The organism is Arthrobacter sp. MW3 TE3886, from assembly GCF_041262145.1.
Taxonomy (GTDB): Bacteria; Actinomycetota; Actinomycetes; order Actinomycetales; family Micrococcaceae; genus Arthrobacter.
The window spans coordinates 1,772,676-1,830,346 of sequence record NZ_JBGCAN010000001.1 but is presented as its reverse complement, the minus strand read 5'-3'; the positions used below and the strand labels follow the sequence as shown (position 1 = coordinate 1,830,346).

Annotated in this window: 48 protein-coding genes, 2 rRNA genes and 1 pseudogene (1 of these 51 only partly in view); 13 read left to right on the top strand and 38 right to left on the bottom strand. The window is 67.5% G+C overall.

Annotation, left to right across the window (positions count from 1 at the left end; genetic code table 11):
• The 5 genes from ABH915_RS08305 to ABH915_RS08285 all read right to left on the bottom strand — a co-directional run.
• A 23S ribosomal RNA gene (locus ABH915_RS08305) occupies positions 1–2,924 on the bottom strand (it extends 222 nt beyond the left edge of the window).
• Between the two features lie 566 nt (positions 2,925–3,490).
• Positions 3,491–5,017: ribosomal RNA gene (locus tag ABH915_RS08300) — 16S ribosomal RNA — on the bottom strand.
• The 16S and 23S rRNA genes sit together here, the layout of an rRNA operon.
• Before the next feature lie 516 nt (positions 5,018–5,533).
• Complete coding sequence (gene tyrS, locus ABH915_RS08295; RefSeq protein WP_370119823.1) at positions 5,534–6,847, bottom strand: tyrosine--tRNA ligase; 1,314 nt, start codon at positions 6,845–6,847, stop codon at positions 5,534–5,536.
• A gap of 60 nt (positions 6,848–6,907) precedes the next feature.
• Complete coding sequence (locus ABH915_RS08290; RefSeq protein ID WP_370119820.1) at positions 6,908–9,136, bottom strand: AAA family ATPase; 2,229 nt, start codon at positions 9,134–9,136, stop codon at positions 6,908–6,910.
• A gap of 147 nt (positions 9,137–9,283) precedes the next feature.
• Positions 9,284–9,805: an adenine phosphoribosyltransferase gene (locus ABH915_RS08285; RefSeq protein WP_370124969.1), complete on the bottom strand. Its 522-nt coding sequence runs from the start codon at positions 9,803–9,805 to the stop codon at positions 9,284–9,286.
• A gap of 202 nt (positions 9,806–10,007) precedes the next feature.
• Between ABH915_RS08285 and ABH915_RS08280 the strand changes: the two genes are divergently transcribed.
• Complete coding sequence (locus ABH915_RS08280; RefSeq protein WP_370119817.1) at positions 10,008–10,625, top strand: GNAT family N-acetyltransferase; 618 nt, start codon at positions 10,008–10,010, stop codon at positions 10,623–10,625.
• A 5-nt stretch (positions 10,626–10,630) separates the two neighbouring features.
• Here ABH915_RS08280 and ABH915_RS08275 read toward each other — a convergent pair whose 3' ends face one another.
• Both ABH915_RS08275 and ABH915_RS08270 read right to left on the bottom strand, forming a co-directional pair.
• Positions 10,631–11,269 carry a hypothetical protein gene (locus ABH915_RS08275; protein WP_370119814.1) on the bottom strand — a complete coding sequence of 213 codons (639 nt, stop codon included), beginning with the start codon at positions 11,267–11,269 and terminating at the stop codon, positions 10,631–10,633.
• A 74-nt stretch (positions 11,270–11,343) separates the two neighbouring features.
• The gene (locus ABH915_RS08270; protein ID WP_370119811.1) at positions 11,344–12,045 is read right to left on the bottom strand and encodes a DNA-3-methyladenine glycosylase; all 702 of its coding nucleotides are present in this window, start codon (positions 12,043–12,045) and stop codon (positions 11,344–11,346) included.
• 90 nt (positions 12,046–12,135) lie between these two features.
• Between ABH915_RS08270 and ABH915_RS08265 the strand changes: the two genes are divergently transcribed.
• Both ABH915_RS08265 and ABH915_RS08260 read left to right on the top strand, forming a co-directional pair.
• Positions 12,136–13,671, top strand: coding sequence for a DNA-3-methyladenine glycosylase 2 family protein (locus ABH915_RS08265; RefSeq protein WP_370119809.1), 1,536 nt, complete (start codon positions 12,136–12,138; stop codon positions 13,669–13,671).
• Positions 13,668–14,186, top strand: a complete 519-nt coding sequence (locus tag ABH915_RS08260) for a methylated-DNA--[protein]-cysteine S-methyltransferase (RefSeq protein WP_370119807.1) — start codon at positions 13,668–13,670, stop codon at positions 14,184–14,186. The genes ABH915_RS08265 and ABH915_RS08260 overlap by 4 nt, the downstream gene beginning before the upstream one ends.
• An 89-nt stretch (positions 14,187–14,275) precedes the next feature.
• Here the strand turns inward: ABH915_RS08260 and ABH915_RS08255 are convergent.
• The 10 genes and pseudogenes from ABH915_RS08255 to argC form a co-directional block, all read right to left on the bottom strand.
• A pseudogene (locus tag ABH915_RS08255) lies at positions 14,276–15,014 on the bottom strand (maleylpyruvate isomerase family mycothiol-dependent enzyme).
• 57 nt (positions 15,015–15,071) lie between these two features.
• Complete coding sequence (locus ABH915_RS08250) at positions 15,072–15,593, bottom strand: pyridoxal 5'-phosphate synthase (RefSeq protein ID WP_370119805.1); 522 nt, start codon at positions 15,591–15,593, stop codon at positions 15,072–15,074.
• A 113-nt stretch (positions 15,594–15,706) separates the two neighbouring features.
• Positions 15,707–17,152 (bottom strand): argininosuccinate lyase, encoded by a 1,446-nt coding sequence (gene argH / locus ABH915_RS08245; protein ID WP_370119802.1) that lies wholly within the window; start codon positions 17,150–17,152, stop codon positions 15,707–15,709.
• Between the two features lie 5 nt (positions 17,153–17,157).
• Positions 17,158–18,363 carry an argininosuccinate synthase gene (locus ABH915_RS08240; RefSeq protein WP_018774412.1) on the bottom strand — a complete coding sequence of 402 codons (1,206 nt, stop codon included), beginning with the start codon at positions 18,361–18,363 and terminating at the stop codon, positions 17,158–17,160.
• Positions 18,364–18,472: 109 nt separating this feature from the next.
• Positions 18,473–19,003, bottom strand: coding sequence for an arginine repressor (locus ABH915_RS08235; RefSeq protein WP_018774413.1), 531 nt, complete (start codon positions 19,001–19,003; stop codon positions 18,473–18,475).
• Positions 19,003–20,058: an ornithine carbamoyltransferase gene (argF, locus tag ABH915_RS08230; RefSeq protein WP_370119797.1), complete on the bottom strand. Its 1,056-nt coding sequence runs from the start codon at positions 20,056–20,058 to the stop codon at positions 19,003–19,005. Before argF ends, ABH915_RS08235 begins: the two co-directional genes overlap by 1 nt.
• The gene (locus ABH915_RS08225; RefSeq protein WP_370124968.1) at positions 20,055–21,284 is read right to left on the bottom strand and encodes an acetylornithine transaminase; all 1,230 of its coding nucleotides are present in this window, start codon (positions 21,282–21,284) and stop codon (positions 20,055–20,057) included. The genes argF and ABH915_RS08225 overlap by 4 nt, the downstream gene beginning before the upstream one ends.
• A gap of 68 nt (positions 21,285–21,352) precedes the next feature.
• Positions 21,353–22,285: an acetylglutamate kinase gene (argB, locus tag ABH915_RS08220; RefSeq protein ID WP_370119794.1), complete on the bottom strand. Its 933-nt coding sequence runs from the start codon at positions 22,283–22,285 to the stop codon at positions 21,353–21,355.
• Positions 22,286–22,331: 46 nt separating this feature from the next.
• Positions 22,332–23,498: a bifunctional glutamate N-acetyltransferase/amino-acid acetyltransferase ArgJ gene (gene argJ, locus ABH915_RS08215; RefSeq protein ID WP_370119791.1), complete on the bottom strand. Its 1,167-nt coding sequence runs from the start codon at positions 23,496–23,498 to the stop codon at positions 22,332–22,334.
• The gene (gene argC / locus ABH915_RS08210; protein ID WP_370119788.1) at positions 23,495–24,526 is read right to left on the bottom strand and encodes an N-acetyl-gamma-glutamyl-phosphate reductase; all 1,032 of its coding nucleotides are present in this window, start codon (positions 24,524–24,526) and stop codon (positions 23,495–23,497) included. Before argC ends, argJ begins: the two co-directional genes overlap by 4 nt.
• 188 nt (positions 24,527–24,714) lie before the next feature.
• Here argC and ABH915_RS08205 point away from each other — a divergent pair, with 188 nt between their 5' ends.
• From ABH915_RS08205 to ABH915_RS08190, 4 genes are all read left to right on the top strand, one after another.
• Entirely contained in the window at positions 24,715–25,818 is a 1,104-nt protein-coding gene (locus ABH915_RS08205; protein ID WP_370119785.1) for a fatty acid desaturase, read from the top strand.
• Between the two features lie 164 nt (positions 25,819–25,982).
• Positions 25,983–26,948, top strand: coding sequence for a quinone oxidoreductase (locus tag ABH915_RS08200; RefSeq protein ID WP_370119782.1), 966 nt, complete (start codon positions 25,983–25,985; stop codon positions 26,946–26,948).
• A 96-nt stretch (positions 26,949–27,044) separates the two neighbouring features.
• Positions 27,045–30,977: a Pls/PosA family non-ribosomal peptide synthetase gene (locus tag ABH915_RS08195; protein ID WP_370124967.1), complete on the top strand. Its 3,933-nt coding sequence runs from the start codon at positions 27,045–27,047 to the stop codon at positions 30,975–30,977.
• 49 nt (positions 30,978–31,026) lie between these two features.
• The gene (locus tag ABH915_RS08190; RefSeq protein WP_018774422.1) at positions 31,027–32,451 is read left to right on the top strand and encodes a M1 family aminopeptidase; all 1,425 of its coding nucleotides are present in this window, start codon (positions 31,027–31,029) and stop codon (positions 32,449–32,451) included.
• A 3-nt stretch (positions 32,452–32,454) separates the two neighbouring features.
• Here the strand turns inward: ABH915_RS08190 and ABH915_RS08185 are convergent, their stop codons facing one another.
• From ABH915_RS08185 to pheS, 3 genes are read right to left on the bottom strand one after another with little or no spacing between them, the layout of a single operon-like run.
• Positions 32,455–33,213, bottom strand: a complete 759-nt coding sequence (locus ABH915_RS08185; protein WP_370119778.1) for a 4'-phosphopantetheinyl transferase superfamily protein — start codon at positions 33,211–33,213, stop codon at positions 32,455–32,457.
• Positions 33,214–33,258: 45 nt separating this feature from the next.
• Positions 33,259–35,802 carry a phenylalanine--tRNA ligase subunit beta gene (gene pheT, locus ABH915_RS08180; protein WP_370119775.1) on the bottom strand — a complete coding sequence of 848 codons (2,544 nt, stop codon included), beginning with the start codon at positions 35,800–35,802 and terminating at the stop codon, positions 33,259–33,261.
• Between the two features lie 2 nt (positions 35,803–35,804).
• Positions 35,805–36,866, bottom strand: coding sequence for a phenylalanine--tRNA ligase subunit alpha (gene pheS, locus ABH915_RS08175; protein WP_026538343.1), 1,062 nt, complete (start codon positions 36,864–36,866; stop codon positions 35,805–35,807).
• Positions 36,867–37,125: 259 nt separating this feature from the next.
• Between pheS and ABH915_RS08170 the strand changes: the two genes are divergently transcribed.
• On the top strand, positions 37,126–37,587 hold the full coding sequence (locus ABH915_RS08170; RefSeq protein WP_370119772.1) for a hypothetical protein: 462 nt from the start codon (positions 37,126–37,128) through the stop codon (positions 37,585–37,587).
• Position 37,588: 1 nt separating this feature from the next.
• Entirely contained in the window at positions 37,589–38,227 is a 639-nt protein-coding gene (locus tag ABH915_RS08165; RefSeq protein ID WP_370119769.1) for an SIMPL domain-containing protein, read from the top strand.
• Between the two features lie 81 nt (positions 38,228–38,308).
• Here ABH915_RS08165 and pcp read toward each other — a convergent pair whose 3' ends face one another.
• Complete coding sequence (pcp, locus tag ABH915_RS08160) at positions 38,309–38,950, bottom strand: pyroglutamyl-peptidase I (RefSeq protein ID WP_370119767.1); 642 nt, start codon at positions 38,948–38,950, stop codon at positions 38,309–38,311.
• A gap of 98 nt (positions 38,951–39,048) precedes the next feature.
• Here pcp and ABH915_RS08155 point away from each other — a divergent pair, with 98 nt between their 5' ends.
• Positions 39,049–40,218: an Rv2578c family radical SAM protein gene (locus ABH915_RS08155; RefSeq protein ID WP_370119764.1), complete on the top strand. Its 1,170-nt coding sequence runs from the start codon at positions 39,049–39,051 to the stop codon at positions 40,216–40,218.
• Positions 40,219–40,237: 19 nt separating this feature from the next.
• Here the strand turns inward: ABH915_RS08155 and ABH915_RS08150 are convergent, their stop codons facing one another.
• The 4 genes from ABH915_RS08150 to ABH915_RS08135 form a co-directional block, all read right to left on the bottom strand.
• Positions 40,238–41,611 (bottom strand): NAD(P)(+) transhydrogenase (Re/Si-specific) subunit beta, encoded by a 1,374-nt coding sequence (locus ABH915_RS08150; RefSeq protein WP_370119761.1) that lies wholly within the window; start codon positions 41,609–41,611, stop codon positions 40,238–40,240.
• Entirely contained in the window at positions 41,608–41,991 is a 384-nt protein-coding gene (locus ABH915_RS08145) for an NAD(P) transhydrogenase subunit alpha (RefSeq protein WP_370124966.1), read from the bottom strand. The genes ABH915_RS08150 and ABH915_RS08145 overlap by 4 nt, the downstream gene beginning before the upstream one ends.
• The gene (locus ABH915_RS08140) at positions 41,991–43,133 is read right to left on the bottom strand and encodes an NAD(P) transhydrogenase subunit alpha (protein ID WP_370119759.1); all 1,143 of its coding nucleotides are present in this window, start codon (positions 43,131–43,133) and stop codon (positions 41,991–41,993) included. The genes ABH915_RS08145 and ABH915_RS08140 overlap by 1 nt, the downstream gene beginning before the upstream one ends.
• Positions 43,134–43,239: 106 nt before the next feature.
• On the bottom strand, positions 43,240–43,686 hold the full coding sequence (locus ABH915_RS08135) for a (deoxy)nucleoside triphosphate pyrophosphohydrolase (protein ID WP_370119757.1): 447 nt from the start codon (positions 43,684–43,686) through the stop codon (positions 43,240–43,242).
• A 195-nt stretch (positions 43,687–43,881) separates the two neighbouring features.
• Between ABH915_RS08135 and ABH915_RS08130 the strand changes: the two genes are divergently transcribed.
• Positions 43,882–45,090, top strand: a complete 1,209-nt coding sequence (locus tag ABH915_RS08130; RefSeq protein ID WP_370119755.1) for an MFS transporter — start codon at positions 43,882–43,884, stop codon at positions 45,088–45,090.
• Between the two features lie 224 nt (positions 45,091–45,314).
• On the opposite strand, the gene ABH915_RS08125 is transcribed toward ABH915_RS08130, so the two are convergent.
• Positions 45,315–46,235 (bottom strand): cation diffusion facilitator family transporter, encoded by a 921-nt coding sequence (locus tag ABH915_RS08125; protein WP_026538334.1) that lies wholly within the window; start codon positions 46,233–46,235, stop codon positions 45,315–45,317.
• Positions 46,236–46,464: 229 nt separating this feature from the next.
• On the opposite strand from ABH915_RS08125, the gene ABH915_RS08120 reads away from it, so the two are divergent.
• Positions 46,465–46,731 (top strand): GlsB/YeaQ/YmgE family stress response membrane protein, encoded by a 267-nt coding sequence (locus tag ABH915_RS08120; RefSeq protein ID WP_018774436.1) that lies wholly within the window; start codon positions 46,465–46,467, stop codon positions 46,729–46,731.
• Between the two features lie 148 nt (positions 46,732–46,879).
• Here the strand turns inward: ABH915_RS08120 and ABH915_RS08115 are convergent, their stop codons facing one another.
• The 4 genes from ABH915_RS08115 to infC form a co-directional block, all read right to left on the bottom strand.
• Entirely contained in the window at positions 46,880–47,776 is an 897-nt protein-coding gene (locus tag ABH915_RS08115) for a TrmH family RNA methyltransferase (RefSeq protein WP_370119752.1), read from the bottom strand.
• 65 nt (positions 47,777–47,841) lie between these two features.
• Positions 47,842–48,312, bottom strand: coding sequence for a 50S ribosomal protein L20 (rplT, locus tag ABH915_RS08110; protein WP_018774438.1), 471 nt, complete (start codon positions 48,310–48,312; stop codon positions 47,842–47,844).
• Between the two features lie 122 nt (positions 48,313–48,434).
• Positions 48,435–48,629, bottom strand: coding sequence for a 50S ribosomal protein L35 (gene rpmI, locus ABH915_RS08105; RefSeq protein WP_003798720.1), 195 nt, complete (start codon positions 48,627–48,629; stop codon positions 48,435–48,437).
• A gap of 115 nt (positions 48,630–48,744) precedes the next feature.
• Positions 48,745–49,860 (bottom strand): translation initiation factor IF-3, encoded by a 1,116-nt coding sequence (gene infC / locus ABH915_RS08100; protein ID WP_370119747.1) that lies wholly within the window; start codon positions 49,858–49,860, stop codon positions 48,745–48,747.
• Positions 49,861–50,297: 437 nt separating this feature from the next.
• Between infC and ABH915_RS08095 the strand changes: the two genes are divergently transcribed.
• Positions 50,298–50,684 (top strand): DUF1844 domain-containing protein, encoded by a 387-nt coding sequence (locus ABH915_RS08095; RefSeq protein WP_018774440.1) that lies wholly within the window; start codon positions 50,298–50,300, stop codon positions 50,682–50,684.
• 140 nt (positions 50,685–50,824) lie between these two features.
• Here the strand turns inward: ABH915_RS08095 and ABH915_RS08090 are convergent, their stop codons facing one another.
• From ABH915_RS08090 to ABH915_RS08055, 8 genes are all read right to left on the bottom strand, one after another.
• Positions 50,825–52,138: an MFS transporter gene (locus ABH915_RS08090; protein ID WP_026538331.1), complete on the bottom strand. Its 1,314-nt coding sequence runs from the start codon at positions 52,136–52,138 to the stop codon at positions 50,825–50,827.
• A 62-nt stretch (positions 52,139–52,200) separates the two neighbouring features.
• Complete coding sequence (locus ABH915_RS08085) at positions 52,201–53,157, bottom strand: SseB family protein (RefSeq protein ID WP_370119744.1); 957 nt, start codon at positions 53,155–53,157, stop codon at positions 52,201–52,203.
• Positions 53,158–53,170: 13 nt separating this feature from the next.
• Positions 53,171–53,917, bottom strand: a complete 747-nt coding sequence (gene priA / locus ABH915_RS08080) for a bifunctional 1-(5-phosphoribosyl)-5-((5-phosphoribosylamino)methylideneamino)imidazole-4-carboxamide isomerase/phosphoribosylanthranilate isomerase PriA (protein ID WP_018774443.1) — start codon at positions 53,915–53,917, stop codon at positions 53,171–53,173.
• 40 nt (positions 53,918–53,957) lie between these two features.
• Positions 53,958–54,116: a hypothetical protein gene (locus ABH915_RS08075; protein ID WP_197026145.1), complete on the bottom strand. Its 159-nt coding sequence runs from the start codon at positions 54,114–54,116 to the stop codon at positions 53,958–53,960.
• A complete protein-coding gene (gene hisH / locus ABH915_RS08070; protein WP_370119740.1) occupies positions 54,117–54,866 on the bottom strand; it encodes an imidazole glycerol phosphate synthase subunit HisH in 750 nt (249 codons plus the stop codon).
• On the bottom strand, positions 54,863–55,489 hold the full coding sequence (hisB, locus tag ABH915_RS08065) for an imidazoleglycerol-phosphate dehydratase HisB (RefSeq protein WP_026538327.1): 627 nt from the start codon (positions 55,487–55,489) through the stop codon (positions 54,863–54,865). The genes hisH and hisB overlap by 4 nt, the downstream gene beginning before the upstream one ends.
• Positions 55,490–55,560: 71 nt before the next feature.
• Positions 55,561–56,679, bottom strand: coding sequence for a histidinol-phosphate transaminase (locus ABH915_RS08060; protein ID WP_370119737.1), 1,119 nt, complete (start codon positions 56,677–56,679; stop codon positions 55,561–55,563).
• Positions 56,680–56,747: 68 nt separating this feature from the next.
• Entirely contained in the window at positions 56,748–57,338 is a 591-nt protein-coding gene (locus ABH915_RS08055) for a LysM peptidoglycan-binding domain-containing protein (RefSeq protein ID WP_370119734.1), read from the bottom strand.
• Positions 57,339–57,671: the final 333 nt, after the last annotated feature.

Sequence of the window (57,671 nt, the reverse complement as noted above, 5' to 3'; positions counted from 1 at the left end):
CAGAGGTTCGTCCGTCCCGGTCCTCTCGTACTAAGGACAGCCCTTCTCAAATTTCCTGCGCGCGCAGCGGATAGGGACCGAACTGTCTCACGACGTTCTAAACCCAGCTCGCGTACCGCTTTAATGGGCGAACAGCCCAACCCTTGGGACCTACTCCAGCCCCAGGATGCGACGAGCCGACATCGAGGTGCCAAACCATGCCGTCGATATGGACTCTTGGGCAAGATCAGCCTGTTATCCCCGAGGTACCTTTTATCCGTTGAGCGACGGCCATTCCACAATGTACCGCCGGATCACTAGTCCCGACTTTCGTCCCTGCTCGAGATGTCTCTCTCACAGTCAAGCTCCCTTGTGCACTTACACTCGACACCTGATTGCCAACCAGGCTGAGGGAACCTTTGGGCGCCTCCGTTACTTTTTAGGAGGCAACCGCCCCAGTTAAACTACCCATCAGGCACTGTCCCTGACCCGGATTACGGGCCGAAGTTAGATGTCCAAAGTGACCAGAGTGGTATTTCAACGATGACTCCACCCGAACTGGCGTCCGGGCTTCAACGTCTCCCACCTATCCTACACAAGCCACTCCGAACACCAATACCAAACTATAGTAAAGGTCTCGGGGTCTTTCCGTCCTGCTGCGCGTAACGAGCATCTTTACTCGTACTGCAATTTCGCCGAGTTTATGGTTGAGACAGCGGGGAAGTCGTTACTCCATTCGTGCAGGTCGGAACTTACCCGACAAGGAATTTCGCTACCTTAGGATGGTTATAGTTACCACCGCCGTTTACTGGGGCTTAAATTCTCAGCTTCGCCTTGCGGCTAACCGGTCCTCTTAACCTTCCAGCACCGGGCAGGAGTCAGTCCGTATACATCGTCTTGCGACTTCGCACGGACCTGTGTTTTTAGTAAACAGTCGCTTCCCCCTGGTCTCTGCGGCCCCGATCCCCTCCCACCAGCAAGTGGTGTTCAAGGTTGGGGCCCCCCTTCTCCCGAAGTTACGGGGGCATTTTGCCGAGTTCCTTAACCATAATTCTCTCGATCGCCTTAGTATTCTCTACCTGATCACCTGTGTCGGTTTGGGGTACGGGCGGCTAAAACCTCGCGTCGATGCTTTTCTCGGCAGCATAGGATCACCGAATCCCCCCATACGGGGGTCCCGTCAGATCTCAGGCATCATGAACGGCGGATTTGCCTACCGTTCGCCCTACATCCTTAGACCGGGACAACCATCGCCCGGCTCGGCTACCTTCCTGCGTCACACCTGTTAATACGCTTGCCTCCCAGGATCAGGTCCCGCGCTCCACCAAAACCCTTCCACCACAAGGGCGGTCAGGCAGGTTTCGGGCGGTTAGTATCCCCTGTTCAGCATGGGCGGTTTTTCGCCGGTACGGGAATATCAACCCGTTGTCCATCGACTACGCCTGTCGGCCTCGCCTTAGGTCCCGACTTACCCAGGGCAGATTAGCTTGACCCTGGAACCCTTGATCATCCGGCGGACGGGTTTCTCACCCGTCTTTCGCTACTCATGCCTGCATTCTCACTCGTGTAGGCTCCACCGCTGGTTTCCACCGCGACTTCACTGCCCACACGACGCTCCCCTACCACTCCAGACGCCTGAACCAACCCCACAAGGGAGCGGCTGGGCTATTGTCTGAAATCCACAACTTCGGCGGTGTACTTGAGCCCCGCTACATTGTCGGCGCGGAATCACTTGACCAGTGAGCTATTACGCACTCTTTTAAGGATGGCTGCTTCTAAGCCAACCTCCTGGTTGTCTTCGCAACTCCACATCCTTTCCCACTTAGCACACGCTTAGGGGCCTTAGTTGGTGGTCTGGGCTGTTTCCCTCTCGACTATGAAGCTTATCCCCCACAGTCTCACTGCTGCGCTCTCACTTACCGGCATTCGGAGTTTGGCTGACGTCAGTAACCTTGTAGGGCCCATTAGCCATCCAGTAGCTCTACCTCCGGTAAGAAACACGCAACGCTGCACCTAAATGCATTTCGGGGAGAACCAGCTATCACGAAGTTTGATTGGCCTTTCACCCCTACCCACAGCTCATCCCCTCCATTTTCAACTGAAGTGGGTTCGGTCCTCCACGACGTCTTACCGTCGCTTCAACCTGGCCATGGGTAGATCACTTCGCTTCGGGTCTAGATCACGCCACTGCAACGCCCTATTCAGACTCGCTTTCGCTACGGCTTCCCCACACGGGTTAACCTCGCGACGTAACACTAACTCGCAGGCTCATTCTTCAAAAGGCACGCCGTCACCCCTACACAGCAAGCTGCGGAGGCTCCGACGGATTGTAAGCACACGGTTTCAGGTACTGTTTCACTCCCCTCCCGGGGTACTTTTCACCTTTCCCTCACGGTACTGGTCCGCTATCGGTCATTAGGGAGTATTTAGGCTTATCAGGTGGTCCTGACAGATTCGCACGGGATTTCTCGGGCCCCGTGCTACTTGGGATACTTCACCAGGCGGTGCACAACATTTCGGTTACGGGGCTCACACCCTCTACGGCCGGCCTTTCAAGACCGTTCACCTATGCCAGCACTCTCACCTTCCCAGCCCGGCAGAGCTGGAGTGGGAAGTCCCACAACCCCGACCATGCAACGCCCGCCGGCTATCACACATGGAACGGTTTAGCCTGATCCGCGTTCGCTCGCCACTACTGACGGAATCACTATTGTTTTCTCTTCCTGCGGGTACTGAGATGTTTCACTTCCCCGCGTTCCCTCCACGCACCCTATGTGTTCAGATGCGGGTCACCAGGCAGCTCGCGCCCCTGGCGGGGTTTCCCCATTCGGACACCCTGGGATCACAGTCCGGTTATCGACTCCCCCAGGCTTATCGCAGATTCCTACGTCCTTCTTCGGCTCCTAATGCCAAGGCATCCACCGTGTGCTCTTAAAAACTTGACCACAAAAGATCAAGGAGTAATTTTCGAGAGAACCACAGAAACCACACCATCACCACAGCAACACCCAAAAGGGCACCACCGCAGCAACAGCACAGATCCAGGTTCATATTCTTGGAAATTGCTTCTTATAAAAGATGCTCGCGTCCACTATGTAGTTCTCAAACAACAACCCCGTACCACACACCCCACACACACAACCCCAAGGGGCCGAAACATGCATGCTCGGTGCAGCCAGGAAACCAGAAACACAAGTCCCACACCCCGCACCCCGCGCACCCTCCCCGAAGGGAAGAGAACGCGGCCCGCAGGCCATGGTCCTGTTGTCTCAGGACCCAACAGTGTGCCAAACACTAAACCGCTGATCCCCTCTCCCGCACCGTTCCAGGACCACCGCCGCAAAGGGCGGGTGTCCGTACTGGGTGCCGGCGAAGAACCGGCGGCCGCTATTTGTTGATATTCCACCCGTGAGCACCCGCCGCAGAACAATCGTCTGCGCAACGGGCGTACTCCTGACAACCCCACCACACGGACATAACGCCCGGCGAGGTGGTTGTAGGTGCTCCTTAGAAAGGAGGTGATCCAGCCGCACCTTCCGGTACGGCTACCTTGTTACGACTTAGTCCCAATCGCCAGTCCCACCTTCGACAGCTCCCTCCCACAAGGGGTTAGGCCACCGGCTTCGGGTGTTACCAACTTTCGTGACTTGACGGGCGGTGTGTACAAGGCCCGGGAACGTATTCACCGCAGCGTTGCTGATCTGCGATTACTAGCGACTCCGACTTCATGGGGTCGAGTTGCAGACCCCAATCCGAACTGAGACCGGCTTTTTGGGATTAGCTCCACCTCACAGTATCGCAACCCTTTGTACCGGCCATTGTAGCATGCGTGAAGCCCAAGACATAAGGGGCATGATGATTTGACGTCGTCCCCACCTTCCTCCGAGTTGACCCCGGCAGTCTCCCATGAGTCCCCGCCATTACGCGCTGGCAACATGGAACGAGGGTTGCGCTCGTTGCGGGACTTAACCCAACATCTCACGACACGAGCTGACGACAACCATGCACCACCTGTGAACCGGCCCCAAAGGGGAAGGACTGTTTCCAGCCCGGTCCGGCCCATGTCAAGCCTTGGTAAGGTTCTTCGCGTTGCATCGAATTAATCCGCATGCTCCGCCGCTTGTGCGGGCCCCCGTCAATTCCTTTGAGTTTTAGCCTTGCGGCCGTACTCCCCAGGCGGGGCACTTAATGCGTTAGCTACGGCGCGGAAAACGTGGAATGTCCCCCACACCTAGTGCCCAACGTTTACGGCATGGACTACCAGGGTATCTAATCCTGTTCGCTCCCCATGCTTTCGCTCCTCAGCGTCAGTTAATGCCCAGAGACCTGCCTTCGCCATCGGTGTTCCTCCTGATATCTGCGCATTTCACCGCTACACCAGGAATTCCAGTCTCCCCTACATCACTCTAGTCTGCCCGTACCCACCGCAGATCCGGAGTTGAGCCCCGGACTTTCACGGCAGACGCGACAAACCGCCTACGAGCTCTTTACGCCCAATAATTCCGGATAACGCTTGCGCCCTACGTATTACCGCGGCTGCTGGCACGTAGTTAGCCGGCGCTTCTTCTGCAGGTACCGTCACTTTCGCTTCTTCCCTACTGAAAGAGGTTTACAACCCGAAGGCCGTCATCCCTCACGCGGCGTCGCTGCATCAGGCTTGCGCCCATTGTGCAATATTCCCCACTGCTGCCTCCCGTAGGAGTCTGGGCCGTGTCTCAGTCCCAGTGTGGCCGGTCACCCTCTCAGGCCGGCTACCCGTCGTCGCCTTGGTGAGCCATTACCTCACCAACAAGCTGATAGGCCGCGAGTCCATCCAAAACCACAATAAAGCTTTCCACCCCCCACCATGCGATGAGGAGTCATATCCGGTATTAGACCCAGTTTCCCAGGCTTATCCCAGAGTTAAGGGCAGGTTACTCACGTGTTACTCACCCGTTCGCCACTAATCCCCGGTGCAAGCACCGGATCATCGTTCGACTTGCATGTGTTAAGCACGCCGCCAGCGTTCATCCTGAGCCAGGATCAAACTCTCCGTTGAAGTAAAACAGACACAACATGCGCCCCCGGGAAAACGGGACACACACGCTGCACAAAATTTGAAACCAGCCAAATAACACCAGACCACACCACGGGGTGGCGGGCCCGGCAAATTCAACCAATTCAATACAATAAATTGGTATCAACAAACTTGGCACACTATTGAGTTCTCAAACAACAGACACATTCGAATACTTGCCGAAACAATTCATTTTCATGAATTCTTTATTTCGTTTTTCTTCGCTGCGATGTTTACAGCTTATTTCATTCATTTCCACTTTGCAAATTCGCGATTTTCATCGGAATTTCACTTCGTGGAGCGAATCCGCCCAGCAGAATCGGAGCAATTTTCATTATGTGCGCCTAGCGCATGAAGAATTGCTTCTCTTTTGTGGGGGTTTGTCACCGCTCACCGGCGGCGACTCAGAAAACAATACACGCTCCTCCCCGGCCGTGCAAATCGGCCGGGAAGGAGCGTGCAGGTGCGTTTTCGGTACTGGTCAGTATCCGATACTGGTCAGGACGCGGCGACTTCCACCGTTGCCAGGTTCTTCTTGCCCCGGCGCAGAAGCAGGTAGCGCCCGTGCAGCAACTCGCTGGCCGCGATGACGGCGTCGGGATCGGATACCTTCGCATTGTTGACGTAGGCGCCGCCCTCCCCCACGGTGCGGCGTGCGGCGGATTTGCTCTCAGACAGACCGGAGGCGACCAGCAGCTCGATGATGCCCATGGCGCCGGCGTCGACAGTGGCGGAGGGCAGCTCGGAGGTCGCCGCCTTCAATGTCGCTTCGTCCAGTACGGAAAGATCGCCATTGCCAAACACCGCGGCGGAAGCCGCAATGACCTTCTCCGTGGCGTCCACGCCATGGACGAGCGAGGTCACCTCGTAGGCAAGTTTCCGCTGGCCCTCGCGGGCGAAGGGCCGTTCGGCGATGGCGAGCTCCAGCTCCTCAATCTCGGCGCGGCTCAGGAAGGTGAACACCTTGAGGCGGTCCGCGACGTCGGCGTCCGCCGTGTTGAGCCAGAACTGGTAGAAGGCGTACGGGCTGCACATGGCCGGATCCAGCCAGATCGCGTTGCCCTCGCTCTTGCCGAACTTGGTGCCGTCAGAGTTGGTGATGAGCGGCGTTCCGAGGGCGTGGACGTGCTTGCCCTCGACCTTGCGGATGAGCTCGGTGCCACTGGTGAGGTTGCCCCACTGATCCGAGCCGCCGGTCTGCAGCATGCAGCCGTAGTCGCGGAACAGCTGCAGGTAGTCCATGCCCTGCAGGATCTGGTAGCTGAACTCCGTGTAGCTGATGCCTTCATCGGAGCTGAGGCGGGAGGCAACGGCGTCCTTGCGGAGCATGGTGCCGACACGGTAGTGCTTGCCGATCTCACGCAGGAAGTCGATGGCGCTCAGGGGCGCCGTCCAATCCAGGTTGTTGACCATCCGGGCTGCGTTGTCGCCCTCGAAGCTCAGGAAGCGGCGGACCTGGGCCTGAAGGTAGCCCACCCACTCGGACACTGTGTCCTTGGTGTTCAGGGTGCGTTCCGCCGTCGGACGCGGATCACCGATCAAACCCGTGGAGCCACCCACCAGTCCGAGCGGCTTGTGGCCGGCCAGTTGGATCCGGCGCATGAGCAGCAGCTGGACAAGGTTGCCCAGGTGCAGGCTCGGCGCGGTCGGATCGAAGCCGCAGTAATACGTCACGGGGTCGCCGGCGAGGAGCTTTTCGAGCTCCGCCTCATCCGTGGAGACGTGGACAAGGCCGCGCCATTTCAGCTCCTGCCAGATATTGGCAAAGCTGGGATCGTTCTGCTGGGCATCGAGAATATTTAGCTGGGACACGGAATCTAAGTTAGCAGGATCAACCGGGCCGCAGCGCAGGTGACGCCCGCCGGCCCGGACCTACTCCTCGATGCCTGCCGGGACTCCGGCGGCGGCGATGAGCCGCAGGCGCTGGGTGGGCCGGGTCATGGCCACGTACAGGTCGCCCACCCGGCCGTGCTCGTGGTTGAGCATGTCCGTCGGTTCCAGCACCACGACGCCGTCGAATTCCAGTCCCTTTGCCTCGCGGGGACTGATCACCACGATGTCCTGCGCGTAACTCCCCGCGCCTGTGCCGACACGGTGGCCGTATGCGGCCCGCAGTGCCGCGCTGGCTTCGGGGAGAAGGTCGCCGTCGGCGATGACCGCCAGCAGGCCGCCCTCGATGGCCTCCAGTTCCTCCGGAAGCACCTCAACCAGCTTGTTGACGATCTGGCCCTGGCCGACCTTGTCGATGACCGGGGACCAGCGCCCTTCCCTCACGGCCTTGGGCGCCGAAACCACCAGTCCGGCCGCGGTCGCCATGCGGGCGGCGGCCTCGGCGATCTGAGACGGGGTGCGGTAGTTGACGGTCAGCTCCTCGAGCTGCCAGCGGTCGCCGAACATGGGGCCCAGCGCGCTGTGCCACGAGTTGGCGCCGGCAACGGAACTGGTCTGGGCGATGTCGCCCACGATCGTAAAGGACTTCAGCGGGCAGCGGCGGACCAGCAGCCGCCACTGCATGGGTGAGAGCTCCTGCGCCTCGTCCACCACAATGTGCCCGAAGGCCCAGGAACGGTCCGTGGTGGCACGCTCGGCAGCGGTCAGCCGCGTCTCCCGCTCCTGGTTCTGGTCCACCAGGTCTTCGGCCGTGACAAGGACGTCCACGCCGGCTGTTTCCATGTTGACCAGGGTCTGCTTGGCGTTGGCCAGGTCGCGGGCACGGTCCTGTTCCTGCTGCGCCAGGCCGCGCCCGGCGGCGGCATCAAGCTCGCCGAGCAATTCGGCAGCCTCGTCCAGCAGCGGCACGTCGGACTCGGTCCAGGGCGAATCGGCCGGGCGGAGCAGCAACGCGCGTTCCTCCGGGCTGAGATGCGGGGTGCATGCCTCGAGGATGGCCGGCTTGCTGAGCAGCTCCCCCACGAGCTTCTCCGGAGTCATCGGCATCCAGCACAGGTTCAGGGCGATCCGGACATCCCGGGCCGAGCGGACGTCCTCGGCCAGGTAGGAGCGGTCGGCGTTGTTGCCGATGTTGCCTGCCTCCACCAGCTCCGTCATCTGCTCGGTCAATTCGCGGAGCAGGATCTTGACGAAGGAGACACGGGCCTCGTTGTGCGGTTTGCCGGTGGCGCGCGCCCTTTCCTTGGCGCGGCGTACCTGCCTGGGCGTGAGGACCAGCTTGCGGCCGTCAACCTCCAGGGTCCGGTTTCCGGCCGGAATGCGCTGCCGGTTGGCCACGGCGTTGGCGACCACCTCGGCCATGTCGAGCCGGCCCTTGATGGCGGCGACGGCGGAGTCCGGCTCGGCGACGGCGGTGATGCCGGGCATGAGCCGGCCCAGGCTCGCCATGACGACGCCGGTCTCGCCGAGCGAGGGCAGCACGCGTTCGATGTACTTCATGAAGGACGACGTCGGTCCCACCAGCAGGACGCCGGCGCTCTTGAGCCTGTCCCGGTGCGTGTAGAGCAGGTACGCGGCGCGGTGGAGGGCGACGGCGGTCTTGCCCGTGCCCGGCCCACCCTGGACCACGAGGGCGCCGGAGATGGAGGAACGGATGATCCGGTCCTGCTCGGACTGGATGGTGCCGACGATGTCTGACATCCGGCCCGTCCGCTTGGAGTTCAGGGCCGCCAGCAGTGCGCCCTCGCCCTGGAGCGAAGCGTTGTCGGCGAGCATGTCGGCGTCGAGGACGTCGTCCTCGATTGCCTTGACCTCGCGGCCCTGCAGGATCAGGTGACGGCGGCGGCGGACGCCCTGCCGGTCGAACGCCGTGGCCTGGTAGAAATGCCCGGCCTCGGGCGCACGCCAGTCCACCATGAGCCGCTGCAGGTCCTCGGTGGTCAGGCCGATGCGGCCGATGTACTGGGCCTCCCCGGAATCCAGGTCCAGGCGGCCGAACACGAGCCGGTCATCGACGGCGTCGAGCTGGGCGAGGCGGTCCTCGTAGAGGGCGGCGAAGGCATCGCGTTCGGAAACGTTCTGCATGGTGCCCACGGCACCGGCCCGGCGCACCTGGGCCAGCTGGGTGCGCTTCTCCGCCCGCAACTCATCGAGCCGGGCGTAAAGTCCGGCCACATAGTCGCGTTCATGGGCCAAATCAGCGTCGTGCATCGAACGTTCCCCTATCGAAAAAGACAGACCCACCATTCTACAGCCATTTCGGCGGCACGGCTGTTGCATGTCGCCGAACAGTGCCAAGGCAGTCTTCGTCAGGGAATTCTACCGACACGTCCCGGATGGTCCAGCCCGGCAGTACAGCTAGACCCGCAGCAGGGACCGGACGTTGTGGCCGGTCAGGGCCGTGCGGCCGCCAAGTTCGTCGAGTTCCATGACCACGCCGATGCCGGCCACGTGGATCCCGCACCGCTCGAACAGCCGCGCCGCGGCGCCGAGCGTTCCGCCCGTGGCGAGCACGTCGTCGAGGATCAGCACCCGGCTGCCCGGCGCCAGGTCCGTGGTGTGCAGCTCAAGGGTGGCGGTGCCGTACTCCAGGGCGTAGTCCTCGGAGAACACCTCGCGCGGCAGCTTGCCGGCCTTGCGGACCGTGATGACTCCGGTCCCGGTGGCGTAGGCGGCGGCCGCCGCGAGCAGGAAGCCGCGGGCTTCCACTCCGGCGACGGCGTCGAACTGGCCCTGGAAGGGTCCCACCAGGGCACCGACCACGGCCCCGAAGGCGGCGCCGTCGGCGAACACCGGGGTCAGGTCCTTGAAGCTGACTCCGGGTTTGGGATAGTCCGGGATGGTGGCGCACAGGCTCTTGATCAGCTCATCCACCGGCATTGCAGTCGTCGTCTGGTTCGGCTCGCTTTGATTCACCCATCCACCTTACTGGCTGGTAGCGGGAACGCTGCCGGGCCGCGGCCTCCCAGGCCGCAGCCTCCCGCGCCGGCCGATTCGTGGCAACCCACCGGCCATCCAATGTTCACGCTGTCGGTGCCGGACTCACCGCTCCCGTCCACCCCGCCGGTGATTGAATGCTCGAATGCGACACGAAATCGTCCTCTCCGGCCATGGGGTTCGCCTGGTTCCGCTGGCCCCGCACCATGCGGCAGGCCTCTTTGATTTTGTGGACGCCGGCATGTGGGCAGGTATGGCGGCACCCATGCCGGGGACGGCCCGCGAGCTGGCGGCGCTGTTCCGGTCACGGCTGGAGGATCCTGCCACCATCCCGTTCGCCGTGGCGGACGGGCGCACCGGCGCCCTGCTGGGCACGACGTCCCTCCGCGACTACGTTCCGGACCAGCAACGCCTGGAAATCGGCGGAACATTCTACGGGCGGCAGTTCTGGGGCAGCCACGTCAATCCGGCGAGCAAGCACATGCTCCTCGCCTACGCCTATGAGGTACTGGAAGTGGACCGGGTGGCTTTCCGCTGCGATGCCCGAAACACCCGGAGCGCGACGGCGATCGAACGGCTTGGCGCCCAATTCGAGGGGGTCCTCCGCGGCCACCGCGCGTCGCCAGGCGGGGGACGCGCGGACACAGCCGTCTTCTCGATCCTCGCGCAGGAGTGGCCGCAAGTACGCGAAGACTTGCGGCGCCGCCTCGCCCCCTTCGCCGTCGGCGCCGACTTCTCGCTGGGCAGCTTCGCCGCCACCTGAAACCCCTAGTCCCGTGCCGTTGGAGGCACAGCTTCTGGAGGCCCAGCTTCTGGAGGCCCAGCCTCCGGAGGCACGGAGTCCAGTTCCGGCGGGCGCAGGAGTTCGTTCGCGAGCCCGTAGGAGACGATGTCCAGCGCTTTTCGGAGCGCGCGCTCGGCGTCGAACCGCCCGGCCGCCACGCGGCTCAGCCGGGCGTAGTCCCCGGCCCATCCGGACCGGCGGAACCTGTCGGCGTCACCGTGAAGGAGCCGTCCGTAGAGGACGTCCTCGAACAAGTCATGGTCCGCCAGGGCGATTTCGGCCATCAGCGCCTCGCGGTCCCGGATCATCCCGTTGGTGAACATCTCGGCCGCTTCCGCTGCGCCCTCGGCTAGCCGGGAGTCCCCCGAGTAGTTGCACAGGCGCAGCGCCCGCACCACGAGTTTGAGCGAAACGTGTTCTTCGGGAACGATGAATTTGCGCAGCAGGGCCGCGCGGAAGAGCTCGACCCAGTGCCGGCGCTCTGCCTCGACGGAGTCCGCCGCGACCGGCCCGGCGTCAGGGGTAAACAGTTCCACCATGCGAAAGTATTCGGTGGCCAGCTCCGCGAAGATCTGGAGCCGCTCCAGCTCACTGCCCGGTTTTCCGCGCTTCCCCTCGCCCATAATGCTCCATCATCCCCCACCGCACGTGCCGGCATCAGGGCACTGGGACGGAGGTGCGTGCAGTGCCAGCAACCTCACGCGCCGCGGGCGCTTGGCGCCTTTGCCGGCTTTGCCGCCTTGTAGCGGGAGACGGTCGGGTCGCCGCTGAGCCAGAACCGCCAGGGGTACTCGTGGCTGCCGCCGGCGCCGGAGACGCCGACGCGCGGACCGGAGCTGATGACCGCAGCGACCCCCTCCGGCGGGTGCGCGACCGGTTCCAGCCGGAACGGCGGCGCGAGGGCATCCCGCCCACTGTCCGCCGTCGTCAACCCCAGCGCGGTGGCCAGCCGGGCAGGCCCGCTCGCGAGGTCGACATCCGATTTCGACGTCGGCCGCCTGGCCCTCGCCAGCTCATGTCCCGCGACCACTTCGCCGGCCCGCAGCAGGAGCGCCGACGCCACGCCCTCGGGCCCGCAGACGATATTGGCGCAATGGTGCATCCCATACGTGAAATACACGTAGAGGTGGCCGGCCGGGCCGAACATCGGGGCGTTGCGGGCCGTTTGGCCGCGGAAGGTGTGGGACCCGGGGTCAGGATGGTGCGAATCGTGCGGGCCCAGGTAGGCCTCCACCTCGGTAATCCGAACCGAGACGGATCCGCCGGGACCGTCGTGCGTCAACACCGCGCCGAGGATCAGTGGCGCCACGTGCCGGGCATCGGCCGAGAGCAGCTCGCGGACGGACACGGCCGCGCCGGACTCCGTGCCGGACTCGGCAGGAAGCGGGCTGGAATTCATGCTCAGACTTTAACAAACACCGCCGAAGGACCGTACGGCCGTGTCCGAATTCCGCTAGCAGCTGTTCCGCGAAGCTGGCAGGATGGGGTGATGGACTTCTGGCAGCGCTACCGGGCAATCGATGCCCGGGACACCCGATTCGACGGGCAGTTCTACACCGCTGTCCGGACCACCGGCATCTATTGCCGGCCGTCGTGCCCGGCGCGGACGCCCAAGGCGGACAATGTCACCTTCTATGAAACGTCCGCCGCGGCACACGACGCCGGCTACCGTGCGTGCAAACGCTGCCTGCCCGAGGCCGTGCCGGGCACGCCGGCCTGGAACGTGCGCTCCGATATCGCCGGCCGGGCCATGCGGCTCATCAATGACGGCGTGATCAACCGCGACGGCGTCGAGGGGCTCGCGGCCCGGCTCGGATACTCCTCACGCCAGCTCAACCGGATCCTCAGCCACGAACTCGGCGCCGGCCCGCTGTCCCTGGCGCGGGCCAGCCGCGCCCAGACCGCCCGCACCCTGCTGGTCTCCACCGCCATGAAAGTCTCGGACATCGCCTTCGCCGCTGGATTCAGCAGCGTGCGCCAGTTCAACGAGACCATCGGCGAGGTCTTTGCGATGACACCTTCCGCGCTCCGGGCCACAGCCAGGCATCACCGCTCCCCCGCGGCGACCACAGCGCTCACGCTCAACCTTCCGTACCGCGAACCGTTCGACCCGGGCGTCTTCGATTTCTTGGCCGTCCGAGCCATCCCCGGGATCGAGGAAGGTACCTCCACTTCCTACGCCCGGACCCTGCGGCTGACCCACGGCGATGCCCGCTTTCGGGTGGATTACGACGCCGACGCGGCCGGGCGTCCGCTCGTGCTGACCATTGGCGCCGTCGACCTCCGGGATCTGGCCGCCCTGCTGAGCAGGGTCCGCCGGCTGCTGGACCTGGACGCCGATCCGGTCGCCATCGATGCCGCCCTCGCGGCCGACCGCCGGCTGGCCGCCGCGGTGGCGCGCACGCCGGGCATGCGGATGCCCGGCGCCGTTGATCCGCAGGAACTGCTGATCCGGGCGATGATTGGCCAACAGATCACTGTGGCTGCCGCGCGGACCGCCCTGGTCCAGCTTTCCGCGGCCGGGAGCGCGAGCCTGGTGCAAGACGACGGCCTCCACCGGCTGTTCCCGACGGCCGCCGAGATTGCCGGGACCGGCTTCGAACTGCTCCGCGGCCCTCAGCGGCGGATCGATGCTGTCCGCGGCGCTGCGGCGGCGATGGCCTCGGGCGACCTCGACTTCGGCTATGGCGACGACGTGCAGGGGCTGGAGGCCAAACTCCTGCCCCTGGCCGGCGTCGGACCGTGGACCGTGGGATACGTCGCGATGCGGGTCATCGGCGCGCCGGATGTGTTCCTGGCCAACGACGCCGCGGTCCGTAACGGCATCCGCTCACTGGCCCATTCTCCCGACGGCGCCACCCTGACCCCCGATTTCGGTGAGGTCAGCCCCTGGCGCTCCTACGCCACCATGCACCTGTGGCGCGCAGCAGCGGCTGCCCAGGCCGCGGCGCGCAAGCCGTCCCTGCCGCCGAGGCAGGCTCCAACGCAGAACCACAAGCAGACTCCGAAGAAAGCGAAACCATGAAAGCCCAGCTGTTGACCATGTCCACCCCGGACGGTCCGTTCACCATTATTGCCAGGGACGGGGCTGTCCTGTCGTCGGGCTGGACCGCCGTTCCCGGCGAGTTGACCGGGCAGATCCACGCTGACCTGCTTCCGGCCGAATTCGAGACGGTCACCGGGCTCGGCGACATCTCCGAGGCCGTGGAGGCTTTCTACGCCGGCGATCCGGAGCCGGCCATGGGAGTGCCGGTGTTGCAGAAGTCCGGTCCGTTCCGCAGCCATGCCTGGGACGTGCTGCGCACGGTCGCGCCGGGGCGCCCAGTGACCTACACGGAGTATGCGGAGCTGTCCGGCAACGCCAAGGCCGTGCGGGCCGCGGCCAGTGCCTGTGCCTTCAACGCGGCGGCCCTGTTTGTTCCCTGTCACCGCGTGATCCGCACCGACGGGACGCTGGGCGGCTTCCGCTGGGGACTGGCCGTCAAGGGCAGCCTGTTGGACCGGGAACGCGAAGTAGCCCTCGCGACGGCACGGCCCTAGGCCTTAGTCCACAGGCCTGCCGGACCCCGCGGGCTCAGTTGTTGACGGGCACGCCGTGTGCGATGTTAAGCCTGCCGGGCCGGGCGAGCTCAGTTGTTGACCGGCACACCGGCAGGCCAGGGCAGCAGCTCCGGCAGGTCGACGCCGTCGGCCGCGGCGGTGGCGCGCAGGCTGCCGAGGGTGGGCGTGCGGCCGGCGAGCCACGCGGCGATGTCCGTGAGCATGCCGTTGATCACGGTTGATTTTCCGCCGCTCCCGATGGCCACCGCGGGCAGGCCGAGTGGCTGCAGCACGAAGCGCTGGCCCTCGGGTACCCGGGCGGAGAGGAACTCGAAAAGGTGCCCGCAGAAGGGGCGGCTCCAGGTTTCCGGTCCGTGGCCGGTGCCGAGGTCGGCGGCATGGATGACGAGTTCACGCCACAGTGCCAGGCCGCCGTCGAACACGACTCCCCCGCGGTAGGTGATGGGCTCACGCCAGCCCGCCGCGTCGAGGGAGTCGAAGGCGCGCAGGGCCCGATCCAGCGCTGCGTCGAGGTCGGCCCGGTGCTGAGCGAGGCTGTGGCCGGCCGCCATCTCGATGGCGCGGTTCCGCCCCTCGAAGCCGCCGTCATAGAGTTCGACGCCCTCGCCGCGGGGCGGCATATTCGAGCTGCCGGCCCATCGCGTTGGCGATCCCGCAGATGTGGGCCAGCACGTGCCCGCGGCTCCAGCCGGGCAGTTCCGACGGCGCTTTGATGTCCTGTTCCGTCAGTTTCGCGGCGATTCCGGCCACGACGCCGGCGGCGCGGTGCAGTTCTGCCCGAAGGTTCTCTGGTGTGATTGAGGTCATGGCGCCCATCCTAAACCGAGCCACCCGATTAAGTTGGATTAACTGAGCGTTGCCCGGTCAGCGGGGCGCGTAGCGGTGCCGGATGTGCCGGCGGTCGTGGCGGGCCTGCCAGAATTCGATTTCGCGGGGCCGGATGGCGTAGAGCTGCCAGAGCGGATTGTCACCGCCGTCGGCGCCGGGTCGGGCGCGCCAGTCGGCGGCCGAGGCTTCCGCGGACAGCTCCACGACGTCCCCGGCCACCCGCACCTGGCGGCCCTGCTGCTGCCAGAAGAAGTTCAGCGCCGCGTGCGGGTTGGCCGTGAGCTCCTTGCCCTTGCGGGATTCCCGGGCGGTTGCGAAGTGCCAGCCGTCGGCGTCGATGTCCTTCAGGATCAGCATCCGCGACGACGGCCGGCCGTGCTCATCGGCGGTGGCAAGGCTGCACGCGTGGGGCTGCGGCACCCCGGCCGCCAGGGCCTCGTCCAGCCAGAGCCGGAACAGCTCCGCGGGGTCCGCGGGCGCTGAGTCCGGGTCGAAGTCCGGGAGAACTTCCGGGAAGTCAGGCAGGGCGCGCAGCAGTTGGCGGAACGATTCGCTCATGCGCCCAGCTTAGACGCCAGCGAGTTGTCACTTCACGGCAGTGTTCGCGAAAAAACACTGCCGCGAAGTGCCAACTCGCGTCGGGCGCGGGCGCGCCGTCGTGGGGAGGGTTGCTACCCTGCGTACTCGCGCACGCCGGCGAGCTCGCCCTCGAGGGCAAGCAGCTGGCGTTCGACGGCGGCCGGTGCGGTGCCGCCCTGCGAGTTCCGGCTGTTGAGCGAACCTTCGGTGGACAGGACCGTGCGGACCTCCGGCGTCAGGTGCCCCGAGATGGCGGCGTATTCCTCGTCCGTGAGGTCCCAGAGCTCGACGCCGCGGCTTTCGGCCTGCTTGACCGCGGCGCCGGAGAGCTCGTGCGCCTCGCGGAACGGCACGCCCTGGCGGACCAGCCATTCGGCGATGTCCGTCGCCAGCGCGAAACCCTGAGGTGCCAGCGCTTCCATCCGTTCGGTGTTGAACGTCAGCGTCGCGATCATGCCGGAGACTGCCGGGAGCAGGACCTCCAGGGTGTCGGCGGCGTCGAAGACCGGTTCCTTGTCCTCCTGCAGGTCGCGGTTGTACGCGAGCGGCAGGCCCTTCAGGGTGGCCAGCAGCCCGGTCAGGTTGCCGATCAGCCGGCCGGCCTTGCCGCGGGCGAGTTCCGCCACGTCCGGGTTCTTCTTCTGCGGCATGATCGAGGAGCCGGTGGAGTAGGAATCGTGCAGGGTGACGAAGGAGAACTCCTTCGTGGCCCACAGGATCACTTCCTCCGAGACCCGGGACAGGTCCACGCCGATCATGGCCGTGATCCAGGCGAACTCGGCGAAGACATCGCGGGAGGCGGTGCCGTCGATCGAGTTGTGCGTCGCCGAGAAGAAGCCCAGGTCCGCGGCGACGGCCTCGGGGTCCAGTCCGAGCGAGGAGCCGGCAAGGGCACCCGAGCCGTAGGGCGAAACCCCGGCGCGCTTGTCCCAGTCGGCGAGCCGCTGCACATCGCGCAGCAGCGCCCAGGCGTGGGCCAGCAGGTGGTGGCTGAGCAGGACCGGCTGGGCGTGCTGCAGGTGGGTGCGGCCGGGCATGGCCACCCCCCGGTGCGCCTTGGCCTGGTCCACGAGCGCGTCGATCGTGGCGAGCACGCCGCGGGCGATGATCCGGGCGTGGTCGCGCAGGAACATGCGACCCAGGGTGGCCACCTGGTCGTTGCGGGACCGGCCGGCACGGAGCTTGCCCCCGAGCTGGGCGCCGGCGCGCTCGATCAGGCCGCGCTCGAGCGAACCGTGCACGTCCTCATCGGACTCGGCCGGCAGGTAGGCGCCGGAAGCGACGTCCTCATCCAGCTGCGTCAGGGCGGCCAGCATGCCCTCGAGCTCGGCGTCGTCCAGCAGCCCGGCCTTGTGCAGCACGCGGGCGTGCGCCTTGGACCCGGCGATGTCGTAGCGGGCCAGCCGCCAGTCGAAGTGCGTGGACTTGCTCAGCGCGGCGAGGGCGTCCGCGGGGCCGCCGGCGAACCGGCCGCCCCACAGCGCTCCCGTATTTGTCGCGGAGCGCGCCCCGGACTCGGTGGTTTCCGACTCAGCCATGCGGGCTACTTTCCTGCGACGCGGATGTCGCGGCCGGAGGCAACCTTGGCGGACATGCCCCACAGCTCGATGAAGCCGCGGGCCATCGACTGGTCGAAGGTGTCGCCGGTGTCGTACGTGGCGAGGTCGAAGTCGTAGAGCGAGGTCTCGGAGCGGCGTCCGTTGACGATCGCCTGGCCGCCGTGCAGCACCATGCGGATGTCGCCGGAGACGTACTTCTGGGTGTCCTCGATGAAGGCGTCGAGAGAGCGCTTGAGCGGCGAGAACCACTGGCCGTCGTAGACCAGCTCGGCCCAGCGCTGGCCGACGGTCGCCTTGAAGCGGGCCTGCTCGCGCTCGATTGTGATGTCTTCGAGGTGCTTGTGCGCGGTGATGAGCGCCATGGCGCCCGGTGCCTCGTAGATCTCGCGGGACTTGATGCCGACGAGGCGGTCCTCGACGACGTCGATCCGGCCCACGCCCTGGGCGCCGGCGCGACGGTTGAGTTCCTTGATGGCCTGCAGCGGGGTGACCTTGACGCCGTCGATCGCGACCGGCACGCCAGCTTCGAAGGAGATGGTGACCTCATCCGGCGCCGGCGGGAATTCCGGGGTGGCGGTGTAGTCGTAGATGTCCTTGGTGGGGGCGTTCCAGATGTCCTCGAGGTAGCCGGTTTCGACGGCGCGGCCCCAGACGTTCTGGTCGATCGAGTACGGGTTCTTCTTGGTGGTCTCGATGGGCAGTCCCTTTTCCTCGGCGAAGGCGATGGCCTTGTCGCGGGTCAGGGCGAGGTCGCGGACCGGGGCGATGCACTTCAGGTCCGGGCCGAGGGTCTGGATGCCGACTTCGAAGCGGACCTGGTCGTTGCCCTTGCCGGTGCAGCCGTGGGCGACGGTGGTGGCGCCGAATTCGCGGGCGGCCTTGACCAGGTGCTTGACGATCACCGGGCGGGAGATGGCCGAGACCAGCGGGTAGTGGCCCTGGTAGAGGGCGTTGGCCTTCAGCGTGGGCATGCAGTACTCGTTGGCGAACTCGTCGGACGCGTCGGCGACGTAGGCCTCGACGGCTCCGCAGCCCAGCGCGCGCTGGCGGATGGTCTCCAGCGATTCGCCGCCCTGTCCGACGTCGACCGCCACGGCGATGACCTCGGCGCCGGTGGCTTCACCGATCCAGCCGATGGCTACGGAAGTATCCAGGCCACCGGAGTAGGCCAGAACAATACGCTCAGTCACGGAAATGCTCCTTAGTTGTTTGGTGATGCTTTAAGTCTGGGAAAAAGCTCTGTTGCAAGCCTGTCACACACCCCGGTCGCCCGGTCGTTTGAAAGGCTCAGGGTGTGGCTCATTGGCCGGCTTCCTCGGCGAACTGCAGGAAGCGTGCGGCGATGTCCGCGCCGCCCAGGGGGTCCCGGGTGACCAGCAGGACGGTGTCGTCCCCAGCGATGGTGCCCAGGATCGAGGGCATCACGGAGTGGTCGATGGCGAGGGCCAGGAAGTTCGCGGCGCCCGGCGGGGTCCGGAGGACCACGAGGTTGGCGGAGGCCTCGGCGGTGACGAGCAGTTCCCCGCACAACCTGGTCAGCCGGGCGTCGAGGATTTCCTGGGTGACGCCGCTCTTGGCCGCCCGTTCGCCGCCCTCCCCCGGGACGGCGTAGACCAGCACGCCGTCCTTGCTGCGGACCCGGACGGCGCCGAGTTCCACGAGGTCGCGTGAAAGCGTGGCCTGGGTGACCTGGACGCCGTCGTCCGCGAGCAGCGCCGCGAGTTCGGCCTGGGATCGGACCGACTCGCCCGTCAGAATAGCCGTGATCCGCGCTTGCCGGGCCGTTTTGGTGGCCGGGCTGGCCCCCGGAGAGGCTGGCTGGACGGACATCAGGCCGGGCCGCCCACCGGTGCCAGCCCATCAACCGGCGCGAGCCCGTCGACTGGCGAGAGCCCGTCAACAACGGCCAGGCCGGAGCGGTGCATGAGCCAGGCCATGAGTGCCTTCTGCGCGTGCAGCCGGTTCTCGGCCTCGTCCCAGACCACCGACTGCGGGCCGTCGATGACGTCCGCGGCGATTTCGTAGCCCCGGTAGGCCGGCAGGCAGTGCAGCACGACGGCGTCCGGCGCCGCGAGCTTCATCGCGTCGGCATCCACGGAGTAGGCGCGGAACAGCTTCATCCGCGCTTCCTTCTCCGCTTCCTGGCCCATGGACACCCACGTGTCGGTCGCGACGACGTCGGCGCCCAGGAGGGCTTCGGCGGCGTCGACCGTCACCAGCACCGAGCCGCCGGTTTCCGCGGCGCGGTCCTCGGCGGCGGCGATGATCTCCGGAGATGGCAGGTAGCCGTCCGGGCCCGCGATGCGGACGTTCATGCCCGCCGTGACGCCGGCCAGCAGGTAGGAGTTGGCCATGTTGTTGGCCGAGTCGCCCAGGTACGCCATGGTCAGGCCTTGGAGCGAGCCCTTGTGCTCCTTGACGGTCAGCAGGTCGGCCAGGAGCTGGCACGGGTGGTAGTCATCGCACAGGGCGTTGATGACCGGAACGCGGGAGTTCTCTGCCATGGCGACGAGCCCGGCATGCGCGCCGGTGCGCCACACGATGGTGGAGACCATGCGTTCGAGCACCTTGGCGGTGTCCTCGACAGATTCTTTGTGCCCGATCTGCGCCTCGCCGGGGTTGATGATGAGCGCGTTGCCGCCCATGTCCGCGATGCCGGTGGCGAAGGAGACCCTGGTCCGGGTGGAGGTCTTGTCGAAGATGACGGCCACCGTCCGGCGGCCGTTGCCGGCCGCGGCGAAGGGCTGAACGCTGTAGGGCGCGGCCTTCATCCGGACGGCGAGCTCGAGGACCTCGGCCTGTTCGGCCGGGCTGAGGTCCGTGTCCTTGAGGAAGTGGCGGACGGGCCTGGTCGAAATTTCAGTTGCGGTCACGGCGGCGGTCACTTGGCGTCCTTTGCAGCGTTGGTCTTGGCGGTCTCGAGCAGTGCGGGCAGGGCGGCCAGGAAAAGGTCTGCCTGCTCGGTGGTCAGGATCAGCGGGGGCGCCAGCCGGATGGTGCGCGGGCCCGGGCTGTTGACGATGAACCCGGCGTCGAGGCCGGCGGCAACGACGCCCGGGGCGACGTCGGCGTCGAGGTCGAAGCCGATCAGCAGCCCCTCGCCGCGGACCTCGGTCACGCCGGCGATTCCGGCGAGGCCGGCGCGCAGGTGCTCCCCCAGGTTGCGGACGTGGGCCAGGATGTCCTGGTTTTCCAGGACGTGCAGGGTGGCGAGGGCGGCGGCGGTGGCCACCGGGTTCCCGCCGAATGTCGTCCCATGCTGGCCGGCGGTCAGCAGCGCGGACGTGTCCGGGCCGAACGTCACGAGCGCGCCGACCGGGAAGCCGCCGCCCAGGCCCTTGGCGAGGGTCACTGCGTCGGGCACGATCCCGGCATCCTCGCTGGCCAGCCACTTGCCGGTGCGGCCGATGCCGGTCTGGACCTCGTCGAGGATCAACAGGGCGCCGGCCGCGGTCGTGGCCTCGCGGGCCGCCTTGAGGTAGCCGGCAGGCAGAGGCCGGACGCCGGCCTCGCCCTGGATCGGTTCGAGGAAGACGGCGGCAGTGGTCTCATCGATGGCGGCGCGGAGGGCTTCGATGTCACCGAACGGGACATGCACGACGCCGCCGGGCAGCGGCGCGAACGGCGCCCGGTAGGCCTCCTTGGAGGTCAGCGCGAGGGCGCCCATGGTACGCCCGTGGAAGGCGCCTTCGAGCGCGATGATCTTGGTGCGGGGCTTCTCTTCTGAGCCGCTGTTCCGGCGGGCGAGCTTGAAGGCCGCCTCAACGGCCTCCGTGCCGGAGTTGGCGAAGAACACCTTGGAGCCGGCCGGCGCCTTGGACAGTTCCAGCAGCTTCTCGGCCAGGGCGATCTGGGTGGGGCTGGTGAAGAAGTTCGAGACGTGGCCCAGGGTGGCCAGCTGGCTGGAGATCACCGAGGTCACGAAGGGGTGGGCGTGGCCGAGGGCGTTCACCGCGATGCCGCCGAGCAGGTCCAGGTACTCCTTGCCGTCGGCGTCCCACACGAGGCAGCCGGCGCCGCGGACCAGGACCCGCTGCGGGGTGCCGAAGACGCCGAGCAGGGAGGAGGAGTAGCGGGACAGCCACTGCGCGCCACTACTCTTTCCAGTCATAACGGAAGCTGTGGGGGCCGAGCCGGCGATGGGGGCTTCAGCGGAATGGCTCAGTTCAGTGCTGCTCACTATGCGTTCACTTCCTCGTCGGGGACGACCTGCGTGCCGATGCCCGCGGTCGTGAAGGTTTCCAGGAGCATCGAGTGCGGCAGGCGGCCGTCCACGATATGGGCGCGCTCGACGCCGTCGTCAATGGCTTTCAGGCACGCCGCCATCTTCGGGATCATGCCGGACTCAAGGCGCGGCAGCATCTCGCGCAGCTCCGACGCCGTCAGCGACGAAATGAGCGATGACCTGTCCGGCCAGCTGGCGTAAAGGCCTTCGACATCGGTCAGGATGACCAGCTTGGACGCCCCCAGGGCCGACGCGACAGCGGCCGCCGCGGTGTCCGCGTTGACGTTCAGCACCTGCCCGGTGGTGGATCCGTCGTCGTGGATTTCCGGGGCGACGGTGGAGATGACGGGAATCCGGCCGGCCGCGAGGATGTCCACAATCCCTTCCGGGTTCACGCCGACCACCTCGCCGACGAGGCCCAGGTCCACCTCTTCGCCGTCCACCACGGTGCCGGTGCGGACGGCGCGGAGCAGGCCGCCGTCCTCACCTGACATCCCGACGGCGTACGGGCCGTGGGAGTTGATCAGGCCCACGAGTTCGCGGCCCACCTGGCCGGTGAGGACCATGCGGACCACGTCCATGGCCTCGGGCGTGGTGACGCGCAGCCCGCCCTTGAATTCGGACTCGATCCCGAGCCGGCTGAGCATGGCGTTGATCTGCGGGCCGCCGCCGTGCACCACTACGGGGTGGATGCCGACGTGGTGCAGGAACACGACGTCCTCGGCGAAGGCGCGGCGGAGCTCGTCGTTGACCATGGCATTGCCGCCGTACTTGATCACCATGGTGCTGCCGGCAAAGCGCTGGATCCAGGGCAACGCCTCGATCAACGTGGCGGCCTTGTCCCGGGCGTCGGACTGGGATGTCGTCTCGCGGGTCTGGGTGTTCATGCTGTTCGTCCTTCCTGCTGGTCCTCTGTTCGTCCCTTTCAGGGGGCTAGCTGGAGTAGGCGCTGTTTTCGTGGACGTATTCGTGGGTGAGGTCGTTCGTGAGGATCGTGGCCTCGGCTGTGCCGGCCCGCAGGTCGATTTCGACGAGGACCTCGCGCGGTTCGAGATCCACGAGGTTCCGGTCATCGCCGATGCTGCCGTTGCGGCAGATCTGCACGCCGTTCATGGACACGTTCAGCTGGTCCGGCTCGAACGCCGCGTCGGTGGTGCCGACGGCGGACAGCACGCGGCCCCAGTTGGGGTCCTTGCCGAAGATCGCGGTCTTGAACAGGTTGGAGCGGGCGACGGCGCGGCTGACGATTTCGGCGTCCCGCTCGCTCGCGGCGTTGAACGTCCGGATTGCGATGTCGTGGCTGGCGCCCTCGGCGTCGCCGATCAGCTTGCGGGCCAGTTCGGCGCAGACCTGGGTCAGGCCCGTGCCGAAGTCGGCGGCGGAGGGCACGGCGCCGGAGGCGCCGGAGGCCAGCAGCACCACGGTGTCGTTGGTGGACATGCACCCGTCAGAGTCCGCCCGGTCGAAGGTGACCCGCGTGGCGTTGCGGAGTTCGGCTTCGAGCATGTCCGGCGGGACGTCGGCGTCCGTGGTGAGGACCACCAGCATGGTGGCCAGGCCCGGCGCCAGCATGCCGGCGCCTTTGGCCATGCCGCCGATGGTGTACCGGGTTCCGTCGGCGGCCGTGCCGGTGAAGACGGCCTGCTTGGACACGGAGTCCGTGGTCATGATCGCGGTGGCTGCCGCGGGGCCGCCGTCCGCGGCCAGGGCTGCAGTGGCGGAACCGATCCCGGCCAGGATTTTGTCCATGGGGAGCTGCTCGCCGATCAGTCCGGTGGAGCAGACCACGACGTCGGTGGCGGAGACGCCGAGGGCCTCGGCGGTCTTTTCCGCGGTGGTGTGCGTGTTCTGGAAGCCCTGGGGCCCGGTGCAGGCGTTGGCCCCGCCGGAGTTCAGGATCACGGCGTCCACGCGGCCGTCCTTGACCACCTCGCGGGACCAGTGCACGGGGGCCGCGGCGACGCGGTTGGAGGTGAAGACCGCCGCGGCGGACTTGGACGGGCCGTCGTTGACGACGAGGGCCAGGTCCGGGTTGCCGGACGCCTTGAGCCCGGCCGTCACGCCGGCGGCGCGGAATCCCTGCGGTGCGGTGATGCTCACGGTGCGACTCCCTGGAGGTTGAGGCCGGCGGTTTCCGCCAGGCCGAGGGCTATGTTCATGGACTGCACGGCCCCACCGGCGGTTCCCTTGGTGAGGTTGTCGATGGCGCAGCACACGATCACGCGGCCGGTGTGCTCATCGAAGGCAAGCTGCATGGCCGCGTGGTTCGATCCCTGGACCGATTTGGTGGAGGGCCACTGGCCCTCGGGGAGCAGGTGCACGAACGGTTCGTCGTCGTAGGCCTCGGACCAGGCGGCGCGCAGCCCTTCGACGGTGACACCCGGGCGCACCCTGGCGGTCGCCGTGGTGAGGATGCCGCGGCTCATTGGCGCCAGCGTGGGCGTGAAGGAGACGGTGACCGGTGCCCCCAGTGCTTTGGAGAGTCCCTGTTCGATCTCCGGGGTGTGCCGGTGTCCCCCGCCGACCCCGTAAGGGCTCATGGAGCCCATGACTTCGGCGCCGATCAGGTTGACCTTGGCGGCCTTGCCGGCCCCTGAGGTGCCGGAGGCGGAGACGATCACGACGTCGTCACCCTCCAGCAGCTGGCTGCTGAAGCCGGGCGTGAGTGCCAGCAGGGCCGACGTCGGGTAGCAGCCGGGGACGGCGATCCGGGCGGCGCCGCGCAGGGCCTCGCGCTGGCCGGGCAGTTCAGGGAGGCCGTAGGGCCAGGTTCCGGCGTGTGCCGATCCGTAGAACTTCTCCCACGCCTCCGGGTCCTCAAGGCGGTGGTCCGCGCCGGCGTCGATGACCAGGGTCCCGGCGGGCAGCTGCGCCGCGATCTCCGCGGATGCCCCGTGCGGAAGCGCCAGGAAGACGACGTCGTGCCCGGCCAGGTTCTCCACGGTGGTGTCTTCGAGGATCCGGTCAGCGAGGCCATGGAGATGCGGCTGCAATTCCCCTAATCTGGAACCGGCGTTGCTGTGGGCCGTGATGGCGCAGATGGTGACGTCGGGATGACCGGCGAGGAGCCGCAGGACCTCGCCGCCGGCATAACCGCTCGCCCCGGAAACGGCAACAGTAATAGTCATGAGCACGACTATACAGCAAGAGTATGCATAGATGCCGATATTTATGCATCGATGGGCGTGTGTCCAAAGCGCCCGATCGGCGGGCCGGGGAAACCCGGGGCGTATGCTTGGTAAAGGGTGATCCAGACCGTGCAGCTGCGAATGTCAGCTGCAGCGTTGCCCGTAACCGTGACGAGGCCAGCGCCCTAATGACCGCCACTTCCACCCTTCCCGCCGAAACGCAGGCGCGACCGACCTCGCGCGTCAGGCAGCCCAACGCCGTAGTCCTGAGCTATTCGGAACTCCTCAAGAGCGTCAAGACCGCCGGCCTCCTCGAACGTCGCGTCGGGTTCTACGTCACGGTGTTCGCCAGCCTGGTGCTCCTGATGGCCGCCACCTGGTTCGGGTTCGCGCTGATCGGTGACAGCTGGTTCCAGCTCCTGATCGCCGCCGCCCTGGGCATCCTCTGCACGCAGTTGAGTTTCCTGGCCCACGAGGCCGGTCACCGGCAGATCTTCGCGTCCCGCCGCGCCAACGACTGGGCAGCTCGTCTGCTCGCCACGTCCGTGGCCGGGATCAGCTACTCCTGGTGGGAGCAGAAGCACGGCGCGCACCACAACCACCCGAACGTCATCTCCAAGGACCCGGACATCGCACCCGGCCCCATCGCCTTCCACCCCGAAGCCGTAGCCGACCGCCAGGGACGCCTCGCGTTCCTGACCCGCAAGCAGGGCTGGTTCTTCTTCCCGCTCCTGTTCCTGGTGGGCCTGGGACTGCAGATCGACTCCGTGAAATTCATCGTCCGCCGGGCCAAGGTCACGCACCGCTGGGTCGAAATCCCGATTCTCGCGGTCCGGCTCAGCCTCCTGCCGGTCCTCGCGTTCACCTTCCTGCCGCTGGGCATGGCGTTCGCCTTCATCGGCGTCCAGCTGGCCGTGTTCGGCTTCTACATGGGCGCGTCCTTCGCGCCGAACCACAAGGGCATGCCGGTGCTCCCGGCGGACAGCCGGGTGGACTTCTTCAGCCGCCAGGTCCTGACGTCCCGGAACATCTCGGGCGGCCGCTTCATGGACATCCTGCTCGGCGGCCTCAACCGCCAGGCCGAGCACCACCTCTTCCCGGACATGGCCCGCCCGCAGCTGCACCAGGCTGCCAAGATCGTCCGCGAGTACTGCGCCAAGCACCAGGTCCCGTACACGGAAACGACGCTGATGCAGTCGTACGCCATCATTGTCCGCTACCTCAACGACGTCGGACTCGCCGCGGGCCGCCACTTCGAATGCCCGATGGCGACGGTCACCCGCCGCTACTAAGGGACGGGCCACCGGCTGCCGCGCAGGACCGGCCATCTCCGGGCGACGTCAGCTCCATCATCACGTGACGGCTGGTTACGGAACGCCCCTTCATGGTTACCGCCGGTGTCCCTAGGATGGACCCAGGGACCGGGACAGATTTCCCCGCCCGGAAAAGGAGCCACATGATGCACGCAATCGTCGCCCGCCAGGCCGGCGGCCCCGCGGTCCTCGAACTCGACGAAACAGCCCGTCCCGTTCCCGGGCCCGGCCAGCTGCTCGTCAAGGTCGCCGCCGCGGGCGTGAACTTCATTGACACCTACAAGCGCAGCGGCGTCTACAAGGTCAGCTACCCCTTCACGCCCGGCACCGAGGCCGCAGGCACCGTGGAGGAGGTCGGCGACGCCGTCACCGGGTTCGCGCCCGGCGATCGGGTGGCCACGGCCGAGGGCGTTGACTGCTACGCCGGCTATGCACTCGTCGATGAGGACAAAGCCCTCCCGGTCCCCGACGGCCTGGACGATTTCACCGCCGCGGCGCTGCCGCTGCAAGGCGTGACGGCCCACTACCTGATCAATTCCACCTTCAAGGTCGAGTCCGGCCACACCGTCCTGCTCCACGCCGGCGCCGGCGGCGTGGGGCTCCTGATGATCCAGCTGCTCAAGGCCAGGGGCGCCAACGTCATCACCACCGTTTCGACAGACGCGAAAGAGCAGCTGGCCCGCGAAGCCGGCGCCGACCACGTGCTGCGCTATGACGGTTTCGCCGACCGGGTCCGGGATCTGACCAACGGCACCGGCGCGGACGTGGTGTACGACGGCGTCGGAAAAGACACGTTCGACGCCTCCATGGCGTCGCTGCGCATCCGGGGCATGCTGGTCCTCTTCGGCGCAGCGTCCGGCCCGGTCCCGCCGTTCGACCCGCAGCGGCTCAACGCCGGCGGCTCGCTGTACCTCACGCGGCCCACCATGGGCCACTACCTGCGCGACGCCCGGGAACGCCGCTGGCGCTCCGACGAAGTCTTTGCCGCCGCTGCCGAGGGCAGCCTGAAGGTCAGGATCGGCGCACGCTACCCTCTCGGCGAGGCATCCCGTGCCCACGAGGACCTTGAACAGCGCCGTACCACCGGCAAAGTCATCCTGGTTCCCTAAGCCGTTCGGCAATACCATCCGTTCATCTCCTGCAGGGATAATGCGCCAGTGACCGAGCAACGACTGACCCCCAGTGAAGCCCCCGACGCCGGTGCGGTGCAGAGTCTTCCCGCTCCCCATCTCACCGTCCACGAGCCCCAGCTGCCGGGCGCACTCTCCGCCCCGCCGGAGCGGACGCTGATAGACATCATCCGCGATACTGCCGCCCGGTACCCGGACGCTTCGGCACTCGACGACGGCCACCGTTCGCTCAGTTACGCCCAGCTCATGGACGAGGTCCGGGCCACGGCACGGAAACTGCACCTCGCCGGGCTCGGTGCCGGCGACAAGATCGGCGTCCGGATCCCGTCCGGCACCAACGAACTCTACGTCTCGATCCTGGCGGTGCTGCTGGTCGGTGCGGCCTATGTCCCCGTGGACGCCGACGATCCCGACGAGCGGGCCAAACTGGTCTTCGGCGAGGCGAGGGTGGCCGGCATCCTCCGCGCCGGCGGGAAAATCGTCACGGACAGCAGCCGCCCCCGCCCGTTCCCCGACGCGAGGCCGCCCGGCCCCGACGACGACGCATGGGTCATTTTCACCTCCGGCTCCACCGGCACCCCCAAGGGCGTCGCGGTCCAGCACCGCTCGGCCGCCGCCTTCGTGGACGCCGAGGCGCGCATCTTCCTGCAGGCCGATCCGGTGGGTCCGCAGGACCGGGTGCTGGCCGGCCTGTCCGTCGCCTTCGATGCCTCCTGCGAGGAAATGTGGCTTGCATGGCGCCACGGCGCGTGCCTGGTCCCGGCACCCCGGGCGTTGGTGCGGACCGGCATGGACCTCGGCCCGTGGCTCATCAGCCACGGCATCACCGCGGTCTCCACCGTCCCCACGCTGGCAGCGCTCTGGCCCGTGGAGTCGCTGGAAAGTGTCCGGCTGCTGATCTTCGGCGGGGAGGCGTGCCCGCCGGACCTTGCCGAACGGCTCGCCGTCGAAGGACGCGAAGTCTGGAACACCTACGGGCCCACCGAGGCCACCGTAGTCGCGTGCGCCGCGCAGCTCGGCGCGCCCGGCCCCGTCCGGATCGGCCTGCCGCTGGACGGCTGGGACCTCGCCGTCGTCGACGCCGATTCGCTGCCCGTCGCCGAGGGCGCGGTGGGCGAACTGATCATCGGCGGCGTGGGGCTGGCCCGGTACCTTGACCCGGTCAAGGACGCGGAAAAATATGCCCCCATGCCGTCCCTGGGCTGGCCGCGCGCCTACCGCTCCGGCGACCTCGTCAGGTACGAGGCGGAAGGCCTCATTTTCCAGGGCCGCGCTGATGAGCAGGTCAAGCTCGGCGGCCGCCGGATCGAGCTCGGCGAAATCGATGCCGCCCTGCAGTCCCTGCCGGATATCGCCGGCGCCGCCGCCGCCGTGCAGACCACCGCGGCCGGCAACCAGATCCTGGTCGGCTACCTTGCCGCCGTCTCGGGCCAGGACATCGACCTCGCGGCCGCCCGCGAACTGCTGGGCGAACGCCTGCCCGCGCCCCTCATTCCGCTGCTGACGCTTGTCGATTCGCTGCCGACCAAGACCAGCGGCAAAGTGGACCGCCATGCCCTGCCCTGGCCACTCAGCGGAACCGGAGCGGCCGAGGCCGAAGGTGCGCCGCTGAACCTGCCGGAGGACGCGCAGTGGATCGTGGAGCAGTGGAGCGCCGTGCTGGGAAGCCCGGTCACCAGCCTCGACGCCGACTTCTTCGCCTACGGCGGCGGCTCGCTGGCCGCCGCGCAGCTCGTGTCCGCCCTGCGCGTCCGCTATCCCACCATCACGGTGGCCGATATCTACGCGACACCACGGGTGGGCGCCCTGGTGGACGTGGCCCGCCAGTCGCTGCCGGAGGGCGGCGCCGTCGCTGCCCAGGAGCGCACGGTCCGGCCCACCGCGCGGAAGTCCCAGGCCTTCCAGACGCTCCTGGGCGTTCCCTTGCACATCCTGGTCGGCATGCGCTGGCTGACCTACCTGATGGCAGCCAACAACCTGCTGGCCGCCTTCGCCGGATTCAGCGCCGCGCCAACGATTTCATGGTGGTGGGTGGGCGCATCCTGGCTGACCTTCGTCAGTCCCGCCGGGCGGATGCTGCTCTCCGTTGCCGCAGCCCGCATCCTGCTCCGCAACGTCGTGCCTGGCACCTATCCCCGGTCCGGGCAGGTGCACCTCCGGCTCTGGCTCGCGGAACAGATCCAGGACCTGGCCGGCGCCATCAGCCTCGCCAGCGCGCCCTGGGTGCCCTACTACGCGAAAGCTCTCGGGGCGAAGATCGGCGAGAATGTCCAGCTCCACTCGCTCCCGCCCGTCACCGGGCTGCTGACCCTCGGCGCCGGGTCCAATATCGAGCCCGAGGTCGATCTGTCCGGCTGGTGGATCGACGGCGACCGTGTCCACATCGGCGCCATCCGGATTGGCGCCGGCGCAAGCGTCGGGGCCCGCAGCACGCTGATGCCGGGCGCCACAGTGGGTGCCGGAGCTCAGGTGGAGCCGGGTTCCGCCGTGATCGGGAAGGTCAAGGCGGGCCAGCTCGTGGCCGGGTCGCCCGCCGAGCGCCGTGGCAAGGCCCGGCATTCATGGCCGGACTCCCCTCCGGAGCACCGGCTGATGGGCCGGCTCTGGTTCGCCGGCTTCGCCGCCGCCTCCGCCATGCTGGCGCTCATCCCCTACGTCTCCGCCGCCGTCGCGGCCTTGGTGATCTTCGCGTTCATCCGGGGCAGTTCCTCCCTGCCCGCGGCGCTGCCCGGCATAGCGCTCTCGATCCCGCTGGCGGCGCTGGCATGGTTCCTGACCAACCTGCTGCTGATCCTGGCCACGACGAGGCTCCTCAGCGTCGGCCTCGCGGAAGGCTACTACCGGGTCCGGAGCCGGATCGGATGGCAGGTGTGGGCGACCGAGCGGGTACTGGACCTGGCCCGGGATCTGCTGTTCCCGATCTACGCCAGCCTCTTTACGCCGGTCTGGCTCCGGCTTCTCGGCGCCAAGGTCGGCCGCAACGTCGAGGCCTCGACTGTGCTGCTGATCCCGCGGATGACCACCGTGGGCGAGGGCGCGTTCCTGGCCGATGACACCATGGTGGCGTCCTACGAACTCGACGGCGGCTGGATGCACATAGCCCCGGCCAAGATCGGCAAGCGGTCCTTCCTGGGCAACTCGGGCATGACGGCGGCCGGGCGCAGCGTGCCCAAGAACTCCCTCGTCGCGGTGCTGTCCGCGACGCCGGCCAAGGCGAAGTCCGGCACCTCGTGGCTCGGCAGCCCGCCTGTGCGGCTGCGGCGCACCGCCATCGCCTCGGACGACACCCGGACCTACCAGCCGCCCCGGAAGCTGAAGGTTGCGCGCGCCCTGTGGGAGCTGTGCCGCTTCGTCCCGGTCATGCTGACAGTCGCAATCGCCGTCGGCGTGATGCTGGCGTTCGACGCGATGGCGACCCTCTTCAACTACGGAATCGCCGCCCTCCTGAGCGGGGTGGTGGTCCTGCTTGCCGGGGCGACGGCCGCGGGCAGTGCCGTCGTGGCCAAGTGGCTGCTGGTGGGCCGCATCCGCCCCGGCGAACACCCGCTGTGGAGCTCCTTCATTTGGCGGAACGAGGTTGTGGACACGTTCATTGAGATGGTCAGCGCCCCGTGGTTCGCGCGCGCCGCCACGGGGACACCGGCGCTGGTGTGGTGGCTGCGGGCACTTGGCGCGAAAATCGGTACCGGAACCTGGTGCGAAAGCTACTGGCTGCCGGAGGCGGACCTGGTCACCCTCGGCAGGAATTCGACCGTCAACCGCGGGTGCGTGGTCCAGACCCATCTGTTCCATGACCGTGTCATGAGCATCGACACTGTTACGCTCGATGACGGAGCCACCATGGGCCCGCACGGCGTCATCCTGCCGCAGGCCAGGATCGGCAGCGGCGGCACGGTGGGGCCGGCGTCCCTCGTCATGCGGGGCGAAACCGTCCCTGCCGGGACGTACTGGATGGGCAATCCGGTCAGCCCCTGGGACGGCCCGGCACCGCCCGCCGGGCCCCGTTAGGCCCGGCGCCTGCGCACGTCCACCAGCACCACAACCGAAGGTCCGTCCATTGAGCACCAGCGCACCAAGCAGCAGCGGCGCCGCCGCCCGCGGGGACATCAGCGGGGAAATCAGCCGCGAAATCAGCCGGGCCACCTCCCCGGAAGCCGGCGCCCCGGACCCCTATATGCCGGGCCATGGGACCAACGCCTACCGCGTCACCCGGTATGAACTCGATCTGGACTACCGGGTCAGCAGCAACCGCCTTGCCGGGCACGCCGTCCTGCACGCCATCACGCAGCTCCCGACGTCGGCGATCGTCCTGGACCTGGCCGGTTTGCGGGCCACCAAGATCCAGCTCAACGGGCGCAGGGTGCGCCGGTTCACCCAGCGGGCAGAGCAGCTCGTCGTCTACCCCGACAACCCGCTGCTCGCCGCCGAGGCCTTCACCCTGGACATCCGCTACGAGGGCTACCCCGCGCCGCGCCGCGGCGTGTGGGGCGAAGTGGGCTGGGAAGAGCTCTCCGATGGTGTGCTGGTCGCCGGGCAGCCCAACGGCGCAGCTTCCTGGTTTCCGTGCAATGACCACCCGCGGGACAAGGCGAGCTACCTCATCACGGTTACCACCGACGCGAACTACCGGGCCGTGTGCAACGGCGTGATGCTCTCCCGCACCAGCAGGGCCAGCCGCGAGACCTGGGTTTTTGAGCAGGCCGAACCCATGGCCACCTACCTGGCGACGGTCCAGATCGGCCGTTATGAGCTCCTGACGCTCAATGCCGAGCGGCCCTCAGGGCACGTTCCGCAGTATGTGGCCGTGCCGGCGTCGCTGCAGGCGGGCGCCCGGGCCGCCCTGGCCCGCCAGCCCGACATGATGCGGACCTTCACCAACTGCTTTGGGCCGTACCCGTTCCCGGAGTACACCGTGGTGGTCACCGACGACGTGCTGGAAATCCCGCTGGAGGCGCAGACACTGTCCATCCTGGGCCCCAACCATCTGCGGCAGGATTGGGAATCGCAGCGGATGATCGCCCATGAACTCGCCCACCAGTGGTTCGGGAACTCGCTCACCACCGCAACCTGGAAGGACATCTGGCTGCACGAGGGCTTTGCCTGCTACGCGGAATGGATCTGGTCTGAAGAGGCCGGCATCATGTCGGCGGCCGCCCGCGCGCGCGCCGCCTGGCGCAAGCTCTCCGCGGCCCCGCAGGACCTGATGGTGGGCGACCCGGGCCCGGAGCTGATGTTCGATGACCGGGTCTACAAACGCGGAGCCCTGGCCCTGCACGCTCTGCGGGTACGCTCCGGCGACCTGGCGTTCTTCGCCCTGCTGCACGACTGGACGGACCGCTTCCGCCACGGCACCGTGACCACCGCCGACTTCATCGTCGCGGCCGCCCACACCACGGGCCTGGACGCAGAGGCCCTGCTGCACCCGTGGCTGTTCGCCGATGCCCTCCCGCCGCTCCCGCAGGCAACGCCGCCCAAGCTCTGAGCACTATGGAATGACTGCGAGGGCGACGGCGGCCACGAGGTCCGCGGGCAGGCCCGTCTCTGCCGGCGGCAGGTCCCGAAGCCCGGCGCGGCCGTTCACTGTCGGCGCCAGCACGTCCAGGGTGTCCGGGGCCGTCTGCAGCCCGGTGCCCAGCATCTTGAGCCAGGCCTCCTTGCGCGCCCATAGGCGTGCCCTCCCCCGCAGCAGCGCGATGCCGTCCAGCCCGGCGAGGTGCCGTTGTTCCGCCGGGGTCAACACGACGTCGTCGAACCCGTCGAAGTCCGCCCGGGCCGGGTCCTCGACGTCGATGCCGAGGCGCTGGCCCGGATCCGGGTCCACGACTCCGGCCAGAAGCGTCCAGCCCGCCGCGCGGGACAGGCTCAGCAGCAGCGGCACCGCCTCGCCCCGGAGCAGGTAGCCGGGCCGGCCGTGTGAGATGTCCGCGCCGGCGCCGCAGCGCGGACAGCTGTACCAGGCGGTGAGGTCCGACGCCGGAACGCCGAGCAGGCCGGCGGCGAACCGCCGCTGCGCGAGCCGTCCGGCCAGGAAGTCCTCCCGGGTCCGCGGGGTCATGGCCCGGGCCCGTCCGAGCTCGGCCCCGTCCAATAGGGAACGCGAGTCGCGTTCCAGCTGCAGTTCAGGGTGCAGGGCCGCGGCCCCGGGCACCCCCGGGTCGCCGGGAACACCTGGGTGGCCGGGAACACCTGGGTGGCCGGGAACGCGAAAGGGCGGGCAGGCACGCACAACAAGGTGTGATGCCATGACCCGCCCCTTCCAGCTACGTCTGCGCTGTGGCCAGCGCAGTTCTCAGCGCTGCACCGCTCCGAATCGTTCGTGGGCAGCGGCCACGGCACCTTCACGGGCCGCCGAGGCTTCGTCCGCCGTCAGGGTGCGGTCGTTGGCGCGGAAGCGCAGGCTGAACGCCAGCGACTTCTTGCCTTCCTCGATGCCCTTGCCTGCGTAGACGTCGAACAGCGCGACGTCTTCGAGCAGTTCGCCCGCGCCTTCACGCAGCGCAGCCAGCACCTCGGCCGCCGGGACGTCCTGCGCCACCACCAGGGCCACGTCCTGGGTGGCCACGGGGTACGTCGAGATGTGCCGGGCCACGATCACGTCGGCAGCGGCCTCGAAGAGGGCATCGGCGTTCAATTCCAGCGCCACGGAACGGGCCGGCATGTCGTGCGCCGCCAGCAGCTTCGGGTGCAGCTCGCCGGCGTAGCCCACCACTTCGCCGGTGCGCAGTTCAAGCTGCGCGGCCCGGCCCGGGTGGAAGGCCTGATGCCGGCCCTGCGTGACCAGGACCTCGACGCCGAGCACGTCGCCGGCGATCCGGGCAATGTCCACCGCGTCCGCCCAGTCCCAGGCCCGCGGGGCGTGGCCCGGGGCGGCAGGAGAGTCGTGCCCCGTGAGCACGGCGGCGAGGTGCAGCGGCTGGTCCGGGACGCCGTCGTACAGGCCATCGAGCACCTCGTCGCTGGGCTTGACGCCGAGCGGCGGAATCGTGGAGGTGCCAGGCTTCTCGCCCGGCAGGAACACGAGCCCGGCCTCGAAGAGGGCGAGGTCGCGGAAGCCACGGGAGTGGTTGCGCTTGGCCACCTCAATCAGGCCCGGCAGGACGGAGGTCCGCAGGAAGCCGTGCTCCTCGCTGATCGGGTTGGCCAGCTTGAGGGCCTTGCGCGCCGCACCCTCTTCGGGGACGCCGAAGGTGTCATTGGCGGCCTTCGAGACGAACGGGTACGCCAGCACCTCGGTGAGTCCGGCGTCGGCGAGGGCCTGGATCAGGCGGCGGCGCTGCTGCTGGACGCGGGTCAGGCCACGGCCCGGGGGCGCCACGGGCAGGGTCGCCGGGATCTTGTCGTAGCCGACCAGCCGGGCGATTTCCTCGGTGAGGTCATCCTTGGTTTCGAGGTCGTGGCGCCAGCTCGGGGCGGTCACCGTGTAGCCGCTGCCGGTCCTGGCAACGACGGCGCCGAGGTCCTCGAGCGAGGTCAGGATCTGTTCCTCGGTGAAGTCGATCCCGATCCTGGCTGCCGCGTACTCTGCCGGCAGTTCGATGGTGACGGCGTCCGGCGCGGTCCCGACGTCGGTCCCGGCCTCGTCGGCCGTTCCTCCGGCGAGTTCGACCAGCAGGTCCACCACACGCTGGGCGGCCACGTCGGCCACCTGCCAGTCCACGCCGCGTTCGAAGCGCTTGGACGCCTCCGACGGCAGCTTGTGGCGGCGGCGTGCGCGGGCGATCGAAACCTCGTCGAAGTGCGCGGCCTCGACCAGGACGTTCGTGGTGGCGTCCGAGACTTCGGTGTGGGCGCCGCCCATGACGCCGGCGATTCCGATGGGGCCGGATTCGTCGGTGATCAGCAGATCCTCGACGTCGAGCGTGCGCTCCTTGTCGTCCAGGGTGGTGATCTTCTCCCCCGCCGTGGCACGCCGGACGACGATGTCGCCGGCCAGCTTGTCCAGGTCATAGCAGTGGTTCGGCTGCCCGAGCTCGAGCATGACGTAGTTGGAGATGTCCACCGGCAGCGAGATGGACCGGATGCCGGCGAGCCGGAGGCGGGAGGTTATCCACGGCGGGGTGGGCCGGGTGGCATCCACGCCGCGCACGGTGCGGGCCACGAAACGGTCGCAGCCGGGCTTGCCGTAGATGGGGGCGTCGTCGTTGAGCTTGACGCCGTAGCCGCCGGACAGCGCCGTCGGAACCTGGACCTTGGAGACCGGGTCCGTGAACGCGGTGCCGGTGGCGTGCGCGTATTCGCGGGCCGCGCCACGGATGGAGAACGCATACCCGCGGTCCGGCGTCACGTTGATTTCGGCGGCCTGGTCGTAGAGGCCCAAGAGCTCCATGGCGTCGGTTCCGATTTCGGGATCCAGCCCGATCCGGGACAGCACCAGGATGCCGTCGTGGTCCTCGCCGATGCCCAGTTCGCGCACGGATGCGATCATGCCGGCGGAGAGGTGCCCGTAGGTCTTCCGCGCGGAAATGTGGAAGTCGCCCGGCAGCACGGCCCCCGGCAGGGTGACCACGACTTTGTCGCCTTCAACGAAGTTGTGGGCGCCGCAGATGATGCCCTGGACGCCGGAGGGGTCGATGCCGTCGCCGGTGAGGCTCTGCTGCTGGCCTTCGGGGACAACCCGGACCTGGCACCAGTTGATGGTCTTGCCGTTGGTCTGGGGTTCCTTGACGATGCTCAGCACCTGGCCCACCACGATCGGACCCCGGAGGGTATCCGTGGGGCGGTGGACTGCTTCTTCTTCAAAGCCGACCTTGACGAGCTCGGCCATGACGTCCTCGGCCGTTGCATCGGCCGGTACCTGCGCGAATTCACGCAGCCAGGAAAGTGGGATACGCACTGTTAGATCTCCATCCCGAAGTGCTCGCTGAAACGTACGTCGCCTTCAATCATGTCGCGCATGTCGCCGACCTCGTTGCGGAACATGAGGGTGCGTTCGATGCCCATGCCGAAGGCAAAGCCCGAATAGATGTCCGGGTCGATTCCGGCGGCGCGCAGGACGTTGGCGTTGACCATGCCGCAGCCGCCCCACTCGATCCAGCTGGGGCCGCCCTTGGCGCCCGGGTGCCAGATATCGAGCTCCGCGGACGGCTCGGTGAACGGGAAGTAGTTGGGCCGCAGCCGGATCTGGGCTTCCGCGCCGAACATCTGGCGTGCAAAGTGCTCCAGGGTGCCGCGGAGGTCCGCCATGCTCAGCTTCTTGTCGATGGCCAGGCCCTCGAACTGGTGGAACACCGGGGTGTGCGTCGCGTCGAGCTCGTCCGTGCGGAACACCTTGCCCGGGCACAGCACATAAATGGGCAGCTCCCGTTCCAGCATGGAGCGGACCTGAACCGGCGAGGTGTGCGTGCGCATGAGCAGGTGGGCCTCGGGCGGCTCGACGAAGAACGTGTCCTGCATGTCGCGGGCGGGGTGGTCCGGCTTGAAGTTCAGGGCATCGAAGTTGAACCATTCGGACTCGACCTCGGGCCCCTCGGCGATTTCCCAGCCCATGCCGACAAAGATGTCCGCCACGCGGTCCTGCAGCGTGGACAGCGGGTGGCGTGCACCGGCCGTGCGCCGGCGCGGCGCCGCCGTGACATCCACGGTCTCTTCGACGAGGATCCGCGCGTCGTTCTCGGCCTCGAGCGCGACCGTGCGGTCCGCGAGCGCCTTGTTGACTCGGCCCCGGGACGCGCCCATGAGCTTGCCGGCGGCGGCCTTCTGGTCCTTGGGCAGCGCGCCGATTTCACGGTTGGCGAGGCTCAGGGGGGACTTTTCGCCCGTGTGGGCGAGGCGCACGGCCTTGAGTTCATCGAGGGTCGCGGCAGCGGCGATGGCGGCAACGGCCTGGTCTACGGCGGCGGTAATGGCGGCTTCATCCAGAGGATTCGGGACGGCTGCGTCCGGCAAAGTTTCAGTCATCTACTGTTCTTAGCTACGAGTCGGATCATGCCAACAGCACGCGGCCGGGCACAGGGCGCGGCGCGGGTTCTCGGCAAGGCTTGTGGTCACTGTCCCCAGTCTAGTAGACGGCCGTCGGCGGCATGGCAACGGCCGTCTCTCACGTGACGCTGCGGTCCCGGCGGCCTCTGTGGACGCTGACGCCGGGGACATTCCCCGGGGCACGGGACATCCCGGCGGCCCCCTGACCGCCGGGCACACCCCCGGCTACCATGGCCTCATGACGCCCGGACAACGGCTTCGCCAGATCGCCAACCTGCTCAACGGGTCCACCCTGCTGGGCCTGCTGCTGGCAGCCTGTGCGCGGACAACCGTCAGCTCCGGTCCGCGCGGATTGCTGATCGCGGGCCGCTACCGCTGGCGGGTGCCGTTTGCTGCGGCCTTCACGGTGGGCAACGTGATCCTCTTCCGTGCCGGACCAGAATCCGCCCGCGCCAATCCAGTACTGCTGGGCCACGAGGAGCGCCACAGCACCCAATACGCCTGGTGCCTCGGGCTGCCGCTCCTGCCGCTGTACTTCATAGCCACCGGCTGGTCCCTCTGGCGCACGGGCAACCCGGGCAGCGCCAACGTCTTCGAGCGCCACGCCGGCCTGGAAGCGGGCGGCTACCCCCTGCCCGGGACCAACCCACGTACGCACCGCAGAACGGGCGTGACCGCCCCCGAACGTCACGAGGCCTGATATGACAGACAGCCCCCGAAGCATCTCCGTTGCAGGAACCGGCAGCGCCGAGGCGGTGCCGGACCTGCTGACCGTGTCGATCGGCGTTGAATGCCGCCGCGAGACCGTGGCCGAGGCCTACAGCGAGGCCGGAACTCGATCGACCGCCATCACGGCGGAGCTCCGGCAACACGGCGTGGACAGCGCCGACCTGTCCACCTCCGGGCTGAACGTCCGGGCCGAGCTGAATTGGCAGGATGGCCGGGGCCAGACCGTGACCGGCTATCTGGCCTCCAGCACGCTCACCGTCAGGATCCGCGAGTTGTCCGCGTCCTCCCAGATCCTTGCCGCGGCGGTTGCTGCCGGCGGCGACGCCGTCCGGCTGAATGGTCTGGCTCTCGGCTTCGCCGACTCCTCGGCCGTCGAGGCCCGGGCCCGGGAGGCCGCCTGGCAGGACGCCCGCACCACCGCGGAGCATTACGCCGCCCTCGCCGGAGCCAGGCTGGGCAGGGTCCTGTCCCTCACCCAGCACACCGGCTTCCAGGCGCCGATCCCGGTGGCGAAGATGCAGCGGGAAGTGGCGGTGGCCTCACTGACCGTCGAGGCCGGCGAGTCGGGCGTCACCGCCACAGTCGGCGTCGTCTGGGAACTGCTGGACTAACCGTTTTGTAATGGTGGGGGCAGTTGTTTCCCGTCGCCGACGGCGGCCACCCCCGGCTCGGGCGACGATGACCGGCTGGGGCTAGTGGGTTGCGCCGGCAGGGAGCTTGAGATCCGCCGTCGTCGCCAGCGCAGTGCGCACGACGACGGCGAGCGCCGCCGCCATCTGGGGGCCCGGCAGCGCCGGGGCACTGCTCCCTGCCGGAAGCTGGGTGTCCGCGTAGGGGACGTGGACGAAGCCTCCCCTGGTGCCCGGGCGGAGCCGCAGGGCGTGCATGAGCGCGTAGAAGACATGGTTGCAGACATAGGTCCCTGCGCTCTGGGACACTTCGGCCGGGATCTGCTCTGCGGCCAACGCCGCGAGCGCCGCTTTGACGGGCAGGGACGTGAAATAGGCTGCGGGTCCGCCCGGGACCACGGGTTCGTCCACGGGCTGGTTGCCGGCATTGTCCGGAATCCGGGCGTCATCACAATTGATGGCCACCCGTTCCAGCGAGATGCGCGCCCTCCCGCCGGCCTGGCCGGTGCACAGCACAAGCTCTGGCTGGAAGCGCTCGAGGGCCTCCGCCAGCACCGTGGCCGATTCGCCAAAGACGCAGGGCAATTCCACCGCCCGGACCTCCAGCCCGTCGGATTGGAGCAGCCGCGCGGCCGAACGGGCCGCGGCCCACGACGGATTGGCCGTATCGCCGCCAAATGGCTCGAACCCGGTCAGGAGAATCATCGCCCCAGCCTAGCAACGCGCTCGCACTGCCGCGGCTGACTGCGCCGCCGCCGGCTGGCATCCTTGACATTCAGTCGAACATATATTCGAATGTAGGCATGAGATGGGACGCACAAGCACTTGAGCGCGGTGCCTCACCTGACGCCGTTTCCGCCGATTCGCCGGCCGCCGCTGCCCTGCTGCCGCTGGCCGGGCTGGTCCGGTCCGTGTCCACACCGGAGTTTGCCGGGATCACCTTCCATGAGGTCACCGCCAAGTCGGTGCTCAACAAGGTGGTCGCCGGTTCGCGGATGCCGTTCGACTGGACCATCAACCCCTACCGCGGCTGCAGCCACGCCTGCGTCTACTGCTTCGCGCGCAAGAGCCACACGTATCTGGACTTCGACGCCGGCCTGGACTTCGACAGCCAGGTGGTGGTCAAGATCAACGCCGCCGAGGTCCTGCGCCGGGAACTGGCCAAGCCCTCCTGGCGGCACGAGCACGTGGCCCTTGGCACCAACACGGACCCGTACCAGCGCGCCGAGGGCCGCTACCAGCTCATGCCCGGCATCATCGGCGCCCTCGCCGATTCCGGCACTCCCCTGTCCATCCTCACCAAGGGCACGCTCCTGGCCCGGGACATCCCGCTGCTGAAGCATGCCGCCGCCCAGGTCCCGATCGGGGTGGGCATCTCGCTGGCCATGACCGACGAGCACCTCTCCGAAGCCGTGGAACCGGGCACGCCCGGGCCACGCGCGCGGCTGAAGCTCATCTCCCGGCTGCGGGAGGCGGGCCTGCCCTGCGGCGTCATGGCCATGCCCATCCTGCCGTGGCTCTCGGACAGCGACGACGCCCTCAACTCCCTCTTCGGCGCCCTGGCCGCGGCCGGCGCCACAGGGGTCACGGCCGGTGCGCTGTACCTGAAGCCGGGCACCCGCGAATGGTTCATGCAGTGGATCGCCCGCGAACATCCGCAGCTGGCGGGCAAGTACCGCCGTCTGTACGGCAGCGGATCGTACGCGTCCAAGGAATACCGGGCGTGGCTGGCCGGCCGGATCCGATATTTCAAGGACCTGCACGGCTTCACCGGCTCGCAGGGCTTCAGCCACCGGAACCTTGACGGCGGCAGCGGCCATGACGACGCCCGGGAGGAAGAAGCCCAGTACCCGGCCGGCAGCATCCCGGACACCGCCGGGCATGCAAGCACAGGCCACTCCGGCGCAGCCCCTTCCGGGGCCATCCGTTCCGACGCCATCCGTTCCGACACTGCCCAGCCCACGCTGTTTTGATGCGCCGGGCGGGGTACGCCTAGAGCGCCTTGACCGCTCCGAGCACCCTGGCCAGCGAATCCTTGGCGTCCCCGAACAGGAGCGTGGTCTTGGGGTCGTGCAGGAGCTCATTCTCGATGCCGGCAAAACCCGGGCGCATCGACCGCTTCAGGAACACGACCTGCTGGGCCTGCACCACCTCCAGGATCGGCATCCCGTAAATCGGCGAACCCGGGGAGGACTTGGCCGCCGGGTTCACGACGTCGTTGGCGCCGACCACCAGAACGATATCCGTGGTCGCGAATTCGGGATTGACTTCCGCCAGTTCCCGCAGGGACTCGTACGGTACGTTGGCCTCGGCCAGCAGCACATTCATGTGGCCCGGCATGCGACCCGCCACGGGGTGGATGGCGAACACGACATCCACGCCGCGGGCGCCCAAGGCCGTGGCGAGCTCCGCCACGGTGTGCTGGCCCTGGGCCACGGCAAGCCCGTAGCCGGGAACGATCACCACGCGCTGGGCGTAGCCGAGCTGGACGGCAATGTCCTCCGGGGACGAGGAACGCACAGGCCGGTCGCTCAGGGCGGTGGATCCCGCCGTCGAGCCGCCCTTGAACGCCCCGAACATGATTCCGCCGACTCCGCGGCCCATGGCCGAGGCCATGACCTTGGTCAGGATGGTGCCGCTCGCGCCCACCAGCGTCCCGGCGACCAGCAGCAGGACATTGCCCAAGACCACGCCGGACGCCGCCACCGCCAGCCCCGTGAACGCGTTCAGCAGGGAGATGACAATCGGCACGTCCGCCCCGCCCACGGGCAACACCAGGAGCAGCCCGGCCGCGAGACTCAGGCCCAGCAGCGCGAGCGACCAGCCAAGCGAGCCGGTCAGAACCACCACCGCTCCGGAAACGACCGCCCCCAGCAGGACGGCACCCATGACCCAGGGCATGCCGGGGAACAGCAGCGGGCGGGTGCTGATGAGTTCCTGCAGCTTGCCCACGGTCACCGCGGAGCCGGCGAAGGACACGGCGCCCACGAGCATGGTGAAGACCACGGCCAGGCGGACCCAGGGGTTCTCCTGGTGGCCGAGTTCCAGTACGGCGACGAGCGCCGCGGCCCCGCCTCCGACGCCGTTGAAGAGCGCCACGAGTTGGGGCATCTGGGTCATCTGCACCCGGCGGGCCACGGGGACGGCAAGCGCGGCGCCCACGGCGATGGCCACGAGGATGAGCGGAATATTTTCCAGCCGTACCGAGAAGAACACGGTGACGACGGCGAGGAGCGCCCCGGCCGCGCCGATGGCGTTGCCGCGGCGGGCGGTGCGGGGCGAGCTGAGGCCCTTCAGCGCCAGGATGAAGCAGACGGCGGCCACAAGGTAGAGCAGGGCTGTCCATTCGGGGCTCAGCAGGCTCATCTGGGCTCCCCTGCCGCGCCGGCGGAGCCCCCCTCTCCGGGGTGCCCTTCACCCGCCGTTCCGCCAGCTTTGGTGTGCCCGGTTGAGGCGGGGATGCGTGCCCGCTTGTGGGCGCTAAACATCTCCAGCATCCGGTCCGTGACCACAAAGCCTCCCACCAGGTTGACGGTGGCCAGGACGACGGCCAGGAGCGCGATGCCGAGCACCCAGGGGTCACTGGCCTGTCCGGCCACGATGATCGCGCCGACCAAAATGATGCCGTGGATGGCGTTGGCCCCGGACATGAGCGGTGTGTGCAGCTTGCTGGTGACCTTGGAAACCACTTCGAAGCCAACGAACACCGCTAGCACCACCACGGTCAACAACGCGATCGGGCCCATCATGCCTCCCTTTCCAATGCTTCCGCGGTGGGGGCATGCCGCACCGCGCCGCCGTGGGTCAGGCACGTTCCGGCGACCACGTCGTCGTTGAAGTCCGGGGCCACCGCACCGCAGTCGGTCATGAGCGCGAGGAAGTTGCTGACGTTCCGGGCGAAAAGCCGGGACGCATCCGAGGGCATGGCGGATGCCGCGTCCTGCAGGCCCACGAGCGTGACCGATCCGCCGTCGACCGGCACCTGCACGTCCTGGCCGGCGATCACGCCTTCGACGTTGCCTCCGGACTCCGCGGCGAGGTCGACGACGACGGATCCGGCCCGCATGCTGGCCACCATGGCGGTGGTCACCAGCAAGGGAGCCGCCCGGCCGGGGATGGCCGCCGTCGTGATCAGGACGTCCGCCGCCGCGACGTGCGGGGCCAGGAGGCTGCGCTGGCGTTGCGCCCGGTCCTCGCCGAGGGCACGGGCGTAGCCTCCGGTTCCTTCTGCTGCCGCATCGATGTCCAGGTTGATGAAAGTGCCACCCATCGAAGCGACTTCCTCGGCGGAGGCGGCCCGGATGTCGTTGGCCGAGACCCTGGCGCCGAGCCGTTTCGCCGTGCCGATCGCCTGCAGCCCGGCGACACCGGCTCCAAGGACCAGCACCCGCGCCGGCGGGATGGTACCGGCGGCGGTCATGTAGAGCGGGAAGAACCGCGGGTAGCGGACGGCCGCTTCCAGCACGGCGCGGTAACCGGTGACCAGGGACTGCGAGCTGAGCGCATCCATGGACTGTGCCCGGGAGATCCGCGGAAGCAGTTCCAGGGCGAACGAGGTGGTTCCGGCGGCGGCGAGTGCCCGCACGGTGGGCAGTTCCGAGGACGGCGACGCCAGCCCGATGGTGACCGTGCCGGGCCGCAGCCGGGCGGCGGCCTCCGGGGTGAGCGGGCGGACGTGCAGCAGGACGTCCAGGGCCTCCAACGGGAGTTCGGAGATCACCGTCGCGCCGGCCTCCTTGAAGGCGGCGTCGGCGTAGCCTGCTTCGGTGCCGGCGCCGCCCTCCACCAGGAGATGGAGCCCGAGGGCTGTCAGCTGCTGGACCGTCTCCGGTGTGGCTGCGACGCGGCGTTCTCCGGCTCGCTGCTCTCGTCCGACACCGACCTGCACGGGCCACTCCTCTCGACTGGGATCAGAGTAGGCACATGGCCGACGGTTTGGCGAGAGGCGGGCTTCCGAAGCCCGCCGGCGAGTCCGGTCAGCGGCCCAGTCCGGCTCACACTCCCCGCGGCCCGGTGGCCTGCACTGCCGCCAGGAGGGCCTCGACGATGGGGAAGTCCGCCGGGATCCACGGCAGGTCCAGGACCTCTGACGGGTTGCGGAGGTCGAGCCAGCGCAGTTCGTCGTGGTCCTCCAGCGGCCGGGGTTCTCCCTGCGCGAGTTCCGCGAACCAGACCCTCATCGCCGCCTTCGCGTTCAGCGGCCAGCCCGTGGCGGTTTCCGCGGGCAGCTCGGCTCCGAGCCGCACCAGCACGCCCAGTTCTTCCCGGAGCTCGCGGTGCAGGGCATCCTCGGCTGCCTCGCCGGGTTCTACCTTTCCGCCCGGGAACTCCCACATTCCGGCAAACTGCGGCGGCGCCGTGCGCCGGGCCGCCAGGAGCATGCCCGGTTGGGCCAGGGAGTCCACTACTGCGCCGCCAACGACGCCAATGAGTCCAGTCACGCCCACAAGTCTAAGGCTGGCGCATTGTCCGGCGTTGGGGACCGGGGGCCGGGAGCCGGTCCTGGTAGGGGACAATGGTGGAGGCGGCCGTCCGTACACCCCGCGGAATATTCGGCGCCCCCTCCCCGTTCTTAAAAGCATATTTATCTGTCCGATCCCTCCGGCTTCTCCCGGAAAATCTCTCCGAAAAGACGAATGACAACCACCACACACGCCCCGGCACCGTCCAAGACCGGCACCCGTCACGTTGCCCTGGCCATCATTGCCCTGGCGATGGGCGGCTTTGGCATCGGCACCACGGAATTCACCATGATGGGCCTGCTCAAGGAGATCGAAGCGGGCTTGAACATCAGCACGCCCGAGGCAGGTCACCTGATTTCGGCCTACGCCCTCGGCGTCGTGATCGGTGCGCCGGTGCTGGCCGCCGTCGGTGCCAAACTCCCGCGGAAGTATCTGGCCCTGGGGCTCATGCTCTTCTTCAGCATCGCCAACCTCAGTTCCTTCCTCGCCCCGGACTACGGCTCCATGCTCGTGTCCCGGTTCGCCGCGGGGCTGCCCCACGGCGCCTTCTTCGGGGTCGCGGCCGTGATTGCCGCCTCCCTGGTGGCGCCGACCAAGCGGGGTTGGGCCATTTCGATGGTCATGGCCGGGCTGACGGTGTCCAACGTCATCGGCGTCCCCTTCGCCACCTGGCTGGGCCAGAACTACGGGTGGCGGCTGCTGTTCCTGCTGGTGGGCCTGATCGGCATCATTACGCTCTTCATGCTGTGGAAGTTCGTCCCGTTCCAGAAACCGCACGCAGATGCCAGCTTCCGCCGTGAGCTCGGCGCGCTCAAGCGGCTGCAGGTGTGGCTTGCCATCCTGGTCGGCATCGTCGGCTTCGGCGGTTTCTTCGCGACCTACACCTACATTGCGCACACCATGACGTCCGTCGCCGGCCTCCCGGCGCCCTGGCTGCCGCTGGTCGTGGCGCTGTACGGCGTGGGCATGGTGGCGGGCAACATTGTTGGCGGCCGGATTGCCGACAAGTCCGTCATGGGCACGATTTACTGGGTGCTGCCCGGCACTGCCGTGGCGCTCGTGGTTTATGCCGTGGGCGTCCACTGGGCCTGGTCCGCACTGGTCATGGTGTTCGTCGTTGGTGCTGCGGGGTCCATGCTGGTTCCGGCCCTGCAGACCAGGCTGCTGGACGCGTCCCCGGACGCACCGTCGCTGGCCTCCTCGCTGAACCATGCTGCGCTCAACGTCGCCAACGCCCTGGGCGCCTTCCTGGGCGGACTGGTGATCGCCTGGGGCTGGGGCTACGTCGCCCCCGCGCTCGTGGGCGCCGTCCTGGCCGTGCTGGGGCTCGGGGTCGCCGCCATCAGCGGCGCCGTGGAACGTAGGCGGCCGCTGGCCTCCTAGCCGCCCCGCCGCCGCGCCGCCGCGGAACACAAGCCGCGGCACAACAATCGCGGAACAACAGCAGAGGCAACAGCAGCGGCGACAACCTGCAGATGCCCCAAAAGAACAGCAGTCCTGCCCGGTGATGCACCGGGCAGGACTGCTGTCTTGTTGGGGGGCTGCCGTTCTGTCCGGCGGCTGCCGTCGTCCCTATGGGCTTCCGTTCCGCCTATGGGCGGGGCGGCTCAGGGGGCGCTGACGCGCTGCACGTCCGGTTCCAGGTAGATGACCCGGGCAATCGGGACGGCTTCCCGGACGCGGACCTCCGCGTCGTCAATCGCCTTCGCAATGTCCTGGCCCGAGTCCGAGCTCCCGATGCTGATCTTGGCCGCCACCAGCAGCTCCTCGGGGCCAAGGTGCATGGTCTTGAGGTGAATGATGCTGGTGCCGCCGGCCTCGATCGCGCTGCGGATCTTGGCGACGTCATCGCGGGTGGCCGACTCGCCCAGCAGCAGGGACTTGGTTTCCATGGCCAGCACTACGGCGATCGCCACGAGCAGCAGACCGATCATCGCGGTGCCGAGGGCGTCCCAGATGCCGTTTCCGGTCAGGATCGTCAGGCCCACGCCGAAGAGCGCGAACACCAGGCCCACGAGGGCGCCGAAGTCCTCGAGCAGGATCACCGGGAGTTCCGGCTGCTTGGCGTTGCGGATGAACTTAACCCAGCTCTGCTTCCCGCGGAGGGGGTTGGACTCCATGATCGCGGTCCGGAACGAGAAGGACTCGGCGATGATCGCGCCGATCAGGACGGCCAGCGGCACCCACCAGAAGTCCCCCTCGATGGCGTGCGGGTGCTGGATTTTTCCCCAGGCCTCATACAGCGCGAACAGGCCTCCGACGCTGAACAGCACTATCGAGACAATGAAGGCGTAGATGTAACGCTCGCGGCCGTAGCCGAACGGGTGCTCGGGGCTGGCTTCCCGCTGCGCGCGCTTGCCGCCGAGCAGGAGCAGGAGCTGGTTGCCGGAGTCTGCGATGGAGTGAATTGCCTCGGCCAGCATGGACGAGGACAGCGTCAGAAAGTAGGCGACGAACTTCAAAACGGCGATGGTCAGGTTTGCGGCCAGTGCCGCGAGAATCGCCTTGGTACCGCCATTTGCAGCCACTTGAGCTTCTCCTTGAGGTGTTCGTCCGGGGTGTACGCGAACACCGGAAGAACCCAGCGCCCACAAGGAATACCGTACCCGTTTCCGGGCCGCCGCCGAACCGCGGCAGGACCGGCGCTGCCGCGTAACGATTGGGTAGTCCCCTGCTGACAAGCAATCCGCCCTATGTTAGCTTGAAGCCATACTCGGGATTCACAATTTGGATGCCGACGAATATGTAGGAGGAGACATGGGCTTTCTTGGCTGGATCATTCTCGGACTCATAGTAGGTGCAATCGTCAAGGCAGTCTTGCCCGGCAGGGTCGGTGGCGGCTGGGTTACCAGCCTCGTGCTCGGCGTCGTCGGCGCAATTGTCGGCGGCTGGATCGGGGACCTGCTGTTTGGCGGCGGCAAGATGGAATTCTGGAATCTCGGTTCCTGGCTCTTGGCCATCGTCGGTGGCCTCGCGGCCGCACTCATCTACGGCGCCATCACAGGGCGCAACAAGACCACCTAATTCTTCGAGGCACTGACCGACCACCCTGTGTGGGGCGGCAGTGACAGTACGACGGCGGGGCCCACCATTCGGTGGGCCCCGCCGTTCGTTTGGCCTGCGTTCCGGCGCGGATTCCTGCCGGAGACCTGCCAGTTTCCTGCAGAACCCCCTAGCGCGCCTGCTGGGAGCGGGCGCTGGCGTAGAGGCAGACGGTGGCTGCGGTGCCGAGGTTCAGGCTTTCCGCTGACCCATAGACCGGCACGGCCACCCGGTGGTCGGCCAGCGCGATCTCGTCCTCGGACAGGCCCTGGGCCTCGTTGCCGAAGAGCCAGGCGGTGGGCTGTTCCAGCGCGTAGACCGGTTCGGCGGCGGAGGCCCCCAGGCGGCGGGCGGCGTTCTCATCCTGGAGACGGTCCAGGTCCAGTTGTCCCTTGCCGTCCGCGGCGAGCACACCGACGCCGCGTTCCTTGCAGCGGGCCACGACCTCTTCAACCTCCGCGCCAAGGACAACGGGCAGATGGAACAGGGAACCCGCCGTCGAACGCACGGCCTTTGGGTTGTAGATGTCCACGCTCGAGCCGGTCAGGATGACGGCGTCGGCGCCGGCGGCGTCGGCCGCCCGCAGCACGGTGCCGGCGTTGCCGGGGTCACGGACCTGGCACAGGACGGCAATCAGCCGTGGTCCGGCGTTGAGCACCTGCTCAAGGCTGACGTCCAGGAAGCCGCAGACGGCGACGATGCCCTGCGGGGTGACGGTGTCCGCCATCGCTGCAATCACTTCGTCGGTGGCAAGGTGCGCGTGGGTTCCCTCGGCCAGCTGCTCCAGCTCCGGGTGGCGGTCCAGGCAGGCCTCGGTGGCGTACACCTCATAGACGATGCCCGGCTCCCCCGCGGCAACCCTCTTCCGGTGCAGGACCAGGGCCTCCCGGACCGCCTGCGGGCCTTCGGCCAGGAACTCGCGACGCTTTAAACGCGCCGGGCGCCCGGCAAGCTGTGCCACCTTCCTCATCCGATCAGCTCGGGGGTTGGAAAGTGGTAAGTCTTGCGGGCGCCCGGTTTCGTTCATATAAGAACCTTAGTGGCTATTGCCGCCGGCTCTTGAACGACGCAGTTTTTCAACCGCGGCAGGAACTACTTTGCAGCCTCGGCGTCAGCCTTCTTGGCAGCAGGCTTCTTCGCGGGAGCCTTCTTGGCTGCCTTGGGAGCCGGAGCGGCTTCAGCCTGGACGGCCGGAGCGGACGTGTCGGCGGGAAGCGAGTCCTTGGCGACCTTGACCAGCGCGGCGAAGGCGTTGGCGTCGGAAACGGCAAGCTCGGCCAGCATGCGGCGGTCAACCTCAACCTCAGCGGCCTTCAGGCCCTGGATCAGACGGTTGTAGGTCAGGCCGTTGGCGCGCGATGCAGCGTTGATGCGCTGGATCCAAAGACGGCGGAAGTCGCCCTTCTTCTTCTTGCGGTCACCATAGCTGTACACAAACGAGTGCAGCAGCTGCTCTTTTGCCTTGCGGTACAGGCGTGAACGCTGTCCGCGGTAACCCTTTGCGCGTTCGAGGATAACCCGGCGCTTCTTGTGGGCGTTAACCGCCCTCTTCACACGTGCCACGTGCGTACTCCTTAGAAAATTTCTGATCCCAAGCGTCTACTGCCGGAACGGTCCGGCTGGCCTGAGAAGCCTTTTTGGTAGTTGACTGCTGCCAGGTGGCGAACAGTCAGAGAACTTGGAACTTAGATGCCGAGCATCTTCCGGATGACCTTGGCGTCGCCCTTGAAGACGATCTTGTCGCCGGCAAGGCGACGGGTCAGCCGGGAGGACTTGTGCTCGAGGTAGTGGCGGCGGTTGGCCTGCTGGCGGCGCAGCTTGCCGGTACCGGTCAGCTTGAAGCGCTTCTTAGCACCGCTGTGGGTCTTCATCTTCGGCATGGGAACCGATCTCCTTACGTATCCGCAGAAAAGTCTGCAGCTCTTTCGTGCAGCCACCCCTGCGGGCGGCGTGCTGGTTGCCTGCTGCCGGACATTGCTGTCCGGCAGCCGTGAACTAGTTGGTCTTCTTGGTGCCAGGCTTGGCGGCTGCCCGGGGGGCGGCCGGCCGCGCGGCGGGCTTCGGCGCTGCAGGCCTCGGCACCGGCTTCGGAGCAGCAACCGGCTTCGGTGCTGCTGCCGGAGCAGCTGCCTTTTCCTCGGGAGCCTTCGCTGCCGCCGGGGCCGGAGCGGCCTTCGGAGCCGCAGGGGCCTTGGCTGCTGCAGGCTTCTCGGCGGCCTTCGGAGCCGCGGGGGCCTTGGCTGCTGCAGGCTTCTCGGCCGCCTTCGGAGCCGCGGGGGCCTTCGCTGCTGCAGGCTCCTCGGCCGCCTTCGGAGCAGCCTCCTTCGGCGCTTCCTGGGCAGGAGCCTCATCGGCCTTGGTCTCTGCAACCTTGGCTTCTTCGGCCGGGGCCGCTTCAACCTTGGTCTCTTCAACCTTGGTCTCTTCGCCCTTGGCTTCTTCGACCTTGGTCTCTTCGACCGGTGCCTCCGTTGCGGGAGCCTCCGGCGATACGACGTAGCCTTCCGGCAGGAGGTCCGACAGCGTCTGGGTCAGCGGGGCGCTGCCACCGGAGACATCGACGCGTCCCGAAGCCTTGGCCTCGTTCTCGGCCTTGGCTTCGGCGCGCTGCGTTGCGCGGCGGGCCTCCGCCTTGGCTTCGGCCTTGTTCTTCAGCGGGCCAACCACCATGACCATGTTGCGGCCATCGATGCGCGGGCTGGACTCCACCACACCAACTTCGGCGACGTCGTCGGCGAAGCGCTGGAGCAGGCGGATGCCCATCTCGGGGCGCTGCTGCTCACGGCCGCGGAACTGGATCATGGCCTTGACCTTGTCGCCGGCACCGAGGAAGCGGAGCGCGTGGCCGCGCTTCGTTTCATAGTCGTGGGTGTCGATCTTCAGGCGGAAACGGATTTCCTTCAGGACCGTGTTGGTCTGGTTCTTCCGGGCCTCGCGTGCCTTGACAGCCGCTTCGTACTTGTACTTGCCGAAGTCCATCAGCTTGCACACCGGAGGCTTCGCCTGCGGTGCAACTTCAACGAGATCAAGATCGGACTCGGCAGCCAAACGCAGGGCATCCTCAATACGGACAATTCCTACTTGTTCGCCTGCAGGGCCGACCAGCCGCACCTCGGGGACGCGGATACGCTCATTGATTCTTGGCTCGCTAATGTTAAAGCTCCTGTGTTCGTGAGGGGTATTCCACCGGCAAAAAGAGAAGGCCCCCAATTGCCGGAGCAATCGGAGGCCTCGAGATCGGAGCTGCCGCCCCCAATGGGGCGACATGCACTTCCTGCGGACCGGAGTCCGAGGCAGTGCCCGACCAGGTACCCGGCAACCTTGACTCCTGGATAGGAGGGGCTTCCCGAAGGAAGTTTCGCGGCTGACGCGGGTGGGAGAGAACTCCGCTTGCAAACTAAAGCCAACTCTACAGAAAGAAACCCGTTCAACGCACGTATGCGTCGCCGGGCGCCAACTTCAGTGACTAGCACTGGCAGTCAGAACACTGCATCCTATAAAAGCTTGAGAATAACGACATTTAGTCGGTCTGTGACAAGCTTACCAGCATGAGCACTTCAGATAGTAATTCCCACGTCTTCGAGCCCGCAGCCGCCCAGGCGGACGTCTCGCAGCAGATCCGCGACATCTCGGAAGTCCCCTCGATCGAGGTCATCACCACGGCCGCCGTGCACCTGATGAGCGCCGCCGCCGTGAAGCTCGGCCTTGCCGCCGAGGAAAATGCCCAGGAACTCAAGGACCTGGACGAGGCCCGCAAGCTGATCACCGCCCTTGCCGGCCTGGTGACCGCGGCGGCCCCGGAAATCGGCTCACAGCACGCTGGACCGTTGCGCGATGGACTCCGCTCGCTCCAGCTGGCCTTCCGCGAGGAATCGATCATTCCGGATGCTCCGGGCAAAGGCCCGGGCGAGAAGTACACCGGCCCCGTCAACTAAAGCACTTTCGTCAGCTAGGAAAACGCCGGCGGGCGGACCACCCAGGTCCGCCCGCCGGCGTCGTTAATTCCGTTCGCACGATTTTCCGTTCGCACGGGCCAAGCGCGTGCCCAGCTTGGCCCGCTGGGCCCCGCCCGCATTCAGACGCGGGCCAGGCGGCTGCGCCGGACCTGTTGCAGGGCCAGTCCCACAAGGCAGAGGGCCACGCCCGCCAGACCCACCGAGACGAAGCCGGCCGACGGTCCGATGAGGTCGATGAACAGCCCGGCCAGCGGCGCGCCCAGGGCCACCCCGCCGGTGAGCGATGAACCGTACCAGCCCATCGCCTCCCCGCGCCGGCTTTCGTCCACCAGTTCGGCCACCTTTTCCGAGGCCGCGGACAGCACCGGCGCGCACAGCAGACCCGGCAGCAACGCGAGCAGGCTGAGCGTCCAGACGTCGGTCGCGAAGGCCATCGGGACGGTCAGCGCTGACATCCCCAGCAACAGGAGAACCGGGGAGATGGGCCGGTGCATGGCGCCGTAGAGGATGCCGCCCACCACCGAGGCCGCGCACCAGAACAGGAACACGATGCCGATTTCGGCCTCGTGCCCGCCGGTCTGGAGCGCCGCTACGATCCCGACGTCGGTGCCGCTGAGGACCATGCCGGCGCCGGCCGCGACAGCGAAGACGGCGGCCACGGCGGCCGTGAACCAGCTGAAATTGTGGATGACGCGGTGGCGCAGGCCGGAGCCCCGCCGTCGCCGTTCCTCGGCGGCGGCTGCCAGGGGTGCCAGTTCGGCTGCGGCCTCCTGCAGGTGGGCCGGTGCCGCAGCAACAACGGCGGCTTCCGCACATTCCAGCTCCTGCGCTTCAAGGCTGGCGTCCGGGGAGGCGCTTCGAGTGGGCGGGTTGAACCACATGAGGAAGAGTCCTGAGACGGACGTCGCCACGCCCACGACCGTCAGGCCCAGGACGGACTGGCCGCTGGTGGCGACGACGGCTCCGACAGCGGGGCCGATCATGAAGACCAGCTCGGTGGCGATGGCGTCGAGGGCAAAGGCCGTGCGGCGCTGTTCCCCGGGAGCCAGCACGCCCAGCGACTGCCGCACCACGCTGAAAATGGGCAGGGTCAGCAGGCCGCCGACGAACACCAGGGGCAGCAGGGCCTCGTAGGACACGTGCGGCACGATCGACCAGATCACGGTCTCGGAGACGACGGACGGAATGAGCGCCTTGCGCAGCCCCACGGTGTCGACCCGGCGCCCGCGCCAGGGCGCGCCGACGGCGATTCCGATCGTCATGACGGCGGCGGCTGCGCCGGCGGCGGCGTAGCCCTGGCCGAGGGTCAGGACGATGTGCAGGGTCAGCAGGACTCCGGCCGCCGAGTGCGGTATGCGGGCGATCATGCCGACCAACAGGAGGCGCCTGATGGGCCGGACGGCCAGCAGCTCACGGTAAAGCGCGAAATTCACGGACTACATCCTTCTGGTACTGCCCACGGCAGCACCGGGAGGTCCCCCCGTTGGGCCGTCAGCTATGGTGCTGCGCGCTGCAGCTTGACCTCGATCGAATCAACCCGCTCGGCAAAGATTTCATTCCGGGCCCAGGCATCATTGAGGCCGGCGACGATCGACTGCACGCCGGCGGCGTCGAGACCGTCTTCAAGGTAGAGGACCACACGGAGTTCCGGGCCGGCTCCCCCACCGGGGAGCCGCCTGCCATCGGCCGTGGCCGAGGCAACTCCACCCCCCGGATGAATTTCAACACGGCGGACCGCCGGAAAGCCAACCGCGTCTTCCCCGAGGGCCCCCGCGAGATCGGGATCGGCGTACGACGGCGTCCAGGCCCGCTGCTGGGCGAGGGCCCACACTGCCGGCCGGCGGACCACGAATGTCACTTCCGAGCCGGGATCAATCACGAGCAGCTCGGCGCCTTCCGCGACCGCTGACAGGGCGGCCCGGGCCGCGTACACAGCGACCGGCCGGGCCTCCGGGTGCCACGCCGTCAGTGATGCCGCCGAGGTGAACACCGGCATGGCCGTGCGCCCGTCCGGCGCCTTGAGCGTCACCAGGGCCATGTCGGCCTGTTTGTCCGAGCGAAGTTTGTCACCGTGCAACGGGTCCCCGTTGGGCCCGGCCGCGGCCTCGCCCTCTTCGGCGAGCTGGGCGAGGATTGGCACGAACACCCGGGCGGTGGCAAGCGAGGCCACCACGGCGGCCTCACCACCCGCGCCCGCGGCGAGGTCGGACAAAGCCGCCAGATAGCCGGCGTCGGCGGTGCCGTCGTCGTCGTCGAAATTGTGGATCTTTGCGTCATCGCCGGACAGGCTGCGGCCGGCCCAGGGTTGGCCGGCGGAGTCGGTGGCCCCGCCGGCGCCGGCGAGGGCCGCCGCGATGTGCCCGGGCAAATGCCGGACGGGACCTGCCCCGGCCCCTGCCTCCCCGCCATCCTGGGGGTTGTTGGGGTCGCGGGGATCGTGGGTGTGTGTCATTGGCACTGACCGCCTAGCGGCGGCCGGCGACGTCGAGGGCCTCGGGCAGGGTGAAGTTGCCGTTGTAGAGGGCCTTGCCGATGATGGCGCCTTCGACGCCGAGCGGCACCAGGGAACGCAGGACCTTGAGATCCTCGAGGCTGGAAATGCCGCCGGAGGCGACCACCGGTTTGCCCGTCTTCTCGACCATCTGGCGCAGGAGCTCGACGTTGGGGCCCTGGAGGGTGCCGTCCTTGGTCACATCGGTCACGACGTACCGGGCGCAGCCGGCGTCCTCGAGGCGGCCGAGCACGTCCCAGAGGTCACCGCCTTCCTTGGTCCAGCCCCGGCCGGCGAGGGTGGTGCCGCGGACATCCAGGCCGACGGCGATCTTGTCGCCGAAGCGCTCGATCACCCGGGCCGTCCACTCCGGGTTCTCCAGTGCCGCCGTGCCCAGGTTGACGCGGGCGACGCCGAGGTCGAGTGCCTTCTCGAGGGATTCGTCGTCGCGCAGGCCGCCGGAGAGCTCCACCTTGATATCGAGCCGGCCTACCACCTCGCGCAGGAGTTCGGCGTTGGAGCCGCGCCCGAACGCGGCGTCCAGGTCAACCAGGTGCACCCACTCAGCCCCCTGCTGCTGCCAGTTGAGGGCGGCCTCCAGCGGGGTGCCGTAGCTCGTCTCGCTGCCTGCTTCGCCCTGAACGAGCCGGACGGCCTGGCCGTTGACGACGTCGACGGCGGGCAGGAGCTCGAGTACGGGCAGCGGGGTTTCGGTGGTCATCGTGGAGTCCTCAGCTTGGGGATGGTGGTGGGAGGGGCGGTCAGGACGCCGGCAGGGTCAGGAGGTAGGCGGCGAGCAGCGACATGCCGGCGAGGATGTAGAAAACGATCTGCACCCAGAGCGGGCTTTTCTGCTGGCGGAAGGAGATCGCGCCGCCGACCAGCAGGCCGGCGACGCCCATGAGGACCAGGGACCACATCTAGGCGGTCGCTTCCGGGGCCGCGGTACGTTCCGGGACTGCGGGGCGCAGGCCCTGGACCCAGTTGCGCAGCAGCCGGGCGCCGGCGTCGCCGGACTTCTCCGGGTGGAACTGGGTGGCACAGAGCGGGCCGTTCTCGACGGCCGCGATGAACGGGGCGCCGTGGTCGGACCAGGTCACCAGCGGCGCGGCCATCCGCGGCTGGATGACGTCGAAGTCCCACTGCTGGACCCCGTACGAGTGCACGAAGTAGAAACGCTCGCCCTCAACCCCGGCGAAGAGCTTGGACCCTTCGGGGACGGAGACGGTGTTCCAGCCCATGTGGGGCACGACGTCGGCAGGCAACAGTTCCACCTTGCCGGGCCACTCCCCCATGCCTTCGGCTTCGGTGCCGTGCTCGACGCCGGCCTCGAACAGCACTTGGAGTCCGACGCAGATGGCCAGCACGGGGCGGCCTCCGGCGACCCTGCGGCCGATCATGCGGATGGCGTCAACGGCCTTGAGTTCGCGCATGACGGTTTCGAAGGCGCCGACACCGGGGACGACGAGGCCGTCGGCGTTGAGGACATCCTCAGGCTTGGCGCTGAGGATGACTTCGGCGCCGGCCCGCTCCAGGGCGCGGACGGCGGACCGGACGTTTCCGGAGCCGTAGTCCAGCACCGTAACTGTGGGCTTTCCCTGCGGGGAGACCGGCTTGGCCGCGGCGGCGGGGTCGATGATGGCCCCGTCGCGGAGCAGCGGGCCGGTCACAAGGCACCCTTTGTCGACGGGATGCCTTCGACCCGGGGATCCGGTTCGACGGCGGCGCGCAGGGCACGGGCAAAGGCTTTGAACTGGGCTTCGACGATGTGGTGGGGGTCGCGCCCGGCAGTGACGTTCATGTGCAGGCAGATCCCGGCGTGAAGGGTGATCGCTTCGAAGACGTGGCGGGTCAGGGAGCCCGTGAAGTGGCCGCCGATCAGGTGGTATTCCTGCCCTGCCGGCTCGCCGGCGTGGACCAGGTAGGGACGGCCGGAGACGTCCACGACAGCTTGCGCGAGGGCCTCATCCAGGGGCACGGTCGCCTCGCCGAAGCGGCGGATCCCGGCTTTGTTGCCCAGGGCGGTCCGCAGGACCTCGCCGAAGGTGATGGCCACGTCCTCGACGGTGTGGTGGACATCGATGTGGGTGTCACCGGTGGCCTTGACCGTCATGTCGATCAGGGAGTGCTTGCTGAGGGCCGTCAGCATGTGGTCGTAGAACGGGACCGACGTGCTGATGTCTGACACGCCGGTGCCGTCCAGGTTGATCTCGACCAGGACCGAGGACTCGCTGGTGGTCCGTTCCATGCGTGCGGTCCGGCCCTCGGCGGTGGTGGATCCGGTGTTGCTCATGTAGATGTGTCCTTTGGAAGAAAGCAGGGTGTTGGGCACTCTGGCGGGGACGATCGGGCTCCCCACCAAGTCTAGGCCTGCGGCTTTGCGGAGCCGGCCAGGATGAGTTCAAGGGCCTCCAGGAAGGCTGTGGTTTCGGTCTCAGTGCCCGCGGTGACGCGCAGGTGCCCCGGAATGCCGACATCGCGGATGAGGACACCGGCGTCCAGCATGCCCTGCCAGACCTCATGGGGGTTCTCCAGGCCGCCGAAGAACACGTAGTTGGAATCGGACGCGGCCGGCGTCAGGCCCAGCCGCGTCAGTTCCGACACGATCCGGTCGCGCTGGCGCTTGATGTCCTCGACGTCCGCCATGAGTGCCTCCCGGTGGCGCAGGGCGGCCAGGGCCGCGGCCTGGGTGATGGCCGAGAGGTGGTACGGGAGACGGACCAGCCGCAGGGCGTCCGCGACCTCCGGGGCCGCGGCCATGTAGCCGAGGCGCGCGCCGGCGAGGGCGAAGGCCTTGCTCATGGTGCGCGAGACGATGAGCCGTTCCCGGCCAGGCAGCAGGGTGAGCGCGCTGGGCGTGCCGTCGTGGGCGAACTCGTGGTAGGCCTCATCGACGATCACGATGGTCTGACTGGCCTCGCCGGCGTCATAGACGGCCTCGACCACATCGAGGCCCAGCCCCGTTCCGGTCGGGTTGTTCGGGGAGCAGAGGAAGACGATGTTGGGCTGAAGCTCGCGGACCTGCTGTGCCGCCGATTCCGCGCTGAGCCCATAGTCCGACGCGCGCGCCCCGACGATGTATTCCGTGTCCGTGCCGGAAGCCAGCAGCGGATACATCGAATACGTGGGAGGGAACCCGAGGGCTGTCCGGCCGGGGCCGCCGAAGGCCTGGAGGATTTGCTGCAGGACTTCGTTGGAACCGTTCGCGGCCCAGATGTTCTCCGCGTCCAGGCCATGGCCGAGGTATTCGGCGAGGGCTTCGCGCAATTCGGTGAACTCGCGGTCCGGATAGCGGTTCAGTCCGGCAGCGGCGGCGCTCACGGCCTCGGTGATCGCGGCGCGGACATCGGCCGGGACCCCATGGGTGTTCTCGTTGACGTTGAGCAGGATGGGGACGTCCAGCTGCGGCGCGCCATACGGACGCAGGCCACGCAGATTGGTTCGGAGGGGCAGTCGGTTGAGGCGCTCAAGCTGGTCAGTCACGTGACCAGTTTAAGTGGTAGCGGGACGGGCGCTGAAACTGTGACGCCTGCGACGGCATCTGGGGGAGGTTACTTGGCCGGGACGAACAGCTGCTGGCCCGGCATGACACCCGCGGCGTCCAGATTGTTCAGCTGCACGATGTCCGCCACGACGTCTCGGGGATCGCGCTCCGGAGCCACCGACCCCGCAATGGCCCAGAGGGACTCCCCCGGTTGCACTGTGACGGAAACGGTCGGCGTCACCGAGAGCTGGTCCGCGGAATCTGCCGCCTTGGCGGGAGCGTTGAGGAATCCGCTCAAGGACAGGATGAACGCCGCCAGCAGGATCAGGGGGACACCGAAAAAGACGAAGCGTCCGCGCCGGGTGAGCCGCAGCGGCGGCTGCTTCGGCCGGCCGGCGGAAACCGCGCCCGTGGCCCCTTGGGGCGCCTGCGACGTCGCGGACGTGCGGCGCCTGGCATTGAGCGGGTAGACGTTGCCGTAACGGGAACTGCCCGGCCCCATGCCGCCCTGGCTGATGTCGCCGTGTTCGATGCCACTGTGTCCGATGCTGCCGTATCCGATGCTGCGGCGATCCGCCGCGCCGCCCGGAACAACACCTCGGCGGCCGGTCGCGATGCCCTGAATGCTAGTGCCGTGAAACGCGCTTGAAACTGACATGAACTGAGCCCTCCTGGACCATAGTTGCCGCCCGGCGTACTCATGTACTCTCCGCCAACCGGCCGAACCTTCGAACATAGAACCGAACATCGCTTGCGAACCCAGATCAGCGAAATCGAACACATATTCGAATCTTGCTTGTTCTGTTTTAGCACTTACTAACGAACGATGTCGAGACTCGCTAGAACAAATGTTTGAAAAAGGTCTGCGGCTGGCCTATTTTTGAGGGACAGGACAACCACTTTGAACTCCCTGAGGGAATTCATTCGTAGTTGATCAGCAGGGTCTGACATTTCAGGCCGGAAGTTCCCGGTGACAGTAGCCACGGCAGCC

Coding starts and splice junctions, on each gene's coding strand:
- ABH915_RS08250 (WP_370119805.1), bottom strand. CDS start 15,593: ATGAGCGAATCGTTCCGCCAACTGCTGCGCGCCCTGCCTGACTTCCCG.
- ABH915_RS08275 (WP_370119814.1), bottom strand. CDS start 11,269: ATGGGCGAGGGGAAGCGCGGAAAACCGGGCAGTGAGCTGGAGCGGCTC.
- argH (WP_370119802.1), bottom strand. CDS start 17,152: ATGGCTGAGTCGGAAACCACCGAGTCCGGGGCGCGCTCCGCGACAAAT.
- ABH915_RS08225 (WP_370124968.1), bottom strand. CDS start 21,284: ATGACTGGAAAGAGTAGTGGCGCGCAGTGGCTGTCCCGCTACTCCTCC.
- ABH915_RS08170 (WP_370119772.1), top strand. CDS start 37,126: ATGACGCCCGGACAACGGCTTCGCCAGATCGCCAACCTGCTCAACGGG.
- ABH915_RS08265 (WP_370119809.1), top strand. CDS start 12,136: ATGGACTTCTGGCAGCGCTACCGGGCAATCGATGCCCGGGACACCCGA.
- ABH915_RS08165 (WP_370119769.1), top strand. CDS start 37,589: ATGACAGACAGCCCCCGAAGCATCTCCGTTGCAGGAACCGGCAGCGCC.
- ABH915_RS08150 (WP_370119761.1), bottom strand. CDS start 41,611: ATGAGCCTGCTGAGCCCCGAATGGACAGCCCTGCTCTACCTTGTGGCC.
- ABH915_RS08085 (WP_370119744.1), bottom strand. CDS start 53,157: ATGACACACACCCACGATCCCCGCGACCCCAACAACCCCCAGGATGGC.
- rpmI (WP_003798720.1), bottom strand. CDS start 48,629: ATGCCGAAGATGAAGACCCACAGCGGTGCTAAGAAGCGCTTCAAGCTG.
- pcp (WP_370119767.1), bottom strand. CDS start 38,950: ATGATTCTCCTGACCGGGTTCGAGCCATTTGGCGGCGATACGGCCAAT.
- ABH915_RS08205 (WP_370119785.1), top strand. CDS start 24,715: ATGACCGCCACTTCCACCCTTCCCGCCGAAACGCAGGCGCGACCGACC.
- ABH915_RS08055 (WP_370119734.1), bottom strand. CDS start 57,338: ATGTCAGTTTCAAGCGCGTTTCACGGCACTAGCATTCAGGGCATCGCG.
- ABH915_RS08290 (WP_370119820.1), bottom strand. CDS start 9,136: ATGCACGACGCTGATTTGGCCCATGAACGCGACTATGTGGCCGGACTT.
- ABH915_RS08095 (WP_018774440.1), top strand. CDS start 50,298: ATGAGCACTTCAGATAGTAATTCCCACGTCTTCGAGCCCGCAGCCGCC.
- ABH915_RS08200 (WP_370119782.1), top strand. CDS start 25,983: ATGATGCACGCAATCGTCGCCCGCCAGGCCGGCGGCCCCGCGGTCCTC.
- argB (WP_370119794.1), bottom strand. CDS start 22,285: ATGAACACCCAGACCCGCGAGACGACATCCCAGTCCGACGCCCGGGAC.
- ABH915_RS08235 (WP_018774413.1), bottom strand. CDS start 19,003: ATGTCCGTCCAGCCAGCCTCTCCGGGGGCCAGCCCGGCCACCAAAACG.
- ABH915_RS08155 (WP_370119764.1), top strand. CDS start 39,049: ATGAGATGGGACGCACAAGCACTTGAGCGCGGTGCCTCACCTGACGCC.
- ABH915_RS08145 (WP_370124966.1), bottom strand. CDS start 41,991: ATGGGCCCGATCGCGTTGTTGACCGTGGTGGTGCTAGCGGTGTTCGTT.
- ABH915_RS08270 (WP_370119811.1), bottom strand. CDS start 12,045: ATGAATTCCAGCCCGCTTCCTGCCGAGTCCGGCACGGAGTCCGGCGCG.
- ABH915_RS08115 (WP_370119752.1), bottom strand. CDS start 47,776: ATGAACGAAACCGGGCGCCCGCAAGACTTACCACTTTCCAACCCCCGA.
- ABH915_RS08285 (WP_370124969.1), bottom strand. CDS start 9,805: ATGCCGGTGGATGAGCTGATCAAGAGCCTGTGCGCCACCATCCCGGAC.
- ABH915_RS08130 (WP_370119755.1), top strand. CDS start 43,882: ATGACAACCACCACACACGCCCCGGCACCGTCCAAGACCGGCACCCGT.
- ABH915_RS08280 (WP_370119817.1), top strand. CDS start 10,008: ATGCGACACGAAATCGTCCTCTCCGGCCATGGGGTTCGCCTGGTTCCG.
- argC (WP_370119788.1), bottom strand. CDS start 24,526: ATGACTATTACTGTTGCCGTTTCCGGGGCGAGCGGTTATGCCGGCGGC.
- ABH915_RS08075 (WP_197026145.1), bottom strand. CDS start 54,116: ATGTGGTCCCTGGTCCTCATGGGCGTCGCCGGCCTGCTGGTCGGCGGC.
- ABH915_RS08120 (WP_018774436.1), top strand. CDS start 46,465: ATGGGCTTTCTTGGCTGGATCATTCTCGGACTCATAGTAGGTGCAATC.
- priA (WP_018774443.1), bottom strand. CDS start 53,917: ATGACCACCGAAACCCCGCTGCCCGTACTCGAGCTCCTGCCCGCCGTC.
- ABH915_RS08260 (WP_370119807.1), top strand. CDS start 13,668: ATGAAAGCCCAGCTGTTGACCATGTCCACCCCGGACGGTCCGTTCACC.
- pheS (WP_026538343.1), bottom strand. CDS start 36,866: ATGACTGAAACTTTGCCGGACGCAGCCGTCCCGAATCCTCTGGATGAA.
- ABH915_RS08185 (WP_370119778.1), bottom strand. CDS start 33,213: ATGGCATCACACCTTGTTGTGCGTGCCTGCCCGCCCTTTCGCGTTCCC.
- hisB (WP_026538327.1), bottom strand. CDS start 55,489: ATGAGCAACACCGGATCCACCACCGCCGAGGGCCGGACCGCACGCATG.